Here is a 49140-nt window from a genome sequence, read left to right as displayed (position 1 = left end):
GAGACGTCAGACATCTCGATCAACAGCTCGGGGGCCTCGCTCGTTGCGCTCCTGAGCCGTCACCTGATCAGAGGCCAACTCGAAGAAGCTCAGTGTCCGTTCACGATGTTTTTGGTAGTCAGACTGGGTGCGCCATGTCTCCGCCCCTCCGTCTTTGTCGGGCCGGTTCCTATCCTTGCGTCCCAGCTGCCTCCCGACACCGCCCGGCCGGACAACCCCGGGCGGGATTCGGGAGCCATCGCGCCAGCTTGGGGAAGGCGTTCGAACTCACCCGCAGTGGACTGCGCAGGTGAACCATGTTCGGTGCCTGAGCATGATCAGCCCGGTGGACTACGAACTTCGCACCCCACCGATAGCGTGAAACCAAGTGACTCGGTTCCACCCAACTCGGGACAGCCCGGAGCCTCCATCAGCCGCTCAGCGGTTCACACCCGGCATGGCCCAGACGCCTGCACCCCGCGCAACAAGCACCGGCCCATCGGGCCGCCGCTGTGGCAGGACTTTTCAGGGCCGGGCGCTCAGCCCTGGACCAGGACGAGGATTCCGCCCGCCAGCAGGAAGAGCCCGCCGGCGATGGCGATTCCGGCGACCATGGCGAGAAACGCCGGGCGGAGAATCAGCGCGGAGGACGGCGCCGCAGCCGCACTCAGCTGCCGCCGCCGCAGCCCGAGCGCCCGGATGCCTGCAAGCACGCCCACGAGTCCCACGATCAGATACGACATGGTGGCAGCCCTCCAGGCTGTCGAGAGGAAAGTTGTCCGCGGCGCCAGATAAAGGCCACCAGGGCCAGGCTGTCGGGGCCACGGCCTCGATCACGAGGGCCGTATCAACGACTCCGCCTCGGATTCACGGCCGGACAGTCGCCCGGCCTGCCGGATCTGATCGGACGTCATGGACGGCGCTAGCTTGATCGCCTCATGAATTCCGTCGCCGTTGCCCCTGTCGAGCATGGCGAGAAACCATCTCACCGCCTGCACCGGATCGGCCTCGCATCCGATTCCGTCACGGTATCTGCGGGCCGCCGCGAACATCGCAGGAGCATGCCCCGACTCCGCGGCCTTGACGTACCAGCCGAGGGACTCCCGGTCTTCCCCTTTCCTGGCCAATTGGTCACCGAGCACGGCACAGGCCTCTGGAATCCGCAGATCGGCCGCGACCTGCAGCCAGCGCGAGAACTCCCGGAAATTCCGTGGGCCACCGACACCCTGGTGATAATTGACTGAAAGATTGAAGGCGGCGTAACCGTCCCCGGCGTCGGCCGCCGCCCGGAACAGGGTATTGGCTCGGGCAGGGTCACGCTCCACACCCAAGCCGTTGGTCAGCATGAACGCCAACTCACGCATTCCCTCGACAACGCCCGCGTCGGCGGCCTCGCTGAAAAGGCGCGCGGCGCGACCCAGATCGCCTTTCTGATCGAGCAGAATGGCGGCGAGCAGCGCCTTCGCATCGACGTCCCCTTGAGCCACGGCCGACTCAAGACCCGGAACGAGCGCCGCGATCCTGTCCCGCACGTCCGCCGCCCCGCGGCGCTTGGCATGGAAGTACCAGTTTCCGGCGCCGACCAGGTCGCCCCGAGCGTCGGCATCCTCCGCCCGCCTGATCAACTCCGCCACGGAGACACCGGCCGGAAAAAGATGCCAATCCAATACACTCTCGCCCACCAGCGCCTCCAACAACAAGAGATCCGTGCGTGATTCTACCGCATCACCCCAGACGAGCCGATTTCACCAGGACGGATAGTCGAAGGAATGCCATCCACCATCCGGCAGGAATACATGGATCGCCGTCGGATCGGAAACGAAAATCGGCACTCCAAGCTGCCGGGACCGGCTTTGGAACCAGGATATGCAGTCATCGCACATGTCTCGACTGACCGATATCGCATACCCCGGATTCAGGACGGAAGCCTGCTTCTCCGCGTGTGAGAGATAATACGCGCCGGCCCCACCGGAATTGTCCATGAAGGGATGAGGAGTGCGCGGGATGGGCAGAGCGTTGTGCACCTGATCGGGCATGGCCCGGTCGTATCCATCGGGAACGTCCGTGGCGTATCCGCTGGCCGTTTGGATGCTGCCCGCTTCGCTGGCCGTCTTCGAGGACAGGTCCACCGACGGATGGAAGGTGATGTTCGAAGGATGCGGAGCCGCGCTGAGACCGTGTTTGAGATCTGCCGTGGCCCGTTGCTGGTGTCGTCGTTGAGCATGCCGTGAGCAGTGCTGGGGGTGGGTATCCGTCGGACTTGACGGACGAGCAGTGGGCGCTGGTGGAGCCGTTGCTGCCGCCCGCAAGAGTGGGGCCCAAGGGCGGGCGGCGGGAGAAGCATCCGCGGCGGCGGATCGTGGACGCGATCTTCTATGTCGTGCGGACCGGCTGCGCTTGGCGGCAACTGCCCAAGGACTTCGCGCCGTGGCCGACGGTCTACTGGTACTTCACGTGGTGGCACGAGGGCGGCACGGTCCATCGCATCCACGACGCCCTGCGCGGCCAGATCCGCGAAGCCGACGGCCGCAACGCCGAGCCGAGCGCGGGCCTGATCGATTCGCAGTCTGTTCGTACTGCCGACACCGTTCCTGCCGTCACCAGGGGATTCGACGCGGGCAAGAAGGTGAAGGGCCGCAAGCGGTTCATCGTCACCGACACTCTAGGTCTGTTGCTGACCGTGCACGTCGTCGCAGCCAGTGTCCAGGACCGCGACGGCGCCCGCCGACCGCTGCTGTGGACCCGCCTCGACCATCCAGCTGTCAAGAAGATCTGGGCGGACCAGGGCTTCGCTGGCCGCCTGGTCGATTGGACCACCACCGTGCTCGGCCGCGAGCTGGAAATCGTCCGCAAAGACCCCGACCAGCAGGGGTTCCAAGTCCAGTCGAAGCGGTGGGCGGTAGAACGGACCTTCTCGTGGCTCACCGCCCACCGACGCCTGGCCCGCGATTACGAGACCAGTCCCGCCCGCTCCGAGACGATGGTCCGCTGGGCGATGATCGGCATCATGGTCCGCCGTCTCACCCGAGTGGGGCCAGTTTCCCGGGCGGGCCGGCGCCTGTTGACCCGGACTTCGGCCTGACAGCCAGGCGCGGGCAGCAGCATCACCCCGGTTCACCTTCGTCCCCGATCAGCAACGTCACCATCGCTTCGACGTGCTCGTCACTGACCTGCGGAACAGTCCAGTTGTTGCCACGCGCGTGCTCGATGAACGCCGGGTCGAGCTCCACGTGATAGTGCCCCACGTAGTGGGCCAGGTCGGAGTACCACAGCCAGTGTCCGTCTGTGAGCAGGTGCAGCCCTCCGATGAACGCGCCAGTCTCGCTCAGCACGTCAGGCACAGCTGAAGGCGTGGCGACCAAGGTCGTGCCGGCGCGCAGGTACCGAACTAGATCGCCTTCATGCCCCGGCGCAGCCGTGCGTACCGCAGCTCGGATCGACGGCCCGTCCGGACTGCCGTACTCCAGCTCCCTAAAGCCGCCGACGATGGGGAACTTGTCGAAGATCACCTGGCCGAGCCTAGAACACCCTCCGAGAGGCCACCGAACCAGATCTCAAACGCGGTCTGAGGGACGCTTGTCGTTACCAGTTAATCGCCGCGATAACGGAGCCGAGCAGCCAGACAGGAAAGTCGAGAATCTGTCACCAACGGCGTTGCATGAATGCCGCACGGCCAAGCCGCCACGTGACACGGACTCCGCCCTCTGCGGGCGCTTGTGGTGTCCCTTTGCGGATGTCGATCTGTGCGAAGCCAAGCCGCTGGGGAATGGCCCGACTTGGGTGATTCGCTTCGTCGTGAAGGATCTCCACGCACTGGATGTCCGGGAGGCTGAAGGTCTGGATCGTCAACGCGGCAACGGCGGAGGTCGCCAGGCCGCGCCCGGTGTATGGGGGTGCGAGCCAGTATCCGATCTCCATACCGCTGATTTGGTCATGGCGAACGACGCCGCAGCTCCCGACGAGGGCGCCTTCCGAGAGGATGGCGTAGGTGTAGGCGGTGCCTGCCGTCCACGCTCGTTCGCAGCTGACGGTGAACTCCGCACTCTGCTGTCGGCTGTGCTCGGCTGCCCATGGCATCCAGGGGCGCAGGTGATCGAGCGACTCGTTCACGAGTTGGTACACAGCATCGGCGTCCACGGCTCGCCAACGTCGCAATGTGGCGGGACCGTATTTGGTAGTTTCAGCGGGCATCGCGATCTCTCTGCTGGTCGGCCCGACCACGATGGAGACGCTCAGTGTCGCTCACGTCGCCTTCTCCTGGTTCGAGTACGTTCTACCTGGCTGTGTCGTGAGTCAGCCGATGTCGCGGTTGGCGGCGTCGGCTGGTGGACCGAGTTCCAGGATGCTGGCGCGAAGCTGCCCGCAGGCGGAGGCTGTTGCCCGTCCAGCGGAGGAATGGTGGGCTACCGTCCACCCGGTCAGCTCGCGGGAGATTGCGGCGATGAATTCGGTTTCCCGTGTGCTGGGTCGCAGGGGGCTGCCCTGTACGGGATTGAAACTGGAGAGCCGCAGCAGAAGGAAGCGACCTGCGTAGGGGGTGAGCAAGTCAGTGAGCGCCGCCTCGTCGTCGGGCCGCGTGTTGTGCTCGCAAAGGACGTAGTTCAGGACCACGGGGCGCAGGTCGGCAGCAGCAGCCCACAGAGGTAGTACGGCAGTTGGGTCGTCAGCGCGTGGAATGACCACTCGCCGCTGAGCAGCGTCAGCTCCGTGCAGCGAGAACATGAACCGGTTCGGCAGCCAGGCCTCGGGCTTCAGGAGGCTCCGAACCCACGCTTGCGGAGCGATGCTGGTCACCTTGACCTCGCGAGCCAGCCCCCGGCCCGTGATCGTTCTCGCGGCAGTGGTGACGTGGGCCCAGTTGGCAGCCGCATCTCCGACGCCGGCGAAGTCGACCCAGGCGAGAGGGCCCTGCTCATCCCGGACGTTTGCCTCCACCTGCTCTACCGCGGCGACAATCTCGTGGCCTTGCAGGTTCCGGACAAAGGGCGTGCGTGCGAAGGTCGTGGCGCAGTGCGTGCAGCCGTACCGGCACCCTGCTTGGGCCGACATGCATACCGAATAGGCTCCGTGGTCTCCCTCCCAGAGTTGCACAGCCTCGAAGGTAGCCTTGTCTGAGGTTTTGAAGACGTACTTTATGGTGCGGTCGGGGGCTTTCGATGGCACGGTTGAGACAACCTCAACCAGATTCTCGGGAGCCGACGTCCCTTCCATCGAGTGGATTTCCTTTCCCTGAATCGTCTCGCCAGGTAAATTCCGGCAATCGCGACGATGGTTCGCGTCTGGTGTTCACATTCGCCGATCGCCCACCTGCCAGTGGGCCGACTATCGCGTGATTGGATGGGCAGCAACTCGGGCGATGACGGTTGCCGATTCACGCCAAACGCCATGGCATGGAAAATCCCTCCAGACGCCTGAGGTGGGCAAATATGCGCGAGGAACTCACCAACGAACAGTAGAGCTTGATCGCAACTACCTAAAATCACTCTCGTGATATCTCCGGCGTAATTCCTGGAGGCAGGTCTGCAGATCTGCCTCCTCGGCGGGCTACGGCGGGAGGAGTGCCTCTCGGGGAGAAGCCGCCGTTTCGCGAAGGTGTACGACCACCTCGAACGTCTCTTCGATCCAGATCAGGATGCAAGTTGGAAAAGTCGGGTGATCACGGGCGCCCTTGCCTCGACCAGGAAACCACCAGCTACCGAGTACAGCCGACCGACCTGGCGCTCAACCCCTCCCCGCAAACCGGTCTCGCTTTTGATCGCGCCTCAAGTAGGCCTGGCCGTAGGCAGAATGGGGCGATGGACGCTGGACTCACCGCGCTGCTCGGCGCCGCCGTAGGCTCACTCGCCACCCTCGGCTCCGCGATGGTCACCGAGCGCGCGGCGGCGCGCTCGCAGTTCAGCCAGTGGCGTCGGCAGCACCGCCGGGACGCCTACGCGAACTACCTGGGCGCGGTGTACGACCGCGATGTCGCCTTGGACGCAGTGCGCGACGCACTGCGGGCGGACCGGCCGGACCTACGGGACGTCGACGAGAAGATGGAGTGCTTCGCCACCCAGGTCCGCGGCGTCCACCGGGCTGCCGAGCTCGTCCTCCTGGAGGGGCCGCCCTCTGTGGTGAACGCGCTGTACGGCGTCGTCCACGCGGCCGATGGCCTCGCCGAGGTCATGCGGCGGATGGTGCGTGATGCCCACGCGGAAGACACCTCCCACAAGGCCGCGGACACCGCGCTCGCCGCCGAGCGGGAGCACTTGTTGTACGAGGCCGTGAAAGGCCTTCGCTCGGCGGCCGCCGACGTCCTAGGCGACAGCGGGATACGCCTCTAGCAGCGGCGCTCGTGGGCGCACCGGCGGCTTGCTTGGCGGAGGTCGTACAGCGTTGTGACCTGCTGCGACGCTCGGTAGGGGCTGGCCTGCGGAGTCTAGGATCCAAAACCGCTCATCGCGTAGCGACGCCGTACGCGCCCTTGATGGGACGGCAAGACGGTGGGGTGGCGCGACGGCGGTGGGAGGCAGCCGCGTGGCGACGGGCCAACCCGTTGGCGTGATCTTGCTGTCGTAGCCCTGCCCACCCCGCTATGCTCAACAGCAACGCATTGACGGAGACGAGTAGCCACGGGATCACGTGAGCAGAGAGAGCCGCCGGTAGCTGGGAAGGCGGCCTTACGCCCCGGGGTGAAGACCCTCCTGAGCGCGGGGAGGAACGGCCTCTTGGAAGGCCCAATGCCCCGCCGGCTGGCCCCCGTCATCGGGCACGAATGAGGCCGCCGCTCTCCGAGCAGCGGTAAAGGCGCGGTGGCACCGCGAGTACCCTTCTCGTCCGCGCCCCCAAGGGATCATGACGACGCCCCTGGGAGGGCTGCGATGATCCACACGACTAGCCGTGTACTGGTGTCTGGCCTGCGAGAACATGTCGGGCAGACCGTTTCTGTGTCGGGCTGGGTGAATACGCTCCGCCTGCAGAGCAAGATGCAATTCGTCGTCGTGCGCGACCACGCCGGAATGGTGCAGGTCACCCACAAGCGCGGCGGTGAAGGCGACGAGGTCGAAGCTGCGTTGGAAGAGCTCACGCCGGAGTCCGCGGTCCGGATCACCGGTCGCGTGGTCGACAACCCGATCGTGAAGCTCGGCGGCCTGGAGATCATCCCGGAAGCAGTCGAGGTTCTGAACCGGGCTGAGACACCGTTGCCCATCGATGAGCAGACCGGACTCGAACACCGCCTGGACTGGCGGTTCCTCGACGTACGGCGTCGGCCGCAGGCGCAGCTGCTGTTCGCTGTGCAGACCACGTTCGAGCAAGGGATGCGCGAGTACGCGTATCGGCAGGGCTGCACTGAGATGCACACCCCGAAGCTGATGGGTACCGCATCCGAGTCCGGCGCCGAGGTGTTCAAGCTCGGTTACTTCGACCGCTCCGCCTACCTGGCGCAGTCGCCTCAGTTCTTCAAGCAGATGGCGATCTCGGCCGGTGTCGACAAGGTCTTCGAGATCGGGCCTGTCTTCCGCGCTGAGCCATCGTTCACCTCGCGGCATGCCACCGAATTCACTGGTGTGGACGTGGAGTTGGCGTGGATCGACGGGGTTGAGGACGTGATGGCGTTCGAGGAGCAGATGCTCGCGCATGCCATCGCCAAGGTCGCCGACGCACACGGTGAGGCGATCCGGGAGACGTTCGGTGTCGAGGTCACGGTGCCGTCGACGCCATTCCCGCGGATCACGATGGCCGAGACGCAGGAGATCCTGCGGGCCAAGGGCTGGGACCCGGCGGGCGTGAAGGAGGACCTGGACCCGGAGGGCGAGCGCGGGATCGCAGCGCACATCAAAGAGCAGACCGGACACGAGTGGGTGTTCGTCACCCACTATCCGACGAGCATCCGGCCCTTCTACCACATGCGTCCGGAGGACGACCCGAGTGTGACGCTCAGCTTCGACCTGCTGTGGAAGGGGCTGGAGGTCACCACCGGTGCGCAGCGCGAGCACCGCTACGACGTGCTCTTGAAGCAGGCTGCGGAAAAGGGCATGAGCACCGAGCCGCTGCAGGACTACCTGAACGCCTTCCGGTACGGGTGCCCGCCGCACGGTGGTCTGGGCATGGGGCTTGGGCGGGTCCTGATGGTGATGCTCGGCCTCGACTCGATCCGGGAGGCCACGTTCCTGTTCCGTGGTCCGAACCGGCTCACCCCGTAGTCACGGCGAAAGGCCGGGGCCGCTGCACCCCTGAAGGGTGCAGCGGCCCCGGCCCGGTCAGTAGCGGACGTTGCGCAGATCGAGCTTCCATGCCTCGTCGGGGTGCTGGTCCCAGTAGGCGCGGAGTGCCAATTCACGGTCTGCGAAGCGACCCTGGTGGCACAGGCCGCCGTGAGCGAGGGTGACGCTCATCGCGAGCGGGGACTCGGTCGTCACCCAGTGCGGGGTCAGGGCATGGCTCCACAACAGGTCGCCCGGCCCCATCCGTACGGACTGGCGGTCAGCCGGGTCGTGTTCGGGCGGTTCCTCCGCCGTGGTCTCGCCTACAACCGCGGCCTCGGCCGGGAGGTGTCGATCGGGATCCTCATAACTGTGGAAGGTCTTGGTCCCCTCGATCTGCCACACAAGTCCGTGTGAGTTGTCGTTGTGGTAGGTCGATGAGGCGCCTCCCGTCGAGATGAACAGCAGCGGCGCGCACCGTTGCCATGTGAACCCCCAGCTCGACAGCTGCGCACGCCAGGGGATCATGACCTGCTCCTGGAATCCGCTGAGGAACCCGTCATAGAAGCGGATCAGGTTGAAGTGCACGAGGCGGAAGGTCCAGCTGGCCACTTCTTCGATCGGGGCTGTGCGGAAGGCCGATGTGCGGTCCATGCGCACGGACCAGTCATCGTCTCCGAGGATGGTGAAGCGCACTTCTTCGTCTTGCCGGATGGCGTCGAGGACGTCGAGGGCAGGTGGAAAGTTGAAGCCGGTGGCGGTGAGGACGTTGCTGACGCGCAGGTTGGGAGGGGTTCGCCACCGTTCGATGAACTCTTCTGGTGTGGTGACTCGGGTCGTCATCCTCTGCTCACGGGATGTCGGCGGCGCGGCAGATGGCCGCGCACTCGGGTGTGGTCCGGTCGTCGCATTCAGCGTCGAGGAAGCGACTGATCTCTGCGCGTGGTGCGCGGACGCTCACCCCTGATTTGCTGTAGGGGCACCGTCGGATTTCGCCGCGGGCGGACACGTACAGGGCCGCGGATGCACAGGAGGGCCGCGCCTCGGGGTACAACTGCATGGCTCGCAGCGCGGTGAGGTACTCCTGGAACCGCTCCGAGAGCTGGAAGAAGCGACCGAGAAGATCGGCGTCCTCCCGCTGCCGGGCAAGGTAGTCGTAGAAGGTGTAGCCGGCGCGCTGTCGAGCCGTACTGTCGAGCGCCACCGGGCTGATCTGGATCTGGATTCCTGACTTATCGACCCGGTCGTAGATGTCCTGGCACTCGCTGGCTGTGAGGTTCCAATACGTGACGTGGAGGACTCTCTCTGCTGCGGGGACCTGTTCGAGCGTCGCGATCGCCGACGCCACGGACCGGGTCGTTCGCCCGAGTTCCATGGCGCCCATCGAATCGGCCGACACGGTGACGTTCGCCAGCAGGCGCGCAACGTCGGCCAGGCGATCGACGTCTTCCGGGGCCCGGGCCGAGGTGACCACCGACACGGGAATCCCGAACTGATGGGCGAGCCGGACGAGTTGGCGGAGTTCGGGGTGGTGCGCAGGTTCGCCGCCGGTCAAGCAGATCGCTTCGACGCCGGTCTCCTTCAGCCTGGACAGTGCCCGCGTGTAGGTGGGGATGTCGAGGAAGCCGTGGGCCCGGTCAGCTCGGAAGCAGAATCCGCAGGCGATCTTGCAGTGGCCGGCGGTACTGATGAGCGCGGAGCGAAACCGCTGCCGGGCTGACGCGGGAGGGCTCTCGGGGTGAGCGACGATGTTCACTGCACCCCCGTGCTGTCCCACACCGCGATCTCCACAGTGCTGGTGTAGAAGTCGCACATCTGCGCATCCGGCCGGTCTCCGCCGATGAGGAGTTGTTCATTGCGGGAGGGCCCACCGCAGATCGCAAGTGCGGGGCACTGGGCGCATTCGGGGATGGGGGCGATGTTCTTGGCGATGCCGCCGAGCAGGTTCGGGTCCGCTCGCAGCTCGTCGAGGGTGTGCAGGAAGGAGGGGGCGGTGAAGTTGATGTCGCAGAGGCTGACTCGGCTGCCGGGGAGCAGGGCGACGTTCAGGCTCCGGTCGCTCTGCATGTGATCCAAGAGCATGGGGCGGCGCCGGTCGAGGGCCTGGAATGCCCGGTCGAGGACGGAGAACATCATCCCGCCACGCCCGAGGGCGACGAGGCGTGCCTGATACAGCTCCCGAGCCAGCTCTCTGCCCTTGACCGTCCATCGTCCGCTGGTGGGTATCGGTGTGTTGGCGTAGATGAATTTCAGCCCGAGGTGGTCGATGATCCAGGTGACGGTTTCGGCCAGGCGGCCTATGTTCGCGGACGTGGGAGTGAGGTTGCAGCCCACGTGGATGCCGTCTGCATCGAGGAGGCGACGGACGTTGCGCTGGATCCTGTTGTCGGCCGGTTGCCCGCCCAGGAGCCTGCGGTTCTCGGCGTTGATGGCGGGTGGTCCGTCGATGGAGATGCCGACGCCGTACTGGTAGCGGGCGAAGTGTTCGATCATGGCGTCGGTGATGCGGGCGCCGTTGGTGACGACGGTTCGGCGGACTCGTTTAACGTCGTACTGCTCGGCGAGAGAGTCCGCGAGGGTGTCCCCGTACTGCATCAGGTCGAACCGGGTCGTCGGTTCGCCGCCGAACCACTGGATGGCTACCTCGTCGCGGCCGGCGTTCGTCTCAAAGAGGTAGGTGAGACCGTCGGCGATTTCCTGCTCGGTCATGTCCGGCTTGCCTGTGTTGGTCTCGACGAAGCAGTAGCTGCACTTCATGTTGCAGGCGTCGGTGAGGACGACGCGCAGGCCGCTGATCCGTACGGGAACGGGATCCAGGCCGAGTTGGTGGAGTCGGGTGCGGAGTGCTTCGCGCTGGTCGACATCGGGGCTGTCGGGCGTGAAGCCGAGCTCGGCGAGAGCTTTGTGTGTCGCGGTCGGGGGAACCGCGGAGAGGTCGGTGACCTCCCCGCGGTCGAGGTACACGCTGTCCAGCGTGACCGGGTCGAGGAGGGCGCCCTCACCGTCCCGGATGTACTGGATGTACTTCCCCCACAGGAGCTGGGAGGAGGTCACGTGTTACGCGGCTTCCTCTTCGACGATGCCGCGCTCGGCCATGACCTTGCGGACGAGCTCCTCGCCAGCGGCCTGCAGCTGTGCTGAGGCCTCCGGTGAGCCTCCGTCGGCGAGGACGATCACGCCGGGGAGGGTCGGGTTCGGCGCGATGACCGTGATGCCGGCGGGCTCCGTGCTGACCACCATGATCGCGTTCTCGACCGGGACCCAGTCCGCCTGGTCCTTCACCGCTTCCAGGATCTCGGCCTGTTTGGCCTGGAAGGCGTCACGCTCGCCCATCCAGACTCCGGCCTTCTGCTTGGAGTCCACGACGTCGGCGTAGAGCAGGTGATCGTTCTTGGCGCGACGAGGAGTCGGCATGCTCTCTCTCCCTTCGATTGCTCTGTTTCTGTCGACGAGCGATGTTGCTGGGTGCAGAGACCTGCAAGCCTTTGCGGCGAGTAGCTTTCCGCACCATGCGGATCGAGAACATTCCACGAGTGATATCACCGCAGTGATATGGGTTCAGTGGCCTAATCGCTGGAACTCGGGAGGAGCTGCGGACATCTGACCGCCCTTTACGCGGCAGAGAGTTCAGCGACAGCTCACGTTCCGGCTCCATGGCACGTCTTTTTGGGCTGTCACACATCACAGCCGTGATATTTTCGCGGGGTTCCAGAAACACTCGCTGACGGAAGCAGGGAGCGGGTGCCATTGCGTCTCCGGTCTGGGATGCACGCTGCCACCTTGGTCTCGATCCCAGAAATCCGGATTCTCGGCTCACCGCCTGGCGAGAACCGCATGGCCCGTCGGGTGTAGTCGAAGGCCGCCTGTCGACGATTACACCATTCCGCGATCAGTGCCGATGCGCACATGACCCAGGTCCGTAGCCCAGTCGCCTGTCACGGGTACACGCCGCGCACCGGTCTTCCAGGTTGTACTGGCTCAGGCGGCAGATGGCGTCCCATGAAGCTCGGCGAGACACGACCCGTGGTCGGCAGCTGCCACAGCGGGAACCGTCCCGTGCGATGAGGTAGGACAGGACGATGCGGGCACCGCCGAGTCCCAGCTTGTCGGCACGTCGGGCGTGGGCCGAGTGCGTGGGCCCGTGCCACTCTCGTGCCAGATGGAACGGGGACTCACCGGGAACCCGAGGTGCAGGGAGGGCGTACAGCCAGACTATGACCAAGACAGGAGACGTCCAGATCACGCTGCTCGGCATGCGGGCGACATTTTGATGACTTAGCATAAAAATAACGCTTGCTAGTCGATTACTGCTCGAGCAGGAAAGCAGGATCACATCATGTACATGATGCGCGAGGTCTACCAAGCTGAACGCGGGAAGGCGCCGGAGATTGTGGCGGCGTTCAAGACCCTCACCAAGGTGTTTGAAGAGGCGGGGTACGCGAACCGGCGAATCTACGTCGATTACGCCGGTCCCATGGATACGGTCGTCTGCCAATGGGAATTCGACAGCCTCGACCAGTACTTCACCTTGGAGCGAGGGTTCTTCGTGAATCCAGATGAGAACGCCCAATCACTGATCGACACGTTTAACAGCAACGCGGTATCCGGCTACAAGGAGATCTACGAGGTCATCCAGTAGCGGATCGCCCAGGGCTATTGCGTGTAGTCGATGTCCAGGTTGATCAGGTGATGCCGAGGACTGTCAGGGGTCGCTGTGGGTCGCGGGCGGTATGACGGCACGCGGCGGCGATGTTGGTCCGGCCGTCCTGGCGGAACACGCTGATCGCGAGGTTCCGCGTGAAGGCGGGCGTCGGGCCGACGTTCACGGATCCCTCACCGCCCCCGACAGGCGCGCGGATGCTGTGACGGCTTGGCAGGACCAATTGCGGGCGGACGAGGTGCCCCTCAGGCTCGAACTGTCAGGAACACGACACACGGGGGAAAACCTATGAGGCGAACCGCCTGGCGGACGGCCCTCCCACGGTTAGTGGCCGCTGCCCTCGCTGGCCTCGTCAGCGTAGCCGTAACCGGCGCTCCGGCACACGCAACTCCCGGGGACACCGGGTGCACGTCCGTCACCTTGTACTACGACGTCAACAACCGCGTCAGCGGCGTCACTGCGGCAACCATGGAGTTCACCGTCACCAAGTGCGAGGACGCGGGCGGCCTGGCAAGCGGGACGACGACCAGCCTGAACGGCACAACCACAACTGCCGGGGACTTCCTCTTCGGGGCGAGCGTGACCCCGGGGCCGCCGGTCGCCAGCACCGCCTCCCCTGGCTGGTACGAGATCCATCAGAACGCCGATCTCAAGACCTGCCTGGCGACAAAGTGGTCCCCGTTCTGCTTCCACAACGAACTCCGCTTCTCCACAGGGCTGCTGCCACACGGAGAGATCGACGCGGCCACGTCGTCGGAGACGAGCGATTGGGAACTAGTGCGCACCCGCTGACCAACGTGCCAGCACGAGCTGGGCGCACGGATCGTGCGCCCAGCTCACGCATGCGCCGGCTCTTCAACCCGCCCGTGCGGGTACCCAGGGGCGTTGTGAGTCCCAACGGCCGTCGGGGGCACTGCGGTTACGTCCACGCCGCGGCGGCTGTCAAGACGTAGGCCAGACGAGGTCACCGAGGGTCTGCCCGGCCCCAGGGACAGCATCAGCGGCAGCACGGATCATCATGGCGGCCTCTTGCACGAGTCGCTCCAGCGACAGGGTGCTGCGAGGCGTAACGGAATAGGACATGAGGCGCAACTGCTCGATCCAGCGGGCGTCCTGGTCGGCCAGTGTGGCGGGCAAGGCGGCGAAGAGTTCGTGCCGGGGCCGCGTCCGGAGGGACTCAGCTATCGAGTGAAGACCGAGGCGCCCCAATGCCACGCGCGGTTTGTTCGCCTCGTTCCATGCGTCATCTCGGACAGCAGCGTGGACACCCAGCAGAATGAGGGTCTCCGTAAGAGCCTGGCCTGTTGAGGGATCGATCTCCCAGACTGCAAAGCGTTCTTGCTGCTCGTCTCGGAAGCCGGGCGCTTGGTCGGCCTCGGCGATGAGCCGACCGGCCGCCTCCTTCGACAGTGACCAGTGGGTCGCGTTGGCCTCAGCAGGGTTCATTCGGGCATTGTGCACGGGCGCCGGCGGACCGGCGCCCGTGCAGAAGAGCCATTCTCAGACGCACCTCAGGTACAGGACGTCGCTCTGGGTATGGCCGGAGTCGTGGCTTGAGCCGTACACGATGGTGCCGGTTGTGATGATCTTGTAGCCGTACTTGGGGTAGCTGCTGCTCTCATGGCATTTCTGACTGGAGGGAGCGGTGCGGCGGGGCGGCGGACAGGCGGTGTTCTTGCCGGGCGAACCCGCTGGGGCCCACTGCTGCTCGTAGGGCATCCATATCCACAGCTCCGCTTCGGTGGTGCAGGCATCCGGCCTATGTGGCGTGCAGTTGTCGATCCCGCCGACTCCCGTGACCACTCCACCGCTGTAGTTCGGTTTCTGTGCGATGAGGTCGCACGTGACGATGTCCTCGGTCCCGGCAGGACCGGCGGCCAGATGCGGCTTGGGCTTGGACGGCGGGCTGGGGTGGGGAGCGGCAGCAGCGAGCGACATACTCCCGGCCAGTGCTATCGCGGCGATCGCGGCGGCGCCGCTGCCCAGCAGTGTTCTTCTTCGTACGTTCACGGTTCTCACGACCTCTCTCGGGAGAGGGCATGTTCATGCCCTGAATGTGAAGAAGCGCCAGGCTAGGCACGCGAGCCACTCCCGCGACACAGGAACCACACATTCCATTGGCAATTGACCTAAACCGGTGCTCTGCCCAGCGTCGGTCACAGCCGAGTGGTGAATCGGCCATCGGGCAATTTGCACAGCCAGCCACAATCGGCCAGTCTGACCAGCTTCCCGCGCAGCGGTTCCAGCTTGGCCCGCACGCTGACGTCCACTCCCAGCCTCGCCCCTGCCGAGCCATGACCGGTCCGGCAGCCTGCCGCGCGGCGGCGAGAATGCGCTGATACTCCGGCGGGAGCGTGGCCTCCTCCATACCCGGCGTGCGGTGCGGCACCAGCGTCACCGCCGGGAGGAGCGAACAGCTCGCCGTCGAACCAACTGTTCTTCGAGTTCGTCCAATTCCGCACGCCGCGCGGTGATCCGCTCCAACAGCTCGGGATCCAGCATGTACTAGATCGCAGAAGCTGCTCGACCACAGCAGGTGGGAACCGGCGAGCCGACCGCACCCACAGACGATCTACTTCGCAGACTGCCGCCCACGACCAGCATGAGAACCCTGAGGGCCGCTCACGCAGCCCTTTGACCTGGGTTTTCAAGTTGACGGAGGCTCACTCACCGCAATTCCAGTGAGTGGATGACCTGCCAGCGGTAGGCCCGGTCTTCACGACGCAGCTCCACTAGCCGAACCCGCCGCACTGGCGCATCCACCGCATCGAGCTTCCGGAGGGGCCGTATAGCGTCGCGCACGATTTCGGCGGACATAGGGCGGTTGCAGTAGGCGATGCCCAGGTGAGGGCGAAGAACTGATGTCGGCTTGCGCGGCGGAATCCCCGACTCAGCGCCGGCCACGGATAGTGCCGCATGCAGTTGGATGACGGGAGCCCAAGGGGCGACGCTATAGCGGATCGCGCCGCGGGATGCCGTCAGCGGCACCGCCCGGAGGGTAAATCTCTCCGGTCTGCGTTCATGCGCTGCTGCGGCCAGCCGGTCCAGCTGCCTGGAGTCGATCTCGTCGACGCGGCCGATGCGTCCGAGGGTCAGGTGCAGGCCGTCCGCGTCAATGTCGTCGAAGGCGAGGTGGCGCAGCTCCTTCTGGCACTGGCCTGCATGGTCGATGAGCGCGGCCGCGTCGGGGAAGGTGAGCATCCAGTAGTAGGCGCGGGTGGAGGACGTCCAGCCGGGCCGGTCCCAGTGGTCTTTCATCTCCTCGACTGCCTCGAAGGCAGCCCAGTCGTGCTCGGCGATCAGCGTCGCGTCAGTGGTGCTGGGTGGAGGGGTGGGAGGAAATGCGCCCGGGTCGGCTGTGAGCTGCATCCGCTGGCCCTCTCGTCTGCTCCGTCGGGCGTGTCATTTTGGCAGACTTCGCGAGGTCCCTCGTTTGCGGGGCGGACTGCCAGGAGCGCAGGGCGTCGCCGTATTCCCGTACGGCCGGCAGATCCTGCCAACTTCCCGCACCGGCGTGGAGTTCACCAGCGCGTTGGACCACGGAGCGGATGGGTGGGCCGCCACCGGCTTCGAGGACCTGGCGGCCGAGAACCATGGCGTGCTCGACGTCCGGGCGTGGGCCGGCCAGGAGAGCGGTGGCGACGTCGAGACGGACCAGGGCCTGGCTCCAGGCGGAGTCGGACTGCTCGACGAGTTCGTCGATCTGATCAGCGTAGGTGAGAACCCGTGGGGCGTTGGCGAGGGAGACATGGACGGTCGCGGCGTTGGCCAGCGCGCGGGCCATGCCGTACGGCTTGAAGGAGATGCACGAGGTCAGCCCAACAGGGACCAGATGGCGACTGCTCAGTTCCTCAGCCGCGGCAATCGCGCGTTCCGCGCCGGAGCGGTCGCCGAGCTTTCCCAGGGCCCGCGCGCGTCCATTCGATTCGAGTCGGATGGCTTGCGGGTGGTCGGGGTCGATCTCGAGGCCCGCGTCTGCCCAACGGACGGCTTGGTCATAGTGGCCTGCGTAGTAGGCGTTGAGTGATCGCGTGCCTTGGATCCACATGATCAGCTCAAGGTCTGCGATCTCCTTCGCCAGTTCCTCTGCTTCCTTGCAGTACGCCTCCGCTACGGCTTCGCGGCCGGCATTGACGGCCATGTAGCCGAGAAGTCCTGAGGCTTGAGCTGCCAGCCGGAACAGGGATTCGCGCTGGCGGGGTGGCTGTCGGCCGTCCAGTCGGCCCTGGATGAAGTTTCGTAGGTCGACAGCTTCGGGGGCGAGGCGGTGCGGTCCCTCGGTCTCATAGCGGTCGACGAGGTCCGTCACGCCCTGTTCCAAGACCACGATGGTCGCCGGATCGGTGTTGGACGACGTGGTGGCGTTCAGCCTCTTCGCGATATCGAGAGGGCTTTCCCACTCCGGAATAGGTAACAGCACGGGCGGCGTGCCGGAAGCCTGGGGCCGATTCTGAGCAGCGGATCCCGGGACAGGAAGCGGCGCCACATGCGGCGGGACACCGAGTCGCTCAAGGACAGGGATGATCTTGTCGATGTTGAGCAGCCGCCGTGTCCCGGATTCGAGCGTGGACAGGAACGACTGACTCAGGCCAGTGATCACCGACATGTCTTCCTGGCGAAGCCCGGCAGCCTGGCGGATCAGGCGGAACGCCGTGCCGAAGTCCCAGTCGGCCAGAGCCGCCGTAACCGCGGGGTTCTGCCACACGTGATCCGGCAAGCTCGGCAACGCCGCGCGCTCATTGCCCGCGGCTCGGGTACACGCGGCGCATCGCGGGTCAGTGTTGTACCGGCTCAGGGGGTTACCGCACCGGGTACACCGACGATCGTCCTCGTGTGCCACTGCCGCCTCCCAACAGGGCCGAGATCCTGGCAAGGGATCTTCATCGGGCGCAATCACCTCAGTGATATCACCGGGCTGATGTGCCAACGCGGGCTTTCCGTCAGACCCTTGACTCCCCGCCCACAAGAACGCACAACCATCGGACCACTCACAACGTGAGGGTGATCGTCCCTCCAAGAGATCGCCCGAGCCGCAATGTCAGTGGCGGCTGGCAAGCTGCCCACCCACAGAACAACACCCTGCACAACCGAGCGATCACGCAGGGTGTCGCATGATGCTTTCGCGAGCGGGAGGATGCGCCACAGTGACCGATATGCCCGAAACGGTCCACCGCTTGGTGACGTCAGTGACCAGCGACTTCCGCATCGTTGCCGACCATTCATCGGCCGGCGAAGGACGGCCTGCCGTGTGGGAGGTCGAGGGTTCGGACGGCCGCCGGTGGTTCGCCAAACACAACCCCGGGCCCAAGCTGTATCGGCGTGAAGTAGACGCCTACCAGCGAGGGTGGGCCGCAGCACTCGGGAGGGACCGGGCCCCTTCTCTGGCCGCCTTCGACGGCGAGGCGCGCGTCATCGTGACGACCTCGGTCCCCGGCCGCACCGTACGCGGCCTCCGCTTGGACTCGAAGGAGGAGCAGGAGGTGTACCGCCAAGCCGGCCTGCTCCTGGCTCGGCTGAACGCGGCGGAGGCTGAAGCCCCCAAGTCGGGGGCATGCGCGGTGAGCTGGGGCGAGTCCGTGGAGAAGATGCTCGTCGGCGCCTCCCTGTACCTGACGGCGAACGACACCGCGATGCTCCGCGCGATCACCAAGGATGCCCCACCAAAGTTGCCTCGTCTGGTGTCACACGGCGACTTCATGCCCCGGAATTGGCTGTGGGACGGGACCGAACGGCGGCTGCGGATCATCGACTTCGAACGGACCTGTGTCGAGTCCGTCATGTGGCGCGACTTCCCGCGTCTTGTCTACCGCATCCTGCGCGCCCGACCCGATCTGGAAGCGGCGTTCGAAGCGGGATACGGGCGCACTCTTACCGCCGATGAGCGCCAGGCGTGCTCCGCGTACGCCTCGCTCGACGCAGTGAGCGCCCTGCGCTGGGGCATCCAGCATCGCGATATCGAAGCCGTCGACGAGGCCCACACCATGCTGCGGCATCTCCACGCCGAGTACAGCGTCCGCTCCCTGAGAGACACAAGCGGATGAGCGACGTCGCTTACAAAGAGGACTGCCACCGGCAGTTCAAGGTGAGCATCCCCGACGCGATCGCCACTGCTCGCTGCCCCTCCTCACACGGCAGCCGGTGAGGGGCATGGATGACGCGGACTGGGATGAGGAACTGGTGGCTGACGTGCTGGCAGAGCGATACGGCGTGACCGCCGAAGCGGTGGAGCGTGTGCCGATGGGCACGGACACCATCAACCGGCGGGTCCTGACAACCGATGGTCACAGGTTGTTCGTGAAGGAGTATGTGTCGACTGCTGACTTGGATGCGGCCAGGTCAGCGTGGGACATGTCTGAGTTCTGCCGGGCGGCTGATCTTCCTGTGCCGCGTGTCTGGCCCGACCGCGATGGCGATCTGGTTGCCTTGGCCGAAGGGAGCGCCTGGGCCGTGGTCGACGAGGCTCCTGGCCGGGTGGCCACCTCGGCGATGGGCGTGGCGCGCGCGGAACACATCGGCATGGTGCTTGGGCGCATGCATCGGGTTCTCGCTGCGTATCCCCTGCCGAGACGTGTGCAGTCGTCTCGATGGCGGACAGGTTCCGTCCAGGACGCTGTGTCCAAGTGCAGCAGGGTGCTGTCCTCGGCCAGGCGGCAAGGGCATGGCGATCTGGCGCAGTTGCATGACCAACTGGACCTGCGCCGCCAGGACCTGCTGAGTCACGTCGACAGGCTCCGAGCCGGGCTGCCGGAAGATCTGGTCGAGCAGGCGCTGCACGCGGACTTCACCCGACCCACCATGCTCGTTCTCACCGATGTGGTCACGGGCGTCATCAACTTCCGTGGTGCCAAGGCTTTTCCGGCTTGGGAGTTGGGGCGCGCGGCGCTCGACCCTCGTACAGTCGCCACGAGCGACCTGTGGCCTGCCTGCGCGACAGCGATGGTGTCCGCCTATCGCTCAGAGAACCCCACCCTCCCCCTGGCCGATGTCCTGGCCTGTTTTCGGATCGCTCTGCTCTACCTGCTGTTCAGCTTCTACGGCGCGACCACCGGCGAGTACGACCTGCCCCAAGAGGCGGCGGCCGACCTAAAGCGGCACTGGCAAGATCGGCAGACCACGATCCGTCGTCTCCTCACTAACTTCGACTACCTCGAGGACGTGCTGAACACCTCGGTTCCCCGTCCTGGGGGCCACGGATGACCGCCGCTTCCACACGCTGATGGACACCGCCTGTCAGGACGGGACCGGAGCCGTCGTATCCCCCGCTCGCACCAGCATCTTCATGTGACCAGCCCTCTTCCCCCGAAATGGCAAGGAGACCTCACGGTGGGACACACCACGCCCGAGGAATGGGACACGCACTACACCGACGGCAAGACCTTCCGCCAGCTCGGCGACGGAGAACGCCGGCTGCCCGCTGAGCACGCCCCGCCCCCCGACGGCGGAGTTGCCCTGGACGTCGGGTGCGGCGACGGTTGTGTCGGCAGAGACTGTGTCCCCGCAGGTCGTGTCGCTTTACACCAGGGTTGAATACCGGCTGAGTGTCGCGTTGCGGCGAGACATCATGTCCCTTTTCCTGTCTGCCACCTGTGGTGGATGTCACGTTTTGTTGGGGGCAGACCAGTGGATGGCCGGTGGGGCTGAGGTGGGTTCGCCCAGGTGCCAGGCATCCTGGGCGGACGTTGTCCGGGATCCGGCCTCGTGGACCCGCGCGCCGCCGGTAGCGTCGTGCTGGGCATGAACTGGTGCCCGTCAGCCTGGTACGCCGCCACCGGTCAAACACCCTGGCGACTCATGAGGAACCGAACGGGGGAGCATGACCGGCGCCGAATACGCGCAGCACTTCGATTGTGGCGTGCGGGCCTTGGAGGCGTACGAGCGCGAGGGCAGTCCTGAGCAGGCCGATGTCGCGCAGAAGGCCTTCACGTGCGCCCTCCGCTCCGTTCCCACGGATCTTCCGGAGACCGAGCGTGACCGATACCGTGCTGCAGCTCTGGGAAACCTGGCCGGGGTCTGGTATGCGCGGGGCGCGCGCACCGGCGACGTGCACGCGGTGCACCAGGCGATGCGTCACCTGAACGATGCGCTGCTGTGTGACGAGGAAACGGCGACGGCGAACCTGTCGGCGGTTTTCCGTCTCTGGCAACGCCTGCTGCCGAAGCACGATCTTGGCGAACTCACCGAAGCCCTCAACTTGGTGCGGGAATTGAAGGAACGCGGTGCCACCCGAGGTGGCGCCCTGAACTTCGACGCCACGGTCGCTCTCTTTCACACGTACGAGGAGCGGCTGCGCAGACGCGAGCACGAGGGGGACCGTCTTGCCCTGGCAGAGACCGCCGAGGAAGCGGCGCGGATCGCGGTGGAGCAGGACAGGGAGGACACAGCAGGTGTCCTGAAGTCCGCCGCCGCGCACTTCCTGGCCCTGGCCGATCACCCTGACGGGGGATACGCCCGGAAGGCTCTGGATCTGGCGGCGGACGCCCTCGCCCGCTGCGAGCCGGGATCGGACGATCATCAACTGTATTCCTTCGACTGGGCGCTGACCGCGCTGATGTGCCTGAGCCGGAACGAGAACCTCCCCGATGCGCAGGTCGAGCGCATGCTGCCGCTCCTGCATGAGGACGTCCGCCAGAGGGTGGCCTCCGACGCCGGTTCCCGTTTCCCGGAATTTGTGACGTCGGTGCTGGTGGAGTGGTGGGAGGGCAGCGGTAGAACGGACCGGCGTGCGGCGCGGGCGGCTCTCGTGCATGCCGAGGCGGAGCTCGCGACGCTCACCGAGGACAGCCCTCGTCTGGTGCCAGCCCTCCATACGATCGGGATCCTGCTGCAGCATCGGTATGTCGAGGAGACCGGTTCCTTGGCCGATCTGCGGCAGGCCGCCGTCTACTTCCGACGCATCACCGAGATTTCCGCACCGGACTCGCCCGACCACCGCGACGCTGCAGCACACCTGATGGCATGCCGCATCGCCTCCCCGGGCGGCGGCCCCGTCCTGGACCTGGTCCATCCCGACGACTTCGACGAGCCGGATCCCCAGGCCAGCCCGGCGGAGGTGGTGATCGCCGCCCAGGGCCTGCTGGACAGCGCCCAGGGCGTCTTCGAGGAGGAACTGGTCGCGCGTGCGCTCACTCTGCTGGACCGGCTGGGGGCCGGGGACGGCCTGGATCCTGCCATGGCCGCGGACCACGCGCTGGTCCTGGCGTCCGTGCTGCTGAGGGAGTTACAGCACCGGCCCCACTCGCTGGCACTCGGGCGTGCGATGGACGTCCTCGAGCAGGCGGTCGAGGCACAGCCGGAGGGCGGCACTCGACGTGCGGTGCTGCTGGCGAAGATCGCCGACTGCTGGCATGCGCGGTACGACAGCAGCGGCAGCCCGCTCGATCTGGAGGAGGCGATCGAACTGGCCCACGGCGCACGTGACATGCTGCCAACAGGGGGACGTCACCACCGAGACAGCACCCGGCAGCTGGGCCGTCTGCTCCTCATCCGGGACAGGCGCTCGGCGGAAGGGCTGCGTCTGATCCGCGAGTGGGCTCTGGACGACCCCGAGGAGTCCGCGGAGGCCGCCGCCGGCTGGTCCCGCAGCGCAGCCGGCATGGGCGCGTGGGAGGAGGCGTCGACGGCGGCGCAGATCGCTCTTCGGCGGTCCCTGACCGGTCTGGAGGACACCGGCGGCAGTCTGGAGGATCGTCTCGCGCGGATTCACGACGCCGAGGTCATAGCGGTGCAGGCGGCCCTCTGCGCGGTCCACGCCGGCGACTTGGGAACGGCGCTGCGCAGTCTGGAAACAGTAGGTTCCGCACATGCCCAGGGGCCGGGAGAAGGTCCTGATCTGCGACCGCCTCCCGAGGGATGCGTCGTCGTCCACCTGTGTGCCATGGGCGGGGAGAACGTCCTCGCTCTGGGCATGGACGCATCAGGCCAAACCGAGGCCTTGTGGCTGCCAGTCTCCGGCGAGGACGTGGCCAGCCAGGCGGGTCTATCCGGACTGACCCAGGGCAACACCCCGGACCCTGCCTGGTACCGGCAGACCGTGGACGTACTCGCCGGCTGGGCGGGCGAGCATCTGGTGAAACCCCTGCTGGAGAAGTGGCCCACCTCCTGGCTCTGCGTGATTCCGCACGGCACGCGTCTCGGATCGCTCCCCCTGCACGCCGCGTGGTGGCCGGACCCCACGCTGGCGGAGGGACGACGCCATGTCCTGGACGCGGTACTGGTCACCGTCGCGAGCGGCACCAGGCGGCCGAGGGCAGGCGAACCGCACCCCGACGAACCGGGCAGCATCCTCGCGGTCGCCGATCCTGAGCCCATGCGTGAACAGCCGCTGCCCGGGGCCCGCCGCGAGGCCGAAGGAGCGGTACTCCACTTCGCCCGCTCCACGCTGCTGACGGGCACCGACGCGCGCCGCAACGCTGTTCTCACCGCCCTCCCGGGAGCCGACGTCGTCCATCTGGCCACCCACGGCCGCACCGACCCGCTCCGCCCCCTCGTAAGCGAGCTGGTCCTGGCCGACGACGAGACCCTCAGCATGGCCGAGCTGCTGGAGCAACCCCTGTCGGGCACCCGCCTGCTGGTGCTCTCCGCGTGCTCCCTCGGCCAGGGAGGAATCTTCTTCGTGGGGCCCCGCCCGACGGGCTCGCTGGTGCAGGCCCTGCTGCGCACGGGCGTGGGCGGCGTCGTGAGCAGCATGTGGCGGGCACCTGACGAGAGCAGCAGCCTGTTGATCGACCGCTTCTACCAACTGTGGCGCTCCGGCTCCTACCCGCACCCCGCCGAGGCACTGCGCAAGGCCCAGCTGTGGCTCCGCGACGTCACCAACCGCGAACTGGGCGGCACGCCACCCACCTCACCGGCGGCGCGGCGCTTCTGGGAGACAACCCGCCCTTATCAACATCCCGTTCACTGGGCAGCGTTCGGCTACGCGGGAGTGTGAGAGATGACGTCCACCGACGAGTCCGACGAGAGAATCCTCGAATGCGCCCGGGCCGTCCGCGCGGAGCTTCCCCGGCTCATCAGCCCGCTCACCGCCGAGCGCAGACGGGAACTGGACACATGTCTGGCACAGGCCCTGGCCCGCCCCGGCGACGCCAGCACCGTCGAACGGATCCTGGTGGTGCTGCAGAGCGAACCGGAACTCCGCACCTGGGCGGCCCACTTCCTGGAGACCGGGAACCCTCCCCGGTACACCGAGCGGGGGGACTACCAGCCACTGCCCGGCTTCGGCGAGGCGGTCCCGGCCACCCGATACTCCTGCCCCGAGCGCGACTTCGCCTGGTACCGGGCTTTCCTCGACGAGCCCCCGCCCCGCTGCCCGACCCACGGCCACCCCCTCGTACGAGAGGACCCCCCGCCGTGCTGAACCGCTTCCTGGACGCGGTGGCGGGCCGCCTGGCCAATGAATGGCTGGTGGTCGGCACCCAGTCGCTGGTCTTCTGGGCAGGCGGCTTCGCCGCCGTAGCCTGGGGCACCGGCCGTTCCCCCGTCGACCGTCTGCGCGCACTCACACCAGGCACTCAAGCCCTCGTCGTGGCCGCGGCACTGCTCGCCCTCGTGCTGTCCGGGGTCGCCGTCCGCCGGCTGACCCCCGCCGTCCTGCCCTTCCTGGAGGGATACGGCTGGCCCGGCCAACTGCGGCGCTACGCGACAACACGTCAGGAAGCCCGCCGGTACCGGCTGCGGGAACGCTGGGAGCAACTGCGTGCCACCCTGGGCGACGCGGCGGAGCCCGTCGCCCCGGACACGTACGACGCCTTCGTACGGACCGATGCCGCCCTGCGGCGCATCCCCGGCGCCCCCGAACGGCAACTGCCCACCTGGGTCGGCAACACCCTGCGCGCGGCGGAACTGCGGCCCTACCAGAAGTACGGCCTGGACGCGGTGAAATGCTGGCCCCACCTGTGGCTGGTGCTGCCCGCCGAGGTCCGTGACCAGATCGCCCGGGCCCGCGCCACGCTGGACTCCGCGGTCTCCGCGCTGATCTGGTCCGCCGCATTCGTCGTCTGGACACCATGGGCCGGATGGGCGGCGCCCGTCGCCGCCGTGGCCGCGGCGGCGGTGTACCGCGGGGCTCTGCGCGGCCCGTGCGCGGCGCTCGCGGACCTCCTGGAGGCGTCGTACGACCTGCATCGCACCGCCCTGTACACGGCACTGCGATGGCCCCTGCCGACGGACCCGGCGCACGAGCGTGAGTCGGGCAAGCTCCTCACCTCCTATCTGTGGCGAGGCTCGGACGCGCCGGTTCCCGTCTTCACCCCACCACCCGACGCACCGGAGAGCCACCGATGACCGAGGAGACGTCACCGTCCCGGAGAGACCATCAGGGGGCCCGTACGCCGGAGGAGTTCGCCTTGTTCCACGAGCGCGTGCTGCGCGAGCACGGCGACCACACCCAGGCGGACACCCTGCTACGCCAGCTGGCCCAGTCCCCGAACCCACGCACACTGAGCTCCGTGGGCGAGAAGCTGCTGCGGCAGGGACGCCCGGAGGAGGCCGCGCAGGTACTGCGCGAAGCCCTACGCCTGGCTGGCGACGAGAAACCCTCCGCCGAGACCGTCACCAACCTGGGCGTCGCCCTGCTCATGTCGAACCGGGTGGACGAGGCCGAGGCCGTTATGCGCAGAGGCGCCGAGCTGGGCAGCCCCTTCGCGGCCGCCAACATGGCCGACCTTCTGCTGGAGCGCGGGGACATCCAGGGCGCCGAACGCTTCTACGCGCGAGCTGCGGAGAGCGGGGAACTCACCTCCGTCCTGCATCTCCCCACTTTCCTGCACGACACAGGGCGCCATCACGAGGCACACGACCGGCTGCGCACGTCGGCCGAGAACGGCGAACTGTCGGCTGCCGCACTGCTCGGCTCCTTCCTGGCGGAAGAGACACCCGCGCAGGACCTGCCGGCCGCACGGCACTGGCTCACCATGGCGGCACGCTCGGGCGACACCGACAGCGAACTGCGGCTGGGGAGGCTGCTGGCCTCGACCGGTGACCGCGAACAGGCCCGGCGATGGCTCACCCGCGCCGCCGAGAAGCTCGACAGGCAGGGGAAACCCGGCAACGGCATGGGGCAGGAGAGCATCCCGCTGCCGGCCGGGGGCGATGGCTTCATGATGCGGGTCCCCAGGCCTTCCGGCTCCTCGCCGTCAGCGCAGGCCGCCTATCACCTGGGCCGACTTCACGGTGAGAATGGCGACACCGAGGAGGGCCTGCGCTGGCTGCGCCTGGCCGCCAGGGCTCGCGTGCCGGAGGCCGTTCTGCTGATCATGGACCGCCACAAGGACGAGGAGGAGGCCGGGAACGACGAGGACACGATGTGGGCCGGGCTCACCGCCCCCGAACCCGGAGCCGCACACCAACAGGACCCCGCGACCGTGTCCGACGGGAGTGGCCCGCCCCTGTCGGACGCGATCCGGCAGGGACAGTGGTACGTACTGCCGGAGCAAGGCCTCGCACTCCGGGGACCATCCGGAAGCCGGGACCTGCCCACGGACCTCGTGGTCGGCGGGTGGCCGCTCGACGAGGACGGGCGCTGCGGGCCGTTCGAACCCAATCCTCACTACGTGCCGGACAGCGCGGCGAAGCCGACCGATCCGACGCACGCGCTGCTGCGCCTCCTCTACAAGGGCCAGGGCTCCGTCGACCGGCTCCTCGCGATACTGCGTCACACCGTCCTCGAGGTCGCCTGCGACGAACAAGGCCAACCGCGTCTGGTAACCGCCCCGAACGGGACGCCGTGTCTGCCGGTCGTCACCGCGGCCCTCCACACACGGCGCCTGCCACCCGCTCGCTGGGAGCGCGTACTGGGAAAGACTCTGCCGGAGATCGCGCCCGCAGGCGTGGACATCCTGCTCAACCCCGGTGACAGAGCACAGATCCTTCTGTTTACCGAGGGGCTGCGCCGCTGACGGAGGACCGCTCCTGGGCCTTGATGAGGTCGGCGCGCAGCGAAGCCGCAGAGACCTTGGAGCCGGTTCCGGAGGTCGTAGCTGGTGCCTGTTGTGCGGCGTGGACGACTTGCAGGGGGTCGCGGTGACTGTAGAGGAAGGTGCGGTCAACGCGGGTCTGGCGGGCGAGAGCCGAGGCAGTGATCTCTTCGCCGCTCTGCTGGGCTTGCTGCAGGGCTGCCGGCACGCGCTGGCGGCGCTCGGCGTCGGCCTGGCGGCCAGCGGTCATGGCGGCGGTCCGCCAGGAGCCTGTGAGTGGCTTCGACGTCGGCAATCGGGCTCTGTCCCAGATCTTGGGGAGCGGTCGCGGAGGGTCACTGAAGCAGGGTCAGGTGCCGTGGCACGCTGGGTTCCGGGAGCTCAGCGGCTCACCGGATGGGGTGTGCCGCCGAGCGGGTTCAAGCCGCGGGCGCGGGTTCCGGAGCGGGGGCCGCGCGGCGCAGCAGAGTGAGCGCGACGAGCAGGCCGCCGATGCATGCGAATCCTGCGGTGAGTGTCGCGGCGTGCAAGCCGCCGAGGGTCGCGAGCTTTGCTGTGGTGGTGGAGGCGAGTGCGGCGGAGCGGGCGGTGACGATGGCGGCCAGCCCGGCCACACCGATGGCCCCGACGAACTGCGGCATCTGCGAGAGCGCGCCGGCCACACCCTGCTCGTCGGTGCGCAGGCCCGAGGTGAGGGTGGTGATGAAGGCGACGACGGCCAGGACGTGCCCGAAGCCCATCGCGCCGGAGGTCACCAGCAGCAGCGGGATGTTGCTGTCCGCAGGCAGGAAGACCATGAAGCCGGTGCCGACGGCCTGCACCAGAAGGCCAAGAACCATGATCTGACGCGTGCCCAGTGAGCCGATCAGCTTCGATGCGATGGTGCCGGCGACCAGGGCGGTGGCGCCTTCGGCGAGGAAGCCGAAGCCGGTGGCCAGTGCCGAGTAGCCCAGGACGTCCTGCATGTAGAGGCTGAGCAGCACGGTGGTGCCGCCGCACATGCCGAAGGTGACGAAGCCGACGACGAAGCTCCACTTGACCGTGGGCCGGTTGAGCAGTTCCAGCGAGACGAGGGGGGCCGGGTGGCGGGCTTCGACGAGCAGGAAGGCGGCGATGAGTACCACGGCGGCGATGAGGGAGCCGAGCGTGGAGCTGCTGGTCCAGCCGGCGTCGGCACCCGTGGAGATGCCGTAGACCAGAGCGAACAGACCGCCGCTGGCCAGGATGGCGCCGGGCACGTCGAGCCGGGTGGCGATGCGGGCGCCGTCCTTGGGCAGCAGGGCCACCGCGCCGAGCGCGATGACCGCACCGAGGAACACCATGATCAGCATGGTCCAGCGCCAGCTCAGCCCGCTGGTGATGAGGCCGCCGCCGATGGTGCCGATGACGAAGCCGAGGGAGAGCAGGGCGCCGTTGACCGCGAGGGCCTTGGTGCGCTGCGGTCCTTCACGGAAGGAGGCGGTCATCAGGGCGATGGCGGTGGGGCCGATCATCGCGGCGGCGATGCCCTGGCCGGCGCGGGCCGTGATGAGGACGGCGGGGTTGGGTGCGAGTCCGCCCATGAGGGACAGCCCGGTGAACAAGATGATGCCCAGGATGAACAGGCGGCGCCGGCCGACGAGGTCCGAGACGCGGCCGAAGAGCAGCAGGAGGCTCGCTGTGGGCAGCAGGCAGGCGGTGGCTACCCACTGCAGGTCGCCGGCGGTGGCGAAGTTCAGGTCGCGGCCGATCTCGGGCAGCGCCACCGTGACGATCGAGAAGTCCAGCGCGATCAGGAAGGTTGCGCCGCACAGCGTGATCAGGGTGAGCCAGCCCCGCACGCCTAGTTTGTCGGGCGCTTCGGAAGCGCGATGGGGGGTGTTGGTTACCGCCATGGTGGGATGCCTCTCACGAATGAGCGTTGGGTGGGTGAGAACAACCCTGTGGCCCGGGGGGTGCGCTACCCAGCCCTCTGCGGTGGATACCCCTGGCAGGTGCAGGCTCCAGCCGAGCATCGGACCATCGATCCTCAGTGAACGTCTCGGGGTGCTTCCGCACCAACGGCAGGCAGCAAAGGCCGACGCACAGTGCGGAGTTGCCATAGGCGGGGCGGATATCCGGGCAGAGGTTGCGGTGAGCGGCTGACGCGCGGTGCACCGCGGTACGTCGTGACCTGTGATGTCGGCCTACCGCAGCGGCGTCTTGGACGCGAAAAGGCCCGGCCTGGCAGCAACGGGGGATGACGCGGCCAGGCCGGGCGGAGTCCGCGCGCCCCGAGGCTACGGCGGACGTTCAGAAGCCGGTGATCAGTCGGCTACCGCGGTCTCCGGCTGAGCGACCGGAGATGTCGAGATCAGGTCGGACAGCAGATGGAGCGCCGCGTGGGAGGGGGAACCGGGTTCGGCGTTGAAGACCGCGACGCGCTGTCCCTCATCGTGCGGCAGGTCGAGCAGTTCGTTGGTCAAGGTCAGCGCGCCGACCAGGGGATGCTGGAAGTCGCGGGTGAACTGCACGCAGGGGCGCACGGTGTGCGCGGCCCACAGCGAGGCGAACTCGGGGCTGTGCAGGGTGAGTTCGCCGACGAGCTCAGTGAACCGGGGATCGTCGGGGTAGCGGGCGGCCGTCATGCGCAGGTCGGCCACGGTGTCCCGGGCCTTCGTCCGCCAGTCGGCATACAGCTCACGCGTGTGCGGGTCGAGAAAGACGAGGCGGGCCACGTTGGGGCGGCCGCCCGCCTGGGCCGGTGCGTCGAAGTCGATGTGCGCGGCGAGCAGGGCATGGGCCATGCGATTCCAGTACAGCACGTCGCCACTCCGGCCCAGGACCAGGGCGGGCACGTCGCCCATGGAGTCGATCATCAGCCGGATGCCGGGGCGGACCTGTTCGGGCCGGGTGCGGCGCCGGATACGCGGTTTGTTGCGTGCCAGGCTGTGCAGGTGGGCGCGCTCGGTCTCACTCAGGCGCAGGACCCGGGCGATCGCGTCCAGCACGGCGTCCGAGGCGTTGGGGCTCTGCCCCTGCTCGAGCCGCGTGTAGTAGCCCACGCTGACTCCGGCGAGCTGCGCGAGTTCCTCGCGGCGCAGTCCGGGCACCCGGCGGCGGCCGCCGTAGTCGATGAGGCCGACGTCCTCCGGCTGGAGCCGGGCCCGCCGGGAGCGGAGGAACGTACCGAGTTCGGATCGCTGGTCCATGCCGTGTTGTCGCTGATCCATGCATGCCAGCATGGCAGTTGCGGACGTTTGGCGCCTATCCCCGCCAGGTGCAGGCATCAGGAGCGCGCCATCCCTGGCTGGAGCGGAGTTTCTCGGCGGCCCTGGCGCAGATCATGGCAGAGCGGTCACAGAAGCGTACGGCGGCGTTCGATCGCTTGGAGTCGACGTCATGCGAGACCGCGTACGCCTCGCCGCCGAGCAAGTGGATGACGCTCCATCAGGTACCTGACGCACCCTCGTCGTTCCTGGCTTCGGCCGGTGACGGTGCTGGTCATGCGGGCCGATTCAGCGTTCTGGGACTTGCTGGTGTTCGAAGGGATAGCCGACGTGGACGTCGAGGCGGTGACCGCTGACTTCGGCACGGTCGACATCGTGGCGAGAGGCGGGGCGGAGGGAGCAGTGTGTCCGGACTGCGGTCGGTTCTCGGACCGCGTGCACGACTCCTACCAGCGCAGGTTGAAGGATCTCCCGCTCGGTGGGCAAGGCGTCGTGATCCTGCTGCGGGTCCGGCGCTTCATCTGCGGCAACGCCAACTGTCCGCGCCGCACCTTCGCCGAGCCGTTCGCGCAATTGACCGCCCCGTACGCGCGGTTCACCCTGCGGTTGAACCGCATGCTGCAGCGCGTCGGGCTCGCGCTGGCAGGACGGGCCGGTGCCCGGCTGGCCGCCCAACTGGGCCTTGGAGCTGGGCGGATGACACTGCTGCGCCGGGTCATGGCGCTGCCGGATCCGCAGTTCACCACGCCGCGGGTGCTCGGCGTGGACGATTTCGCCACCCGCCGAGGCCACTCGTACGCCACCGTGATCACGGACGGCGAACGCCACCGGCCCCTCGACGTCCTGCCGGGACGCGAAGCGGCGCCCTTGGCAGCGTGGCTTGTGGCCCACCCCGGGGTTGAGGTGATCTGCCGTGACCGCGCCGGGGCCTACGCTGAGGGCGCCGCGCTCGGAGCCCCGCACGCACTCCAGGTTGCAGACAGGTACCACTTGCTGCAGAACCTAGGCCAGGGCGTCGAGAAGTGCGTCGCCGCGCACCGCGACTGCCTGCGTTCCATCGCCCTGCAGCCGGACCAGGCCGTCGCCAGCGCGAACGCCGACGGGGCCTTTGCGGTCGATCCCGGCTCACTCGCTTTGCTTTCCGGTCGGCGGGCCGAACGGATGCGCGCCCACCACGCCCTGGTCCACGGCCTGTTGAGCGAGGGGATGGGGCTCCGCGCCATCGCTCGCCACCTGGGCTGGGGGCGGCACACTGTCCAGCGGTACGCGCGCGCCGCCCGCTGGCAGGACATGGTCACCGGACGCAGCTCCCGCACCAGCCGCCTCGACATGCATCAGCCCTACCTGCAACGGCGCATCGATGAAACCGCCGGAAAGATCACCATCATCGAGTTACGCAAAGAGCTCGGAAGCCGCGGTCATCCGGTGCCCTACAGCACCCTGCGAGACTGGGCCCGCAGCCGCCTGCAATGGCCCGATGCGCCCACCCCGGCCGCCGCAGCGCCCTCGGTCCGCACCGTCGTCGGCTGGATCACCCGGCACCCCGACGCCCTCACCGAGGACGAGAACCGGCAGCTCAAGACCGTGCTCGCCGGCTGCCCGGAGCTTGAACAAACCCATGAGCTCGTACGGGACTTCGCCCAAATGCTCACCAAGCGCACCGGTGCTGACTTGCCGGACTGGATCAACACCGCCCGCGCCGCGCAGCTGCCCGGGATCACCGGCTTCGCCCGCGGGCTGACATCCGACCTCGAGGCCGTGATCGCCGGACTGGCCCTGCAATGGAGCTCTGGCGGCACCGAGGGCGCCGTGACACGCGTGAAAAAGATCAAGAGGCAGCTCTACGGCCGAGCCGGATTCGAACTACTCCGCAAGTTGATCCTGCTCCAGTGACCCTCCGCGACCGCTCCCCAAGATCTGGGACAGAGCCCGTTGCACGACGTCAGAGCCACCTGTGAGTGTCATCGAGGGCGCTCCGGTCGTAGTTCTGGGCGCACGCGGGGCATGCCCCGCAGGGTCTGGTGGGTTGACAGTGAGCCAGTAGATTCCCCGCCTACGGCCATAAAGATTCCCCACCGGCCAGTGACGCTCTGTAGCCTATGCCGTGGTCCGGTTACCTGTCCGTGGGGAGTAGCCGTCGTGGCGCGCACATGGTTGTCCATCCGTGTAGAGCTCGTGTCCGGGGGTGGCGCGGATATCTGGCCGCGTCCCGGACGGATCTTCGCGGCCGCACGCTCCCATTCCTTCGCTCAGCTTGCCGAAGCCGTTGACGCTGCGTTCGGTAGGTGGGATCTGTCCCACCTACACCTGTTCACTCTGGCTGGCGGAACCGGAGTCAGCCCGTTGGACTGGTGGGGAGACGAGCCCCGTGATGACACTGTGGACGGCCGCGCCACCAAGCTCAGCAGGTTGGAGGCTGGCGAGCAGTTCGCCTACGTCTTCGACATGGGAGACGCTTGGGCGCATCTGTGCACGGTGGGCGAGAAGCGCATCGACCCTTTGGAGGCTCTCGGCGACACTCCGAGCCGCCCGGCTCCTTACTGGGGTTGGGGCGCGCTTCCCGATCAGTACGGCCGCCGCTGGGATGGTGACGACGGCGAGTCTCCACAGCCCAAACGGCCCGCCGGATGCCTGAGCGACCTGCCTCCAATCCTGCCCTGGTGGGGTGATCAACGCACCCGCTGATCGTCGTGCACTTACAACGGAAACTGGTCACCGGCGTCCAACGAGCAGAACACGGGCATCTGCTGGGCCACCGTCGGGAGCCATGGTCTTGTGGCTCTCGTGCAGTGAGATCGTCGGTCAGGCCGTCAGCTGGAAGGTGTGCTGGTCGGCATGGGCGTAGAGGCGTTCACGTTCTCGTTCGACTGCAGAGAACCCGGGAGACATGCGTCTCTCGACACCGGCATGACCACGCTGCCCGGGCCGCGACGCGGCCCGGAGATCTCGGCAGGGAAAGCAGTTGTCCTCCAGCTGGTTTCCTTGAACGATCTGGGTGTGACCACGTTGTTCCTGACCGTCGGCCTGCCCGGGGCCGGAAAGACCACGAGGGCCCGGCAGCTGGCCAAGGAGCACAACGCGCTGCGGCTGACACCGGACGAGTGGATGATTCCGCTGTTCGGCGAGCCGGAGGCGGACGGGAAGCGCGATGTGCTGGAAGGACGGCTGCTCTGGCTTGGTCTGGAGGCGCTGAGGCTGGGAACCAACGTGGTGCTGGATTTCGGATGCTGGTCCCGTGACGAGAGGTCCGCGATCCGTTGGTTGGTGGAGTCCGTGGGCGCGTCCTGTCACCTTGTGTACGTGCCGGTGGACCATCAGACCCAACGCGCCAGGATTGCCCGTCGCCAGTCGACCACCCCGGATCAGACCTTCCCCATGAGCGAGGCGGACCTCTCGCACTGGAGGACGCTGTTCGAGGAGCCCGACGCCCCGGAACTCGATGGGCATGAGGTCGGCGGTCCGCCTCCGGGGTGGTCGGGTTGGTGGGAGTGGGCCGCCGATCGGTGGCCCTCGTTCGCGTGACTGCCAGCCCGGCCCAGGTGCGGCTCAGCTCCGGGGCCAAGCATGGTGGTTTGCCGGATCGTCGTGTCCAGGGATGGGTTGCCGGGGGCGGCGATGGTTTCGTGGCAGGAGGAGTTGTTTCAAGCTCGGCGAGTCCGCCCAGGCCCGCTGGCGAGCCGTGAACGCACCCCACCTCGTCGCCCTCGTCCGAGCAGGGGCCCACTTCGAACGAGGCGAACTCGTCGAACACCCCGAAGCTCACGCAGCCTGAACTGCCCCACGATCCACAGGATTTGACTACTTCTCCCGCTAGTCCTCCAGAAGTCCTGATGATCTATGAGGACGGTCCTGTTCGAACCTGGCTGCCGAAGCACGTGGTGGAATTGGGCACAGGAGGGAACAGGCAAGGCGGGCCGGTGGAATCGAAGTCACCGTGCGGAGCGATGGCCCCGCCGCGGGTTACCCAAGCGGGTAGGAGCCAGCAATGTCCCAGACGGCGACGGTATTCCGGCACTTCGTCGGCGCCACCGCGGTCGGCGTAGCCCTGGCCGCAACCTCGGGGTGCACGGTTCCCGTCGATGCCGTCGCCGGCATCTCCGTGACCGGCGACGGCCATCTGCTCGGCGTCATGATGGTCTGCGGACATCAGATCGATGGCGCGACCCTCTACGTGGACAGCGCCGATGTCGACAAGACGGTCACGGTCGGTTCATGGACCGCCGACCGCCCCCTCAGGGCAGGTCTCACTACCTGGACCCTCGATTCTCCTGGCGCCGGCTGGACCGCGACCAGATCCCTCGCTCCGCTCACCGTCAAGATCACCTACGCGCTCTACGGCTGGACCAAGGACGACTCGTGGTCATCGAGCAGCGTCTCCTTCGCTCTGGTCGACTGGGACCGGCTCACGCCGGGAAAAGTCCGCTACGACAAGATCTCGGACAACGGCGACGAATCGGCAGGTACCGCCCCCGTAGCGGAGTTCAAAGCCAGGGCCTGCCGGAACACGTAACGCCACGGCGCATCCGGCCAGGCCAGGGCACTCCCGTTGCCGGGAGTTACCCGTTCAACCTCGCTGCCACAAGACACAAGATCACGATGGGCAACTGGAGCAACTATCTGACCCCTACGCACTTCCATTGCGATCTGTGCACTTCAGTCACATCCATCCCTATATTCCTTCACGTCTTTGAAAAATCTTGAACGTTAAGACGGAACCTCTTTGGTATACACACGTAACCTCGCGCACCGATTCCAGGCTCCGCCTGCCGAACAAAAGCGACACTCTACATAAAATCGGCAAGCAACCCAGTTGGCCACACCTTTCATGATTTTACCAATGCTTGACCTAAATGACAGCTTCTCAAGCCCCTCCCCTCCGCGATCTGCATGATCAGCGCGATCGGTTGACCGATCAGATAGCTGATACTGAGAGGGGCTTGACCATGCGTCACAGACCCGTGATCCCGCGTGGGTCACGAGCAAGACGCGTCCAGCGGTCGCGTCGACTGCGGCAGATAGCTCTCGGCGTGGTAATGGCCATGGCTACCGAGGCAACATTGGTGTCGCTGGACACCGGGCTGGCATTCGCGTCGGAAACCGCCACCATCGCATCCGAGACCACACAGACCGGCTCAGACACGGCGTCGGGGCCTGCGCAGGCTCAGGACGAGGCGTCCGCGGTGCTGATGGCCCGGCTGCAGGACCGGAAGATCGAGGTGCTGTCGGCGCGGACGGCCGACTCGACGACGTACGCGTTGCCTAGCGGGGAGCTGGAGACGCAGGCGTACGCGGGGCCGGTGCGGGTCAAGCAGGGCAGTGCGTGGAAGGACATCGACACCTCGCTGTCCGACACAGGCTCGGATCTGACGCCGAAGGCGGCGGCCGCCGACGTCGCGGTCTCCGACGGCGGGGACACGCAGTTGGCGTCGGTGACCAAGGGCGGAGAGTCCTTCGGACTCGGCTGGCAGGACAAACTGCCCACGCCGTTGGTAAAGAACAGCACTGCCTCCTACGACCTGGGCAGCGGCCAGACCCTGTCCGTGACCGCGCTGGCGCAGGGCTTCTCGGAGAACATCGAGCTCACCCAGCGACCGGACGATGACACGCTCTCGTACCGCATCCCGCTGAACCTGGACGGGTTGAAGCTGTCCCAGGCCGACTCGGGGCACCTGCTGCTGAAGAACGGCGACGGGGACCTGGTGGCCGAGGCCCCGGCGCCGATGATGTGGGACGCCTCCAAGGACGAGGCGTCGGGCGAGTCGGCGCACCGGGAGCAGCTCACGACGAAGATCGAGACCGCGTCGGACGGCTCCCAGACCCTGGTGCTCACCCCGGACAAGGACTTCCTGGCCACCGCCACCTACCCGGTGACCGTGGACCCCACCTCGACGCTGGCGGTGACCACCGACACCTGGGTGCAGAACCCGGACTACCCCGACTCCCAGGTCTCCTCGCAGGAGTTGAAGTCGGGCACCTACGACGGCGGCACGGACACGGCGCGCTCGTACCTGAAGTTCGACGTGTCGAAGTTCGCCGGCAAGCACATCACCGCGGCCACGATGTCGCTGTACAACTACTACTCGGCGACCTGCTCCACCTCCGGTGCGGCCACGGTGGCGAAGCGGATCACCTCCTCGTGGTCCTCGTCGTCGATCACCTGGGGCGCGCAGCCGTCGACCACGACCACGGGCATGGCCTCCAACACCGGCCACTGGGGCTACACCGGCTGCGCGGCGAACTGGTCGAACTGGAACCTGCAGTCGATCGTGCAGGCGTGGGCGGACGGCTCGACCAACTACGGCCTGCAGGTCCGCGCCGACAGTGAGAGTGACTCCACCACCTGGCGGCGCTTCCGGTCGGCGAACTACACCACCTCCGGGTACGCGCCGAAGCTGGTGGTGACCTACAACTCGTACGCCACCACCGCCTCGGCCGCCATCTCGCCGAACTTCCCCAATCCGTACAACGGCAAGCTGTACGTGACGTCGCTGACGCCGACTCTGTCGGCCAAGGTCACCGACGCCGACGGCTCCACCGTCAAGGGCCAGTTCGAGGTCACCGCCGACCCCGTGTACGCGGACACCACCTACTCCTACACCGGCACGTCGGCGTCGGTGGCCTCGGGGTCGACGGCGAAGTTGACCATCCCCTCCGCCTCCGCGTTCCCCGCGGCCAAGCACCTGCGCTTTCGGGTGCGCGGCTACGACGGCACGGACTACGGCTCCTGGTCCGGCTACACAACGTTCGCGCTGAACACCGGACTGCCCGCCGCGCCCACCATCACCTGCGCCCCGTACAGCGAGAACACGTGGACGGCGAAGGCGGACAGCGGCGCGACCTGCACGCTGGACACCACCTCGGCCGACGGCATGGGCTACTACTGGGGCCTGGACGACTCCTCCGTGCCGGGCCGGGTCTACGACACCACCGACGGCTCGGGCGGTGACCCGCTGACGATCACGATCAAGCCGGGTGAGGACTGGCACAAGCTGTACGCCAAGACCATCGACTCCGGCGGAAACCTTTCCTCAACGACCACGACCTATGCCTTCGGCGTCGGCGACGGCGCCGGACTGCTCACCCCGGGCGACGGCGACAGTGTTGCCCGCCGGGTCAGCCTGACCTCCACCGGCAAGACCAGCTACACCGGCGTCACCTACCAGTACCGGCGCGGCGAGACCGACGACTGGCACAGTGTCCCGGTCTCCGACGTCACCAAGTCCTCAGACGGCTCGGCCGTCTCTGCCTGGCCGGTCACCGTCACCAGTGGTTCGCCCGCGGCGCTCACCTGGAATGTGACCACGTCGCTGTCGGAGGACGGACCGGTCGATGTCAGGGCCGCCTTCACCGACGGCTCAACGACGGCCTACTCGCAGCCCCACACGATCACCGTGGACCGCAACGCGGGTACCGCCCCGAGCGATGACGTCGGTCCCGGTTCGGTGAATACCCTCACCGGTGACTTCACCCTCTCCGACACGGATGCCTCCGGTTTCGACCTGTCGGTCTCTCGTACTGCCTCTTCCCGCCGCCCGACCGCAGGTGCGGACGCCGAGGGCCAGGTGGCGATCTTCGGTCCGCAGTGGACCTCCGGCACCACCGCCGAAATCACCGACTCCGACTGGGCGTATCTGAAGCAGACCTCGTCCACCTCGGTGGCGCTGGTCGACGTCGACGGTGACCAGACCGGGTTCACGGCGACCTCTTCCGGTGGGTGGAAGCCCGAGCCGGGTTCGGAGGACTTGGCCCTGAGCGGCGGCACCCTCACCAACGGCGTCCTGTCCGGCACGTTGACCCTCACGGACGACGAGGGCACCACCACGGTATTCGCCAAGCCCACGGTGGCGCCCGGTGACCCGGCGCCCACCACCTGGCAGGTCACCACCAGCAAGCTGGCCACAGACAACTCCACCACCACGGTGGTCCCGGAGACCGTCGTTTCCGGCGGCAAGTCGCTGGTCCGCTCCAAGTACATCATTGCTCCTACCTCCGCGGTCAGCGCGTCGACGTGCCAGACCACGCCGTCGGCCAGGGGCTGCCGGATGCTGGAGTTCGTCTACGCCACCTCCACCACCGCCACCAGCTCGGCCTTCGGCAACTACAACGGGCAGGTCCAGCAGATCAAGCAGTGGGCCACCGACCCGGGCGCGTCGGCGGCGACCGCCACAGTGGTGGCGCAGTACGCCTACGACGACTCCGGCCGCCTGCGCCAGGAGTGGGACCCGCGCATCAGCCCCGAGCTGAAGACGGCGTACACCTACGACTCCGCCGGACGGGTCGCCACCATGACCCCGCCGGGCGAGCTGGCCTGGACGTTCACTTACGGCAAGGCGGGCAGTGCCGCCACCGCGGGTTCGGGGATGCTGCTGTCGGCCTCCCGGCCGAACCTGACGGCGGGAACGAAGAGCACAACCGACGGCACGACGGCCACCACCAGCGTGGTCTACGACGTGCCGCTGAGCGGTAGCAAGGCGCCCAACGCCATGGGCACCTCGGACGTGGTTGCCTGGGGCCAGAGCGACGTGCCGACGGATGCCACCGCGGTCTTCCCCGCGGACTCGGTACCGGCATCCAACACCGGAAGTGACCTGGCGGCCTCCGACTACAAGCGGGCGACCGTCACCTACACCGACGCCTCCGGGCGTGAGGTCAACACCGCTTCGCCGGGCGGCCACATCACCACCACCGAGTACGACCGTTTTGGTAACACTGTCCGTGAACTCACCTCCGGGAACCGGGAGTTGGCGCTGGCCACCTCCGGTGACGGGCTGGCGGAGCAGGTTGCGCTGAGCATCGACCAGATGACGGCCGCCGACCGGGCGGAGCTGCTGTCGACCCGCTCGGTGTACTCCTCCGACGGTCTGCGGGAGACGGACGAGTACGGCCCGCTGCACCAGGTGACCCTCGCCTCCTCGCTGAAGGCGGGCACCGGCGGCACGGACCTGCCGGCGGGCACCCAGGTCCCGGCGCGTCGGCACACCGTGAACACCTACGACGAGGGGCGTCCGACCGACGGCACGGCCACCGTCGCCAACCAGGTGACCACCACCAAGGTGGGCGCGTACGTGGACGGCTACCCGTCCGACGCGGACGTGCGCACCACGGCCACCGAGTACGACTGGGTCAAGGGCCTGCCCACGGCCACGATCAGCGATCCGTCCGGGCTGGCGCTGAAGACCAAGACCTCGTACGACTCCCAGGGCCGGATCATCAAGACCGCCCTGCCGAAGTCGTCCGGCACGGACGCCGGGGCCACGGTGACCACGTACTACTCGGCCACCGGCACCGGCGCCTGCAACGGCAAGCCGGAGTGGGCCGACCTAGTCTGCTCCACCGGACCGGCCGGCACCATCACCGACGGCGGCTCCAACCCGAGCGAACTACCCACCAAGGCCATCGAGTACGACCGGTGGGGCAACACGGCCAAGACGACGGAGACCGCGAACTCGGTCACTCGCACCACCACCAACACCTACGACGACGCGGGCCGTATCAAGAGCACGGCCGTCAGCGGCGGGGTGGGCACCGCGGTGCCGGACACCACGACCACGTACGACGCCGACAGCGGTGACGTGGCCACGGTCACCTCGAACGGGCAGACCATCACCCACACCTACGACCAGCTCGGACGGGAGATCTCCTACAACGACGGCGCGGGCAACACGGCCGCCACGCAGTTCGACGCGCTCGGCCGCGTGATCAAGACCACCGACTCTGCCCCGTCCACCACCACCTATACCTACGACACGTCCAAAGACCCGCGCGGCCTGGAAACCTCCCGCACCGACTCGGTGGCCGGCGCCTTCGCCGCGACCTACGACGCGGACGGCGAAGTGGCCACCGAGTCCCTCCCCGGCGGCTACACCCTGACGGTCAGCCAGGACGAGACCGGAGCGGAGACGTCCCGGGTCTACACCCGCGACAGCGACGGGAGCGTCGTCGCCTCCGACACCACGGACGAGAGCGTCCACGGCCAGGTCGTGGGCGATGCCGACACCGCGGGCCAGAGCCGCAGCCGCGCCTACACCTACGACGCGGCCGCACGTCTCACGAGGGCCGACGATACCGACCCGGACGGCGCCTGCACCCGTCGCGACTACACCCTCGACGACAACACCAACCGCAGCGCCCTGGCCACCTCGACCAGCGACGTCGGCGCGGCCTGCACCAGCACAGGCGCCACCACCACGTCGAACTCCTACGACAGCGCCGACCGGCTGGTCACCTCCGGCACGGTCTACGACGCCCTCGGCCGCACCACCACCCAGGCATCCGGCGCGAGCGTCGGCTACTACGCCAACGACCTCGTCCGCCAGCAGACCTCCGGCACCAGCCGGCAGACCTGGAGCCTGGACGCGGCCGGCCGCCTCGCCGCCTGGACCACCGAAACCCAGGGCAGCGACGGCACCTGGACCCAGACCGGATCCAAGACCAACCACTACGGCTCCGACGGCGACAGCCCGGACTGGATCCAGGAGACCAGTGGCACCATCAGCCGCAACGTCCAGGGCATCGGTTCGGACCTCGGCGCCGTGACCAGCGCCACCGGCAACACCGTCCTGGAGCTGACCGACATCCACGGCAGTGTGACCATCCAACTCCCCTTGGATACAACCCAGTCGCCGACCGCACTCGCTTTCGATGAGTACGGAGTCCCGGAGGGGGACACCACATCGGTCCGCTACGGCTGGCTCGGTGGCAAGCTGCGCTCCGGTGAAACCGTCACGGGCGCCACCCTCATGGGAGTCCGCCTGTACGACTCCACGGCCGGCCGCTTCCTCTCCGTGGACCCCGTCCCGGGCGGCAACGCCACCGCCTATGACTACTGCTCCGCTGATCCGGTCAATTGCTACGATTTGGACGGACGATGGGGCTGGTGGGGGAAGATCAAGCACGCGCTGGGCTGCACGCATACAAAGTGTCTCTTCTTCAACAAGAGCAACCGGCACTTGGTGATGCGTGACGGGCGTCCCGGACTCCACTTCCGCAACCATTACATTCGCTTCGAACACGACAAGCACAGCGGATGGCACCTCAACGTAGGTAAACGGCACTACCTCGCCCGCAACGCGTTCCGCTGGGCGGCCAGATGGGGCAGCCGGTTCGCCCGAGGCGTGGGACGCTGGGGAGTTCCGATATTTGCCACCCCGGTGTTCAGATACCGGTACCCGTGCTACCCGAGAAGGGTTTGCCCGCCGGCTTAGCCCAAGTCTGGGCCCCTGCCACCGCTCAGGCGGCAGGGGCCCAGCCCGGAGAGAATGGAAACCGCGCCATGCGCTATGTCTCCGCGGCGACCCCGCACGACATGGAAATCTTCCTCTCGGAAATCGCTGCTGAATTCTCAAGAGTCGGGGCCCAGGTCTACATCGACCTCTACACCGATGAATCAATCATTGACGAACAGGCCAGACAGGCTCTTCAGCAGCTGTCTGAGATTGCCACCCGGAACCAGGAGAAACCCCACCGGTGGCGCCTGATCAAGCGGCATGATCCTCTGATGGGTGTGGAACTCGATCTGACGCGCAATGAGCATGTCGCTTACTTCTCGCGTCTAGCCCACCGGGTGATCAACACCGAAGTCTGGCACGCAGATCGTCAGCTGTTCGGAACGATCGAGTCTTACGTGCGAGTCTGGGTGGACTTGCCCGACGAGGCCCTCCAACGTGCCCTCGCGGCGGCAAGAACTAACGGGGCTTCCTTGACCGCAGAACCACAGCTCTGATGAGACGGCCTATGGTGCGGCACCACGAATGGTCCCGCACCATAGGCACAGCGTGCGAAATCGAAGGCCGCCGCTGCTGTCGAGGTGTCCGTTGTCTCTTGGCCCGTCCGGCCCGGCGGTCTCAGCGCACGAGTCGGTAGCCGGTCACCAGCTCGGCTCGGATGAGGACCACGTGCTCCATCTCCGTGTTGATCCACGGCGTGAGCTCGGCGTGATAACGGGAGAGCACCTGTGGTTCCGTCACGCGGCTCGCGGTGCCGGTGACCATCACGCTCCAGCCGGTGTGCGTGTCCTCGTCGATCCGGTCGGCCTCGTACACCACCACTTCCGACGCCGATGCGGTGGCCAGCAGCGCGGCCCCGGCGTGCGTACGGATGACGATGTCGCCGTCGTCGGTCACGACGTGGTTGACCGGCCGGATCACGGGCAGGGCCTGGTGGGTGAAGCCCACGCGTCCCATGGACACACCGGCCAGGAGCTTGAGGGACTGCTCCCGGTCCAGTTCGATCATCCGGGCACCCGGAGCGGAGGCAGAGGGCTGAGCGGTCACGACGGCTCCCCGCAGACGGCCTGGTGCGCGGCCCCCGAGGGCCAGAGCACCTCGACATCGACGCCGTGGCTGCGGGCGTAGGCCACCAGGTGGGCCGTCGCGTCCCGGCCGGTGGACGGCGAGCCGTCCCACACCGCCAGCACGCGGGCGCAACTGCGCAGCAGGCTCTCGTCCGCGGCCACGCAGGCACCGCGGTCGCCGGGGTCGTATTCCACTAGCCGCACCTGCTCCGACAGCAACAGCAGTTCCCCGGCCGCCTTCCGGTCGGGCTCGGTGAGCTGCGCGGGCACGCCGTTGTACGACGGCAGTACCGTCACCAGCGCCAGCCCCGCCGTGCGGGCGGCCCGCCCGAACGCCACCGGCAGCCCCTTCCCCGCGCGGACCAGGCCCGCCCTGCCCGCTTTGGCGAAGCCGGCCAGCCGGGAACGCAGCTCCTCTTCCAGCAGCGCGAGCGTCGGCGCGCTGAGATCGGGATGTCCCACAACAGCGATCAACCCCGGCTGTCCTTTCTCCCCACGAGCGTGCTTGATCATCTCCAGGCACGGAAACGTGCACCAGGGCCGACCGGGGTCCGGGCAGGGGGCCGTTTGGCCCTTGCGCAACCCGGATCCCGTCGCTCGGGGCGCTGCCGTGCTGGGCTACTTGTTCGCGTGCTCGCCGAGGCAGAACAACAGCCACATGAACCCGGCGAACGGGTGCGTGCCGAAGATGTAGAAGCCGGCGCGCAGCGCGACACCGCGCTCCTTCTGGCTCTCCGCGTCCTGGGGCTTGCCGTTCCTGGCGTCGCTGACCGTGTCAGCTCTCTATCTCTGTCCGGCTCGCGCCTACTGGGGGATCTCGAACCGGACGAGGACGACCTTGCCGTCGTGGTCGACGGCCGGCTCTGCGCTGAGCTCTCCGTCGTAGTCGGCGGCCAGTTCGGCCACCATCCGTAGTCCGGCGCCCATGCCTTCGAGGGTGAGATCTGGCAGACGCGGCTCGGTGTCCGCGACGCTGACGACCAGCGTGTCACCGGCGACAGTCATCCCCACGTCCGCGAACGGCGAGTGCGCCGCGTGCCGCAGCACGTTGGTGACCAGCTCGCTGACCACCAGCAGCACCGCGTCCGCGAAGGCGGAGTCCGGGGCGACACCGGCCTGGGCGAAGTACCCGGCCACACTCTCGCGGGCCTCCCGTACTGCGTCGGGCCCCACCCGCACCGAGGCGACGTGCCGCCGCACCGGCGGCCGGACGTGCTCGACGTGCGCGGCGGGCTGGCGGCGGTGCCACGGCATCCGGAAGCGGCGGGCGTCGCCGGTCACCGGGCCAGCTCCGTTCCGCGCAGCTCGGCCAGCAGGTCCTGGCGCCCGGCCGGCAGCATGGACAGGATCCGCCGGGCCGCGGCGAGCAGCTCTGCGACGTCGCCGTCGGCCGGCTCGTAGATGACTGTCGACCCGGTGCGGGTGGCGGTGACGATCCCGGAGCGGCGCAGCGCCGCCAGCTGCTGCGAGAGGTTCGACGGCTCGACCTCGATGGCCGCCAGCAGGTCGCGCACCGACATCGGCCCGTCCTGCAGCAGCTCCAGCACCCGGATGCGCACGGGATGGCCGGGCATACGGAAGAACGCGGCCTTCGCCTCGTACAGCGGAACCGGCATCCCGGTCACCCCTCGTCCGCCGCGTCCGCGCCGGCATCGATGCCGTGCCGGCCCGCCACGCGCAGCGCGTCGTCCAGCTCGTCCTGCGCTTTGGCCACCTCGTAGGCGTCCTCGTCCTTTAGGGCCACCGACAGTGCGGCACGCGCCGCGCGTACCCGCTCCAGTACGGCCTCGGTGAACCCACCCACCGAGGACCACCTCCCCCATGATTTGTCCGACATGGCAACTAGCGAATTGAGAAACTCTTCAAGCCTAGTGGGCGGGAGGCTGCCTGAACTCCTGCGACCAGCGGCACGCCCCATCGTGCGCGGGCGGACTCCGGCCGGGTGACCCCGGCGCCGGAATTGCCCCTGTCCACCGTTGGCGGCCGGGTCTAGTCTCCACAAGTGGAACCGGGGACACCGGCACGGCGGACAGGAAGCACCCGAACCATGCGCCAGGGCGGTCCCACGGTTCCGGTGTCCGCCCCTGCGGCGAGCGTGGCCCGCCGGGATGACTCCCACCCACCCCGGCCGCCGGCGGGGGCGGAGGGGCGCGGGACGCCCGGCCGTCAGGCCGTTCGCCCGCGTCCTGCGGTCGCCGCCGTTGACGCCGACCTACTCCGGCGGCGACCGCACCCACCACGCTCCCCCACCGCCGCGCGCCGGCTCGCGCGGGAGCACTGAAACGTTTCCGGTACCACACTTGAACTGGGTGCCTACGACGCTGTCAGCACCCGTCAGGGGGTGTCGAGGGATGCCCGGGACACAGCGTACAAAGGTCGGGCTGTGGCGGTGGCGACGCAATCCGCTCCGGCGCGGCAGCGACCTCGCCGAAGCCTGGATCCTCCTGGCCCTGACAGGCGCCCTGCTCGCGGGAGTAGCCGCGGCGGACGGCGTACAGCGGGTGCTCGACCGGCAGCACGTCGAACGGCACCCCGTGTCGGCCTCGCTCGTCGAAGACGCGGCCGGTGTGCACGCCACATCGACCGCATACGGGGACCGAGTGTGGGCCACCGTGCGCTGGCGGGCGCCGGACGGCTCGGCACGCACGGGCCAGGCCAGGGTGCCGGTCGACGCCCCGGCCGGGGCCCGGGTCATGGTGTGGACGGACGAGCGTGGCGCCCTGACATCGAAGCCGGCGTCGCGTGGGGAGGTGGCAGTACAGGCGGCCATGGTGGGTTCCCTGGCTGCGGTGGGCGCGGGTGGCGTGGTCCTGGCCGGGGCCCGCCTCGCGCGCGGGTGCCTGGACCGGCGGCGGATGCGGCAATGGGACGTGGAGTGGGAGCGGGTCGACACGCGCCGGGGCGGGAAGACCGGTTGACCACAGAATCGTCCGTCCGGCGCGTCGCCCGATGGCACGGTTGCGCTCGACGATGGCGCGGCCCCAGCTCGGCGACTGTCGATCCGATGCGGCGCCTGTGCTCCTTGAGTGGAAAGATCGGCGCCATGGGCACCGATAAGGGCTGGGTGTACCGGGTCGACGAGCCGCACGGCTCGCAGGGCTGGCACCCCTACGGCAGCCCTCCCGAGCGGTGGCGGGGGACCATCATCACCGACGATCCCAAACAGGCCGCCGAGTACGTCGCCGCCCTCGTCGTCACCGACCTGGTGACCGAGTGGGAGGTGCGCGGCACCGGACAGAGGCACGTGCGCGTGATCGTCTGGGAGGACAAGGCAGGTGACGGCCCCGAGGGTGCGGCCTTCACCGTGGAGATCCAACCCGACATCGATGCAGAGTGACCGATCCTGCCGCGGAGACAGGCTTTGCGCTCTTCGGCTCCGCGGAGCGCAAGCGCAGCAACGCCTTCACGCCGCGGTCGGGCTCGCGCGAAGGCTGCGAGGGCAAAACAGTCCCCGGTAGTGCTGCGCGTGTCTTGAAGCTTCAGTCGTCACTGTTGCCTCGGTGTCGCGCCGGCTTGCCGGGGGCCTGAACCACATCCTGTCCAAGCCACTCCGCCGACTAGACGTCCTGACCGGTTTTGCGGCTCTTTCAGTGTTGTGGTCTAGTAATCACTTTCCATGGAATATGCGCCGAGTCAATAGTTTTTAGGTAAATTCTTCAGCATCCAGTGAGTGAAGGCAGAGGCTTCTCTCGGCCAGAGCTCACAGACCAAGGCGCACGGACTACCGAACCAGGCCGCGGCCAAGAGGCGTAGCGACGAAGCAGACCACCAAGAAGATCACGGCGAAGAAAGCGGCCACGAAGAGGACAAGCCGCCTCCACGCAGCGCGTCGCCGCTGTGCGCCAGGGCGGAGATGGTCCCGAAGCCACGATGAAGGGGCCGAGAGAGGGATGCCCGATCAAGGGGGTACGTCTCCGGTGGCCCGTTCCTCGCTCGCCCGGCAGGCGGGGCACAGCGGGCTCTCTGGGGCGCCGCGAGCGTGCGGTTCGAGTGCATGCAGCTCAGAAGCGGTCAGCACGACCGTAGCGGGCGCAACACCTGTGGTGCACGAAGGCAGGTGGCGATTCACTCGGACAGTGATCGTCCGTCGTTGAGGCGGTCATGGATGGCCTGCCGCTCGGATTCCTCGCGCTCCAGCACCCACCCTGGACGAGAGTGCCATGGCTGGCCTCGATTGCCTCGCGCACACGAGGGCGGGGCCCTCCTCTGCTATTCGCCGATAAGCATTGCGGCTGACACCGTGTTACGAGCACGATGTGGCGGCGAACCGGCTGCGACGCCGCGCTAATCGATCTTGCTCATCAATCGGTCGGCCGGCGCCTGGTGACCGTGAGTCCGGAACGGTCCGCCGAAGCCCCTCGCTTCAGATAGACGACCTACCTGACGTGCGGTTCAAAAGGCTGAGCCCTAGCTGGGTGGGGCTGTGCAGCGCCGTGTTGCGGTGCCGCGTGGTGGTGATGAGCCCGGATTCGCGCAGGACGGTGGCGTGTTCGCTGGCGCTGGAAGGGGCCAGCCCGGTGAAGGCGGCGAGTTCCTTCGTTGTGCACCCCGGGCGCTCGGCAACGGTGGTCAGTACAGCCGCTCGGGTGTGGCCGAGCAGTAGGGCGACCGGCGCGCTGCCTCGGATGGGGGCGGCTTTGGGAACGAAGGCGGTCAGCCGGAGCAGCGGCTGGTCGTAACGTGCTGGGTAGGTGACAACGGGCTGGGGATCGGCGTCGTAGTAGAGGGCAGGCCGCGTGATCATGACTGAGGGCACGAGCAGCAGGCCTCGGCCCTCCAGGTGCAGGTTGTATTCGTGGTTGTCACCGCGGGTGGGGATTTCCAGGACCGGGAGTTTCCAGCGCATACGGTGCGGATTGGCTTGGCTGAGCAGTTGCTCCATGCCTCCGTGCAGCAGCTGGCGCATACGCGCTGACCGGTCGGCTGTGAAGGCGTCGGCTATCTCTGGCCAGTAGGGACTGAGCAGAACCTCGTAGAGGTCGCCGAGACCATCGCAAAGACGGGCAAGGAAAGCTGCGTCGGTGAGGTGGCCCGTCAAAGACGGGACTGAAGAGGGCCGGTGCTGAGGGAGGATCGTGTCCAGTGCCGTCCGTATCCGGCTGGCCGGTGTGGCGCGCACCTGCTCGATGAGTTCCTCTGGTGAACCGACCTGTGGCGAACCGATGAACGTGGGGGACCAACCCACAGACGGGATGAAATCCAGTGCCAGGCGTGCCCCGGGAGACAGTTGCGCCAGGGAATGCCTTCGCCAGCCGTTCAACCGGGCCGGTTCGCTTCGGTCTTGCAAGGTGCGTGCGGCCGCCTTCAGCTCCACGAGCGGCATGGGCGCTGCGGCCACCTTCGTACGCGCCAAGTCCTCGGCTGTGAAGTGAATGCGAAAGACCATGGTCCCCCTCGGCAAGGCGTACGCAGCAGTGATGATCGTTCCGCTTTGTCCTTGTTCGGTCCAGACCGAATCACGTCGATCCAGTCCGCGGCGAGGCACCAGGCTGTAACTACTCCCGGTCAGGCAGATCCGGGAGAGGGGGGAAGCGGGGGGAGTGTGCGCCCCGGGCTGTTGGCCCGGGGCGCACGGACAGCTGGTCCCCCGCCTCCGGACCGCGCACAGACCTGTCCGAGGCACGGGCGAGACCGACTCGGCCTCGGTATCGCAACAGACCGCGTAGACGTACCACCACGGAAGGGCACCCTTAATATGCGAGTTCTTGCAGTCTTGGCGGCCACCGCGATCGCGGCTGGTGCAATGGTCGGCTCTGCGGGATCAGCCACCGCGGACGCGAACGGCGCCGAATCCGTGCGACCGACAGGAACACACTGGTATATGACGCCGAATCCCGGCAACGACTGTGCTCTCAATATCCGCAGCTCGGCGAGCACCAGCGGCACCATCGTCGGACACCTGTCGAGTTGCAGCCAGGGCGCCTGGTGTTGGTACCAGAAGTCCGACTGCGGCTCGACGGTCACGGCCGGCTGGTACACCTGCAATTACGCAGACGGGAGCAGCGGGCTGCGTAGCAATGCGTGGGTGCGCGTGGCCGATAAAGACGGCAAGCTCGCCTACGTGGCCAGGTGGTGCGGTTTCGCTCAGCAACGCTGACGGTTGTACCGTACGGCCGGTCGGCACCTTCGCCCCGGCTCAAAGGCGGGCGTCAGGGTTGACGCCGACGGCCGCGTGGTGGGCGGCGAGGGGGTCTTCGTCGCCGCCGGCGAAGAGGGCTTGGGTCTCGTCGTTCGGCCATGATTCAAGGCCACGTACGGGGCTCCGTGCCCGCGACAGTGCTCGGCCAGCAGCGTCAGGTCCACCTGCACGGCCACGGGACCGTCCGCGCAGAGCAAGCGCCGGTCAGCTCCAACAGTTCGTCACGGCGGGCGTGCAGGCACGCGTAGAAGTCGTCCCGAAAGTGTGACGCCGAAGCGAACACTTCCCTCTGGACATCCTGATACAGCAGACTCACCGCCGACGGCGGTCTTGGGGCTGGTGAAACTCGCGCTCTGGTCAGCACGAAGGATCACGCCAAGACCGCCGTCCGCCTATGCCGAACTCCCTGGTGAGTGAACCCGTTCGGGGCGTTGCTTGAGGGCATGCGGACACAACGCCGAAATCACACAGGTACGCATACGGAAGCGGTGGCTGCCGTGGGGCCTTCTTGGAGAGACTCCTGAGCATGCCTGACAACTCGCTGTTCATCGCTGGCCTTACTGGTGTGACGGCGATCTCGGCCAGCTCGCTGGCGAGCTGGCTGACCAGCAGGGGCAACGCCCACGCTGCTCGGATCCAGGTCGATGCCACCACTGAGGCACAGCGCCGCGAAGGTATCCGTCAGACTCGGGAGAAATCGTCAAGACCTGTGGATCAAGTCAGTTGGGCTGGTCCCGGTGTCGCAGCTGACGGCTTGCTGCGTTTCGGACGCGGCGGGTTCGTCCG

The 49140-nt window shown here is 67.4% G+C and carries 45 protein-coding genes and 3 pseudogenes; 23 read left to right on the top strand and 25 right to left on the bottom strand.

Going from position 1 to position 49140, the window contains the following annotated elements; genetic code table 11:
• Window positions 1–518: 518 nt before the first annotated feature.
• The 3 genes from ACFY10_RS53575 to ACFY10_RS53565 form a co-directional block, all read right to left on the bottom strand.
• On the bottom strand, window positions 519–722 hold the full coding sequence (locus ACFY10_RS53575; RefSeq protein WP_390672726.1) for a hypothetical protein: 204 nt from the start codon (window positions 720–722) through the stop codon (window positions 519–521).
• Between the two features lie 90 nt (window positions 723–812).
• A complete protein-coding gene (locus ACFY10_RS53570) occupies window positions 813–1661 on the bottom strand; it encodes a tetratricopeptide repeat protein (protein WP_390672725.1) in 849 nt (282 codons plus the stop codon).
• Between the two features lie 63 nt (window positions 1662–1724).
• The gene (locus ACFY10_RS53565; RefSeq protein ID WP_390672724.1) at window positions 1725–2108 is read right to left on the bottom strand and encodes a hypothetical protein; all 384 of its coding nucleotides are present in this window, start codon (window positions 2106–2108) and stop codon (window positions 1725–1727) included.
• 98 nt (window positions 2109–2206) lie between these two features.
• Here ACFY10_RS53565 and ACFY10_RS53560 point away from each other — a divergent pair, with 98 nt between their 5' ends.
• A complete protein-coding gene (locus ACFY10_RS53560; protein ID WP_390672723.1) occupies window positions 2207–3061 on the top strand; it encodes an IS5 family transposase in 855 nt (284 codons plus the stop codon).
• A gap of 22 nt (window positions 3062–3083) precedes the next feature.
• Here ACFY10_RS53560 and ACFY10_RS53555 read toward each other — a convergent pair whose 3' ends face one another.
• The 3 genes from ACFY10_RS53555 to ACFY10_RS53545 form a co-directional block, all read right to left on the bottom strand.
• Window positions 3084–3488 (bottom strand): hypothetical protein, encoded by a 405-nt coding sequence (locus ACFY10_RS53555; protein ID WP_390672722.1) that lies wholly within the window; start codon window positions 3486–3488, stop codon window positions 3084–3086.
• A 133-nt stretch (window positions 3489–3621) separates the two neighbouring features.
• Window positions 3622–4200 (bottom strand): GNAT family N-acetyltransferase, encoded by a 579-nt coding sequence (locus ACFY10_RS53550; protein WP_390672721.1) that lies wholly within the window; start codon window positions 4198–4200, stop codon window positions 3622–3624.
• A 72-nt stretch (window positions 4201–4272) separates the two neighbouring features.
• On the bottom strand, window positions 4273–5190 hold the full coding sequence (locus ACFY10_RS53545; RefSeq protein WP_390672720.1) for a hypothetical protein: 918 nt from the start codon (window positions 5188–5190) through the stop codon (window positions 4273–4275).
• A 584-nt stretch (window positions 5191–5774) separates the two neighbouring features.
• Here ACFY10_RS53545 and ACFY10_RS53540 point away from each other — a divergent pair.
• Together ACFY10_RS53540 and aspS are read left to right on the top strand one after the other, a co-directional pair.
• Window positions 5775–6302, top strand: a complete 528-nt coding sequence (locus ACFY10_RS53540; protein ID WP_390672719.1) for a proline dehydrogenase — start codon at window positions 5775–5777, stop codon at window positions 6300–6302.
• A gap of 537 nt (window positions 6303–6839) precedes the next feature.
• The gene (gene aspS, locus ACFY10_RS53535; protein WP_390672718.1) at window positions 6840–8162 is read left to right on the top strand and encodes an aspartate--tRNA(Asn) ligase; all 1323 of its coding nucleotides are present in this window, start codon (window positions 6840–6842) and stop codon (window positions 8160–8162) included.
• Window positions 8163–8219: 57 nt separating this feature from the next.
• Here aspS and ACFY10_RS53530 read toward each other — a convergent pair whose 3' ends face one another.
• From ACFY10_RS53530 to ACFY10_RS53515, 4 genes are read right to left on the bottom strand one after another with little or no spacing between them, the layout of a single operon-like run.
• Entirely contained in the window at window positions 8220–9005 is a 786-nt protein-coding gene (locus ACFY10_RS53530) for a hypothetical protein (RefSeq protein ID WP_390672717.1), read from the bottom strand.
• A 7-nt stretch (window positions 9006–9012) separates the two neighbouring features.
• Entirely contained in the window at window positions 9013–9918 is a 906-nt protein-coding gene (locus ACFY10_RS53525; protein ID WP_390672716.1) for a radical SAM protein, read from the bottom strand.
• Window positions 9915–11216: a radical SAM protein gene (locus ACFY10_RS53520; RefSeq protein ID WP_390672715.1), complete on the bottom strand. Its 1302-nt coding sequence runs from the start codon at window positions 11214–11216 to the stop codon at window positions 9915–9917. Before ACFY10_RS53520 ends, ACFY10_RS53525 begins: the two co-directional genes overlap by 4 nt.
• 3 nt (window positions 11217–11219) lie before the next feature.
• Entirely contained in the window at window positions 11220–11576 is a 357-nt protein-coding gene (locus ACFY10_RS53515) for a hypothetical protein (protein ID WP_390672714.1), read from the bottom strand.
• 922 nt (window positions 11577–12498) lie between these two features.
• On the opposite strand from ACFY10_RS53515, the gene ACFY10_RS53510 reads away from it, so the two are divergent.
• Entirely contained in the window at window positions 12499–12801 is a 303-nt protein-coding gene (locus ACFY10_RS53510; RefSeq protein WP_390672713.1) for a hypothetical protein, read from the top strand.
• A 43-nt stretch (window positions 12802–12844) separates the two neighbouring features.
• Here the strand turns inward: ACFY10_RS53510 and ACFY10_RS53505 are convergent, their stop codons facing one another.
• Window positions 12845–12988 carry a hypothetical protein gene (locus ACFY10_RS53505; RefSeq protein ID WP_390672712.1) on the bottom strand — a complete coding sequence of 48 codons (144 nt, stop codon included), beginning with the start codon at window positions 12986–12988 and terminating at the stop codon, window positions 12845–12847.
• Window positions 12989–13242: 254 nt separating this feature from the next.
• Here ACFY10_RS53505 and ACFY10_RS53500 point away from each other — a divergent pair, with 254 nt between their 5' ends.
• Complete coding sequence (locus ACFY10_RS53500) at window positions 13243–13614, top strand: hypothetical protein (protein ID WP_390672711.1); 372 nt, start codon at window positions 13243–13245, stop codon at window positions 13612–13614.
• 150 nt (window positions 13615–13764) lie between these two features.
• Here ACFY10_RS53500 and ACFY10_RS53495 read toward each other — a convergent pair whose 3' ends face one another.
• The 4 genes from ACFY10_RS53495 to ACFY10_RS53480 form a co-directional block, all read right to left on the bottom strand.
• The gene (locus ACFY10_RS53495) at window positions 13765–14268 is read right to left on the bottom strand and encodes a hypothetical protein (protein WP_275775752.1); all 504 of its coding nucleotides are present in this window, start codon (window positions 14266–14268) and stop codon (window positions 13765–13767) included.
• A 54-nt stretch (window positions 14269–14322) separates the two neighbouring features.
• The gene (locus tag ACFY10_RS53490; RefSeq protein WP_390672710.1) at window positions 14323–14832 is read right to left on the bottom strand and encodes a hypothetical protein; all 510 of its coding nucleotides are present in this window, start codon (window positions 14830–14832) and stop codon (window positions 14323–14325) included.
• Window positions 14833–15489: 657 nt separating this feature from the next.
• The gene (locus ACFY10_RS53485; RefSeq protein WP_390672709.1) at window positions 15490–16191 is read right to left on the bottom strand and encodes a 2'-5' RNA ligase family protein; all 702 of its coding nucleotides are present in this window, start codon (window positions 16189–16191) and stop codon (window positions 15490–15492) included.
• Window positions 16133–17527: a helix-turn-helix domain-containing protein gene (locus ACFY10_RS53480; RefSeq protein WP_390672708.1), complete on the bottom strand. Its 1395-nt coding sequence runs from the start codon at window positions 17525–17527 to the stop codon at window positions 16133–16135. The genes ACFY10_RS53485 and ACFY10_RS53480 overlap by 59 nt, the downstream gene beginning before the upstream one ends.
• Before the next feature lie 448 nt (window positions 17528–17975).
• Here ACFY10_RS53480 and ACFY10_RS53475 point away from each other — a divergent pair, with 448 nt between their 5' ends.
• The 7 genes from ACFY10_RS53475 to ACFY10_RS53445 all read left to right on the top strand — a co-directional run bounded on the left by ACFY10_RS53475 (window position 17976) and on the right by ACFY10_RS53445 (window position 26717).
• Window positions 17976–18863 (top strand): phosphotransferase enzyme family protein, encoded by an 888-nt coding sequence (locus ACFY10_RS53475; RefSeq protein ID WP_390672707.1) that lies wholly within the window; start codon window positions 17976–17978, stop codon window positions 18861–18863.
• A 106-nt stretch (window positions 18864–18969) separates the two neighbouring features.
• On the top strand, window positions 18970–20019 hold the full coding sequence (locus ACFY10_RS53470) for a phosphotransferase enzyme family protein (protein ID WP_390672706.1): 1050 nt from the start codon (window positions 18970–18972) through the stop codon (window positions 20017–20019).
• Between the two features lie 126 nt (window positions 20020–20145).
• On the top strand, window positions 20146–20349 hold the full coding sequence (locus ACFY10_RS53465) for a hypothetical protein (RefSeq protein WP_390672705.1): 204 nt from the start codon (window positions 20146–20148) through the stop codon (window positions 20347–20349).
• A 286-nt stretch (window positions 20350–20635) separates the two neighbouring features.
• On the top strand, window positions 20636–23752 hold the full coding sequence (locus ACFY10_RS53460) for a CHAT domain-containing protein (RefSeq protein WP_390672704.1): 3117 nt from the start codon (window positions 20636–20638) through the stop codon (window positions 23750–23752).
• A 3-nt stretch (window positions 23753–23755) separates the two neighbouring features.
• Complete coding sequence (locus ACFY10_RS53455; protein ID WP_390672703.1) at window positions 23756–24178, top strand: hypothetical protein; 423 nt, start codon at window positions 23756–23758, stop codon at window positions 24176–24178.
• Window positions 24172–25104, top strand: coding sequence for a hypothetical protein (locus tag ACFY10_RS53450; protein WP_390672702.1), 933 nt, complete (start codon window positions 24172–24174; stop codon window positions 25102–25104). Before ACFY10_RS53455 ends, ACFY10_RS53450 begins: the two co-directional genes overlap by 7 nt.
• Window positions 25101–26717, top strand: a complete 1617-nt coding sequence (locus tag ACFY10_RS53445) for a type VII secretion system-associated protein (RefSeq protein ID WP_390672701.1) — start codon at window positions 25101–25103, stop codon at window positions 26715–26717. The genes ACFY10_RS53450 and ACFY10_RS53445 overlap by 4 nt, the downstream gene beginning before the upstream one ends.
• Here the strand turns inward: ACFY10_RS53445 and ACFY10_RS53440 are convergent.
• The 3 genes from ACFY10_RS53440 to ACFY10_RS53430 form a co-directional block, all read right to left on the bottom strand.
• Window positions 26695–26985 (bottom strand): hypothetical protein, encoded by a 291-nt coding sequence (locus ACFY10_RS53440; RefSeq protein ID WP_390672700.1) that lies wholly within the window; start codon window positions 26983–26985, stop codon window positions 26695–26697. The genes ACFY10_RS53445 and ACFY10_RS53440 overlap by 23 nt on opposite strands.
• A 169-nt stretch (window positions 26986–27154) precedes the next feature.
• Window positions 27155–28555, bottom strand: a complete 1401-nt coding sequence (locus ACFY10_RS53435) for an MFS transporter (RefSeq protein ID WP_390672699.1) — start codon at window positions 28553–28555, stop codon at window positions 27155–27157.
• 465 nt (window positions 28556–29020) lie between these two features.
• Window positions 29021–29905 carry a helix-turn-helix transcriptional regulator gene (locus tag ACFY10_RS53430; RefSeq protein WP_390672728.1) on the bottom strand — a complete coding sequence of 295 codons (885 nt, stop codon included), beginning with the start codon at window positions 29903–29905 and terminating at the stop codon, window positions 29021–29023.
• 279 nt (window positions 29906–30184) lie between these two features.
• Between ACFY10_RS53430 and ACFY10_RS53425 the strand changes: the two genes are divergently transcribed.
• The 7 genes and pseudogenes from ACFY10_RS53425 to ACFY10_RS53395 all read left to right on the top strand — a co-directional run bounded on the left by ACFY10_RS53425 (window position 30185) and on the right by ACFY10_RS53395 (window position 41645).
• Window positions 30185–31816, top strand: a complete 1632-nt coding sequence (locus ACFY10_RS53425) for an ISL3 family transposase (RefSeq protein WP_390672698.1) — start codon at window positions 30185–30187, stop codon at window positions 31814–31816.
• A 246-nt stretch (window positions 31817–32062) separates the two neighbouring features.
• Window positions 32063–32608 carry a hypothetical protein gene (locus ACFY10_RS53420; protein WP_390672697.1) on the top strand — a complete coding sequence of 182 codons (546 nt, stop codon included), beginning with the start codon at window positions 32063–32065 and terminating at the stop codon, window positions 32606–32608.
• Between the two features lie 312 nt (window positions 32609–32920).
• Window positions 32921–33445, top strand: coding sequence for an AAA family ATPase (locus ACFY10_RS53415; RefSeq protein ID WP_390672727.1), 525 nt, complete (start codon window positions 32921–32923; stop codon window positions 33443–33445).
• A 121-nt stretch (window positions 33446–33566) separates the two neighbouring features.
• A pseudogene (locus tag ACFY10_RS53410) lies at window positions 33567–33695 on the top strand (IS256 family transposase); the annotation flags it as partial.
• A gap of 213 nt (window positions 33696–33908) precedes the next feature.
• Complete coding sequence (locus tag ACFY10_RS53405; RefSeq protein WP_390672696.1) at window positions 33909–34433, top strand: hypothetical protein; 525 nt, start codon at window positions 33909–33911, stop codon at window positions 34431–34433.
• Window positions 34434–34962: 529 nt separating this feature from the next.
• Window positions 34963–41127 (top strand): DNRLRE domain-containing protein, encoded by a 6165-nt coding sequence (locus ACFY10_RS53400; RefSeq protein WP_390672695.1) that lies wholly within the window; start codon window positions 34963–34965, stop codon window positions 41125–41127.
• A 68-nt stretch (window positions 41128–41195) separates the two neighbouring features.
• On the top strand, window positions 41196–41645 hold the full coding sequence (locus ACFY10_RS53395; protein ID WP_390672694.1) for a hypothetical protein: 450 nt from the start codon (window positions 41196–41198) through the stop codon (window positions 41643–41645).
• 121 nt (window positions 41646–41766) lie between these two features.
• Here the strand turns inward: ACFY10_RS53395 and ACFY10_RS53390 are convergent, their stop codons facing one another.
• The 6 genes and pseudogenes from ACFY10_RS53390 to ACFY10_RS53365 all read right to left on the bottom strand — a co-directional run bounded on the left by ACFY10_RS53390 (window position 41767) and on the right by ACFY10_RS53365 (window position 44019).
• Window positions 41767–42195, bottom strand: coding sequence for a pyridoxamine 5'-phosphate oxidase family protein (locus ACFY10_RS53390; protein WP_390672693.1), 429 nt, complete (start codon window positions 42193–42195; stop codon window positions 41767–41769).
• A complete protein-coding gene (locus tag ACFY10_RS53385; protein ID WP_390672692.1) occupies window positions 42192–42689 on the bottom strand; it encodes a hypothetical protein in 498 nt (165 codons plus the stop codon). The genes ACFY10_RS53390 and ACFY10_RS53385 overlap by 4 nt, the downstream gene beginning before the upstream one ends.
• Window positions 42690–42833: 144 nt before the next feature.
• A pseudogene (locus ACFY10_RS53380) lies at window positions 42834–42947 on the bottom strand (DUF6126 family protein); the annotation flags it as partial.
• A 72-nt stretch (window positions 42948–43019) separates the two neighbouring features.
• Complete coding sequence (locus ACFY10_RS53375; protein ID WP_390672691.1) at window positions 43020–43496, bottom strand: ATP-binding protein; 477 nt, start codon at window positions 43494–43496, stop codon at window positions 43020–43022.
• On the bottom strand, window positions 43493–43831 hold the full coding sequence (locus ACFY10_RS53370; protein ID WP_390672690.1) for an ArsR/SmtB family transcription factor: 339 nt from the start codon (window positions 43829–43831) through the stop codon (window positions 43493–43495). Before ACFY10_RS53370 ends, ACFY10_RS53375 begins: the two co-directional genes overlap by 4 nt.
• Window positions 43832–43836: 5 nt before the next feature.
• On the bottom strand, window positions 43837–44019 hold the full coding sequence (locus tag ACFY10_RS53365) for a hypothetical protein (RefSeq protein WP_390672689.1): 183 nt from the start codon (window positions 44017–44019) through the stop codon (window positions 43837–43839).
• A 547-nt stretch (window positions 44020–44566) separates the two neighbouring features.
• Here ACFY10_RS53365 and ACFY10_RS53360 point away from each other — a divergent pair.
• Both ACFY10_RS53360 and ACFY10_RS53355 read left to right on the top strand, forming a co-directional pair.
• The gene (locus ACFY10_RS53360; RefSeq protein ID WP_390672688.1) at window positions 44567–45133 is read left to right on the top strand and encodes a hypothetical protein; all 567 of its coding nucleotides are present in this window, start codon (window positions 44567–44569) and stop codon (window positions 45131–45133) included.
• A 125-nt stretch (window positions 45134–45258) separates the two neighbouring features.
• Window positions 45259–45552, top strand: coding sequence for a hypothetical protein (locus ACFY10_RS53355; RefSeq protein ID WP_390672687.1), 294 nt, complete (start codon window positions 45259–45261; stop codon window positions 45550–45552).
• 1026 nt (window positions 45553–46578) lie between these two features.
• On the opposite strand, the gene ACFY10_RS53350 is transcribed toward ACFY10_RS53355, so the two are convergent.
• On the bottom strand, window positions 46579–47538 hold the full coding sequence (locus ACFY10_RS53350) for an ArsR/SmtB family transcription factor (RefSeq protein ID WP_390672686.1): 960 nt from the start codon (window positions 47536–47538) through the stop codon (window positions 46579–46581).
• 498 nt (window positions 47539–48036) lie between these two features.
• Between ACFY10_RS53350 and ACFY10_RS53345 the strand changes: the two genes are divergently transcribed.
• The gene (locus ACFY10_RS53345) at window positions 48037–48312 is read left to right on the top strand and encodes a hypothetical protein (RefSeq protein ID WP_390672685.1); all 276 of its coding nucleotides are present in this window, start codon (window positions 48037–48039) and stop codon (window positions 48310–48312) included.
• Window positions 48313–48880: 568 nt separating this feature from the next.
• Window positions 48881–49140 (top strand): annotated as a pseudogene (locus tag ACFY10_RS53340) (hypothetical protein); the annotation flags it as partial.

Source organism: Streptomyces sp. NPDC001401 (assembly GCF_042895385.1).
Classification (GTDB): domain Bacteria; phylum Actinomycetota; class Actinomycetes; order Streptomycetales; family Streptomycetaceae; genus Streptomyces.
The sequence above is the reverse complement of the archived record's forward strand: the minus strand, read 5'-3'. Positions and strand labels throughout refer to the sequence as shown.

Excerpts from the sequence above, each read along its gene's own strand:
- ACFY10_RS53370 (WP_390672690.1), bottom strand. The coding sequence starts at position 43,831 with ATGCCGGTTCCGCTGTACGAGGCGAAGGCCGCGTTCTTCCGTATGCCC.
- ACFY10_RS53485 (WP_390672709.1), bottom strand. The coding sequence starts at position 16,191 with ATGCAGCTCACAGCCGACCCGGGCGCATTTCCTCCCACCCCTCCACCC.
- ACFY10_RS53495 (WP_275775752.1), bottom strand. The coding sequence starts at position 14,268 with ATGAACCCTGCTGAGGCCAACGCGACCCACTGGTCACTGTCGAAGGAG.
- ACFY10_RS53395 (WP_390672694.1), top strand. The coding sequence starts at position 41,196 with ATGCGCTATGTCTCCGCGGCGACCCCGCACGACATGGAAATCTTCCTC.
- ACFY10_RS53475 (WP_390672707.1), top strand. The coding sequence starts at position 17,976 with ATGCCCGAAACGGTCCACCGCTTGGTGACGTCAGTGACCAGCGACTTC.
- ACFY10_RS53510 (WP_390672713.1), top strand. The coding sequence starts at position 12,499 with ATGTACATGATGCGCGAGGTCTACCAAGCTGAACGCGGGAAGGCGCCG.
- ACFY10_RS53440 (WP_390672700.1), bottom strand. The coding sequence starts at position 26,985 with ATGACCGCTGGCCGCCAGGCCGACGCCGAGCGCCGCCAGCGCGTGCCG.
- ACFY10_RS53530 (WP_390672717.1), bottom strand. The coding sequence starts at position 9,005 with ATGACGACCCGAGTCACCACACCAGAAGAGTTCATCGAACGGTGGCGA.
- aspS (WP_390672718.1), top strand. The coding sequence starts at position 6,840 with ATGATCCACACGACTAGCCGTGTACTGGTGTCTGGCCTGCGAGAACAT.
- ACFY10_RS53400 (WP_390672695.1), top strand. The coding sequence starts at position 34,963 with ATGGCTACCGAGGCAACATTGGTGTCGCTGGACACCGGGCTGGCATTC.
- ACFY10_RS53430 (WP_390672728.1), bottom strand. The coding sequence starts at position 29,905 with ATGGACCAGCGATCCGAACTCGGTACGTTCCTCCGCTCCCGGCGGGCC.
- ACFY10_RS53405 (WP_390672696.1), top strand. The coding sequence starts at position 33,909 with ATGTCCCAGACGGCGACGGTATTCCGGCACTTCGTCGGCGCCACCGCG.
- ACFY10_RS53545 (WP_390672720.1), bottom strand. The coding sequence starts at position 5,190 with ATGGAAGGGACGTCGGCTCCCGAGAATCTGGTTGAGGTTGTCTCAACC.
- ACFY10_RS53360 (WP_390672688.1), top strand. The coding sequence starts at position 44,567 with ATGCCCGGGACACAGCGTACAAAGGTCGGGCTGTGGCGGTGGCGACGC.
- ACFY10_RS53350 (WP_390672686.1), bottom strand. The coding sequence starts at position 47,538 with ATGCCGCTCGTGGAGCTGAAGGCGGCCGCACGCACCTTGCAAGACCGA.
- ACFY10_RS53515 (WP_390672714.1), bottom strand. The coding sequence starts at position 11,576 with ATGCCGACTCCTCGTCGCGCCAAGAACGATCACCTGCTCTACGCCGAC.
- ACFY10_RS53345 (WP_390672685.1), top strand. The coding sequence starts at position 48,037 with ATGACGCCGAATCCCGGCAACGACTGTGCTCTCAATATCCGCAGCTCG.
- ACFY10_RS53540 (WP_390672719.1), top strand. The coding sequence starts at position 5,775 with ATGGACGCTGGACTCACCGCGCTGCTCGGCGCCGCCGTAGGCTCACTC.
- ACFY10_RS53455 (WP_390672703.1), top strand. The coding sequence starts at position 23,756 with ATGACGTCCACCGACGAGTCCGACGAGAGAATCCTCGAATGCGCCCGG.
- ACFY10_RS53460 (WP_390672704.1), top strand. The coding sequence starts at position 20,636 with ATGACCGGCGCCGAATACGCGCAGCACTTCGATTGTGGCGTGCGGGCC.
- ACFY10_RS53575 (WP_390672726.1), bottom strand. The coding sequence starts at position 722 with ATGTCGTATCTGATCGTGGGACTCGTGGGCGTGCTTGCAGGCATCCGG.
- ACFY10_RS53355 (WP_390672687.1), top strand. The coding sequence starts at position 45,259 with ATGGGCACCGATAAGGGCTGGGTGTACCGGGTCGACGAGCCGCACGGC.
- ACFY10_RS53445 (WP_390672701.1), top strand. The coding sequence starts at position 25,101 with ATGACCGAGGAGACGTCACCGTCCCGGAGAGACCATCAGGGGGCCCGT.
- ACFY10_RS53470 (WP_390672706.1), top strand. The coding sequence starts at position 18,970 with ATGGATGACGCGGACTGGGATGAGGAACTGGTGGCTGACGTGCTGGCA.